The 57,671-nt window shown below is 48.2% G+C and carries 47 protein-coding genes and 2 tRNA genes (2 of these 49 cut by a window edge); 24 read left to right on the top strand and 25 right to left on the bottom strand.

Going from position 1 to position 57,671, the window contains the following annotated elements; genetic code table 11:
• From ABD980_RS04960 to lldR, 5 genes are all read right to left on the bottom strand, one after another.
• Positions 1-1,330, bottom strand: the 5' portion of a protein-coding gene (locus tag ABD980_RS04960; RefSeq protein ID WP_345370041.1) for a GMC family oxidoreductase. The gene continues 245 nt to the left of window position 1, outside the view; the window shows 1,330 of its 1,575 coding nt (coding positions 1-1,330); its start codon is at positions 1,328-1,330; the stop codon falls past the left edge of the window.
• 19 nt (positions 1,331-1,349) lie between these two features.
• Positions 1,350-1,940, bottom strand: coding sequence for a tat (twin-arginine translocation) pathway signal sequence (locus ABD980_RS04955; RefSeq protein WP_345370039.1), 591 nt, complete (start codon positions 1,938-1,940; stop codon positions 1,350-1,352).
• Positions 1,941-1,967: 27 nt separating this feature from the next.
• The gene (locus ABD980_RS04950) at positions 1,968-2,363 is read right to left on the bottom strand and encodes a VOC family protein (protein WP_345370036.1); all 396 of its coding nucleotides are present in this window, start codon (positions 2,361-2,363) and stop codon (positions 1,968-1,970) included.
• 98 nt (positions 2,364-2,461) lie between these two features.
• The gene (gene lldD / locus ABD980_RS04945; RefSeq protein WP_345370034.1) at positions 2,462-3,610 is read right to left on the bottom strand and encodes an FMN-dependent L-lactate dehydrogenase LldD; all 1,149 of its coding nucleotides are present in this window, start codon (positions 3,608-3,610) and stop codon (positions 2,462-2,464) included.
• On the bottom strand, positions 3,607-4,380 hold the full coding sequence (gene lldR, locus ABD980_RS04940) for a transcriptional regulator LldR (RefSeq protein ID WP_260649061.1): 774 nt from the start codon (positions 4,378-4,380) through the stop codon (positions 3,607-3,609). The genes lldD and lldR overlap by 4 nt, the downstream gene beginning before the upstream one ends.
• 174 nt (positions 4,381-4,554) lie before the next feature.
• On the opposite strand from lldR, the gene ABD980_RS04935 reads away from it, so the two are divergent.
• Positions 4,555-6,312 carry an L-lactate permease gene (locus ABD980_RS04935; protein ID WP_300646708.1) on the top strand — a complete coding sequence of 586 codons (1,758 nt, stop codon included), beginning with the start codon at positions 4,555-4,557 and terminating at the stop codon, positions 6,310-6,312.
• 48 nt (positions 6,313-6,360) lie between these two features.
• Here the strand turns inward: ABD980_RS04935 and glcF are convergent, their stop codons facing one another.
• From glcF to ABD980_RS04910, 5 genes are all read right to left on the bottom strand, one after another.
• Positions 6,361-7,593, bottom strand: coding sequence for a glycolate oxidase subunit GlcF (gene glcF, locus ABD980_RS04930; RefSeq protein ID WP_345370030.1), 1,233 nt, complete (start codon positions 7,591-7,593; stop codon positions 6,361-6,363).
• On the bottom strand, positions 7,593-8,669 hold the full coding sequence (gene glcE, locus ABD980_RS04925) for a glycolate oxidase subunit GlcE (protein ID WP_345370028.1): 1,077 nt from the start codon (positions 8,667-8,669) through the stop codon (positions 7,593-7,595). The genes glcF and glcE overlap by 1 nt, the downstream gene beginning before the upstream one ends.
• A gap of 12 nt (positions 8,670-8,681) precedes the next feature.
• The gene (locus ABD980_RS04920) at positions 8,682-10,193 is read right to left on the bottom strand and encodes an FAD-linked oxidase C-terminal domain-containing protein (RefSeq protein ID WP_260649057.1); all 1,512 of its coding nucleotides are present in this window, start codon (positions 10,191-10,193) and stop codon (positions 8,682-8,684) included.
• 24 nt (positions 10,194-10,217) lie between these two features.
• Complete coding sequence (locus ABD980_RS04915; RefSeq protein WP_345370026.1) at positions 10,218-10,913, bottom strand: FCD domain-containing protein; 696 nt, start codon at positions 10,911-10,913, stop codon at positions 10,218-10,220.
• A 165-nt stretch (positions 10,914-11,078) separates the two neighbouring features.
• On the bottom strand, positions 11,079-13,367 hold the full coding sequence (locus ABD980_RS04910) for a phosphate acyltransferase (RefSeq protein WP_260649055.1): 2,289 nt from the start codon (positions 13,365-13,367) through the stop codon (positions 11,079-11,081).
• A 391-nt stretch (positions 13,368-13,758) separates the two neighbouring features.
• Between ABD980_RS04910 and ABD980_RS04905 the strand changes: the two genes are divergently transcribed.
• From ABD980_RS04905 to ABD980_RS04885, 5 genes are all read left to right on the top strand, one after another.
• Complete coding sequence (locus ABD980_RS04905) at positions 13,759-16,629, top strand: 2-oxoglutarate dehydrogenase E1 component (RefSeq protein ID WP_345370023.1); 2,871 nt, start codon at positions 13,759-13,761, stop codon at positions 16,627-16,629.
• A gap of 45 nt (positions 16,630-16,674) precedes the next feature.
• Entirely contained in the window at positions 16,675-17,877 is a 1,203-nt protein-coding gene (gene odhB, locus ABD980_RS04900) for a 2-oxoglutarate dehydrogenase complex dihydrolipoyllysine-residue succinyltransferase (RefSeq protein WP_345370021.1), read from the top strand.
• Between the two features lie 13 nt (positions 17,878-17,890).
• Positions 17,891-19,318: a dihydrolipoyl dehydrogenase gene (gene lpdA, locus ABD980_RS04895; protein ID WP_260649052.1), complete on the top strand. Its 1,428-nt coding sequence runs from the start codon at positions 17,891-17,893 to the stop codon at positions 19,316-19,318.
• Positions 19,319-19,385: 67 nt separating this feature from the next.
• The gene (gene zapE / locus ABD980_RS04890) at positions 19,386-20,480 is read left to right on the top strand and encodes a cell division protein ZapE (protein WP_300646699.1); all 1,095 of its coding nucleotides are present in this window, start codon (positions 19,386-19,388) and stop codon (positions 20,478-20,480) included.
• Positions 20,481-20,512: 32 nt separating this feature from the next.
• Positions 20,513-21,829, top strand: coding sequence for a tryptophan--tRNA ligase (locus tag ABD980_RS04885; RefSeq protein ID WP_300646697.1), 1,317 nt, complete (start codon positions 20,513-20,515; stop codon positions 21,827-21,829).
• Between the two features lie 12 nt (positions 21,830-21,841).
• Here the strand turns inward: ABD980_RS04885 and ABD980_RS04880 are convergent, their stop codons facing one another.
• From ABD980_RS04880 to ABD980_RS04855, 6 genes are read right to left on the bottom strand one after another with little or no spacing between them, the layout of a single operon-like run.
• Positions 21,842-22,978, bottom strand: coding sequence for a M20 family metallopeptidase (locus ABD980_RS04880; RefSeq protein WP_345370016.1), 1,137 nt, complete (start codon positions 22,976-22,978; stop codon positions 21,842-21,844).
• A 23-nt stretch (positions 22,979-23,001) separates the two neighbouring features.
• On the bottom strand, positions 23,002-23,994 hold the full coding sequence (locus tag ABD980_RS04875) for an ABC transporter ATP-binding protein (protein WP_300646695.1): 993 nt from the start codon (positions 23,992-23,994) through the stop codon (positions 23,002-23,004).
• On the bottom strand, positions 23,991-24,977 hold the full coding sequence (locus tag ABD980_RS04870) for an ABC transporter ATP-binding protein (RefSeq protein ID WP_345370014.1): 987 nt from the start codon (positions 24,975-24,977) through the stop codon (positions 23,991-23,993). Before ABD980_RS04870 ends, ABD980_RS04875 begins: the two co-directional genes overlap by 4 nt.
• Positions 24,977-25,909 (bottom strand): ABC transporter permease, encoded by a 933-nt coding sequence (locus tag ABD980_RS04865; RefSeq protein WP_260649046.1) that lies wholly within the window; start codon positions 25,907-25,909, stop codon positions 24,977-24,979. The genes ABD980_RS04870 and ABD980_RS04865 overlap by 1 nt, the downstream gene beginning before the upstream one ends.
• Positions 25,909-26,886: an ABC transporter permease subunit gene (locus ABD980_RS04860; RefSeq protein WP_260649045.1), complete on the bottom strand. Its 978-nt coding sequence runs from the start codon at positions 26,884-26,886 to the stop codon at positions 25,909-25,911. Before ABD980_RS04860 ends, ABD980_RS04865 begins: the two co-directional genes overlap by 1 nt.
• A gap of 30 nt (positions 26,887-26,916) precedes the next feature.
• Entirely contained in the window at positions 26,917-28,530 is a 1,614-nt protein-coding gene (locus tag ABD980_RS04855; RefSeq protein WP_260649044.1) for an ABC transporter substrate-binding protein, read from the bottom strand.
• Between the two features lie 184 nt (positions 28,531-28,714).
• Between ABD980_RS04855 and ABD980_RS04850 the strand changes: the two genes are divergently transcribed.
• Positions 28,715-29,626, top strand: a complete 912-nt coding sequence (locus ABD980_RS04850; RefSeq protein ID WP_300648640.1) for a LysR family transcriptional regulator — start codon at positions 28,715-28,717, stop codon at positions 29,624-29,626.
• 21 nt (positions 29,627-29,647) lie between these two features.
• On the opposite strand, the gene ABD980_RS04845 is transcribed toward ABD980_RS04850, so the two are convergent.
• From ABD980_RS04845 to ABD980_RS04835, 3 genes are read right to left on the bottom strand one after another with little or no spacing between them, the layout of a single operon-like run.
• Complete coding sequence (locus tag ABD980_RS04845; RefSeq protein ID WP_300648642.1) at positions 29,648-30,625, bottom strand: Bug family tripartite tricarboxylate transporter substrate binding protein; 978 nt, start codon at positions 30,623-30,625, stop codon at positions 29,648-29,650.
• Positions 30,626-30,636: 11 nt separating this feature from the next.
• Positions 30,637-31,497, bottom strand: coding sequence for a prephenate dehydrogenase (locus ABD980_RS04840; RefSeq protein ID WP_345370009.1), 861 nt, complete (start codon positions 31,495-31,497; stop codon positions 30,637-30,639).
• 3 nt (positions 31,498-31,500) lie between these two features.
• Positions 31,501-33,834 carry a Tex family protein gene (locus ABD980_RS04835; RefSeq protein WP_345370007.1) on the bottom strand — a complete coding sequence of 778 codons (2,334 nt, stop codon included), beginning with the start codon at positions 33,832-33,834 and terminating at the stop codon, positions 31,501-31,503.
• A gap of 128 nt (positions 33,835-33,962) precedes the next feature.
• Here ABD980_RS04835 and yoaA point away from each other — a divergent pair, with 128 nt between their 5' ends.
• On the top strand, positions 33,963-35,981 hold the full coding sequence (gene yoaA, locus ABD980_RS04830; RefSeq protein WP_345370005.1) for a DNA repair helicase YoaA: 2,019 nt from the start codon (positions 33,963-33,965) through the stop codon (positions 35,979-35,981).
• A 15-nt stretch (positions 35,982-35,996) separates the two neighbouring features.
• Here the strand turns inward: yoaA and ABD980_RS04825 are convergent, their stop codons facing one another.
• The gene (locus ABD980_RS04825; RefSeq protein ID WP_300648694.1) at positions 35,997-36,821 is read right to left on the bottom strand and encodes an outer membrane protein assembly factor BamD; all 825 of its coding nucleotides are present in this window, start codon (positions 36,819-36,821) and stop codon (positions 35,997-35,999) included.
• Positions 36,822-36,996: 175 nt separating this feature from the next.
• Between ABD980_RS04825 and ABD980_RS04820 the strand changes: the two genes are divergently transcribed.
• The 5 genes from ABD980_RS04820 to phaR all read left to right on the top strand — a co-directional run bounded on the left by ABD980_RS04820 (position 36,997) and on the right by phaR (position 41,900).
• Positions 36,997-37,953 carry an RluA family pseudouridine synthase gene (locus tag ABD980_RS04820; protein ID WP_345370003.1) on the top strand — a complete coding sequence of 319 codons (957 nt, stop codon included), beginning with the start codon at positions 36,997-36,999 and terminating at the stop codon, positions 37,951-37,953.
• The gene (pgeF, locus tag ABD980_RS04815; RefSeq protein WP_345370001.1) at positions 37,938-38,705 is read left to right on the top strand and encodes a peptidoglycan editing factor PgeF; all 768 of its coding nucleotides are present in this window, start codon (positions 37,938-37,940) and stop codon (positions 38,703-38,705) included. The genes ABD980_RS04820 and pgeF overlap by 16 nt, the downstream gene beginning before the upstream one ends.
• Before the next feature lie 123 nt (positions 38,706-38,828).
• Positions 38,829-40,463, top strand: a complete 1,635-nt coding sequence (locus ABD980_RS04810) for a PHA/PHB synthase family protein (RefSeq protein ID WP_300648655.1) — start codon at positions 38,829-38,831, stop codon at positions 40,461-40,463.
• 96 nt (positions 40,464-40,559) lie between these two features.
• Positions 40,560-41,297: an acetoacetyl-CoA reductase gene (gene phbB / locus ABD980_RS04805; RefSeq protein WP_300648657.1), complete on the top strand. Its 738-nt coding sequence runs from the start codon at positions 40,560-40,562 to the stop codon at positions 41,295-41,297.
• A gap of 39 nt (positions 41,298-41,336) precedes the next feature.
• Positions 41,337-41,900 carry a polyhydroxyalkanoate synthesis repressor PhaR gene (phaR, locus tag ABD980_RS04800; protein ID WP_300648659.1) on the top strand — a complete coding sequence of 188 codons (564 nt, stop codon included), beginning with the start codon at positions 41,337-41,339 and terminating at the stop codon, positions 41,898-41,900.
• A 127-nt stretch (positions 41,901-42,027) separates the two neighbouring features.
• Here the strand turns inward: phaR and ABD980_RS04795 are convergent.
• The 4 genes from ABD980_RS04795 to ABD980_RS04780 all read right to left on the bottom strand — a co-directional run bounded on the left by ABD980_RS04795 (position 42,028) and on the right by ABD980_RS04780 (position 45,205).
• Positions 42,028-42,104: transfer RNA gene (locus ABD980_RS04795), tRNA-Met, on the bottom strand.
• Positions 42,105-42,197: 93 nt separating this feature from the next.
• The gene (gene dctM / locus ABD980_RS04790) at positions 42,198-43,478 is read right to left on the bottom strand and encodes a C4-dicarboxylate TRAP transporter large permease protein DctM (RefSeq protein ID WP_300648661.1); all 1,281 of its coding nucleotides are present in this window, start codon (positions 43,476-43,478) and stop codon (positions 42,198-42,200) included.
• Entirely contained in the window at positions 43,475-44,119 is a 645-nt protein-coding gene (locus ABD980_RS04785; RefSeq protein ID WP_345369998.1) for a TRAP transporter small permease, read from the bottom strand. Before ABD980_RS04785 ends, dctM begins: the two co-directional genes overlap by 4 nt.
• Before the next feature lie 93 nt (positions 44,120-44,212).
• Positions 44,213-45,205: a TRAP transporter substrate-binding protein gene (locus ABD980_RS04780; protein WP_300648665.1), complete on the bottom strand. Its 993-nt coding sequence runs from the start codon at positions 45,203-45,205 to the stop codon at positions 44,213-44,215.
• Positions 45,206-45,648: 443 nt separating this feature from the next.
• Here ABD980_RS04780 and ABD980_RS04775 point away from each other — a divergent pair, with 443 nt between their 5' ends.
• From ABD980_RS04775 to ABD980_RS04760, 4 genes are all read left to right on the top strand, one after another.
• The gene (locus tag ABD980_RS04775) at positions 45,649-47,082 is read left to right on the top strand and encodes a gamma-aminobutyraldehyde dehydrogenase (protein WP_345369995.1); all 1,434 of its coding nucleotides are present in this window, start codon (positions 45,649-45,651) and stop codon (positions 47,080-47,082) included.
• A gap of 36 nt (positions 47,083-47,118) precedes the next feature.
• On the top strand, positions 47,119-47,892 hold the full coding sequence (locus ABD980_RS04770) for a nuclear transport factor 2 family protein (protein WP_300648669.1): 774 nt from the start codon (positions 47,119-47,121) through the stop codon (positions 47,890-47,892).
• An 80-nt stretch (positions 47,893-47,972) separates the two neighbouring features.
• On the top strand, positions 47,973-48,689 hold the full coding sequence (locus ABD980_RS04765; protein WP_300648671.1) for a FadR/GntR family transcriptional regulator: 717 nt from the start codon (positions 47,973-47,975) through the stop codon (positions 48,687-48,689).
• A gap of 22 nt (positions 48,690-48,711) precedes the next feature.
• Positions 48,712-49,416, top strand: coding sequence for a cache domain-containing protein (locus tag ABD980_RS04760; RefSeq protein ID WP_300648673.1), 705 nt, complete (start codon positions 48,712-48,714; stop codon positions 49,414-49,416).
• Between the two features lie 32 nt (positions 49,417-49,448).
• Here the strand turns inward: ABD980_RS04760 and ABD980_RS04755 are convergent.
• Positions 49,449-49,525: transfer RNA gene (locus ABD980_RS04755), tRNA-Met, on the bottom strand.
• A gap of 64 nt (positions 49,526-49,589) precedes the next feature.
• On the opposite strand from ABD980_RS04755, the gene scpB reads away from it, so the two are divergent.
• The 7 genes from scpB to truB form a co-directional block, all read left to right on the top strand.
• A complete protein-coding gene (gene scpB, locus ABD980_RS04750) occupies positions 49,590-50,204 on the top strand; it encodes an SMC-Scp complex subunit ScpB (protein ID WP_260649030.1) in 615 nt (204 codons plus the stop codon).
• Between the two features lie 23 nt (positions 50,205-50,227).
• Positions 50,228-51,688: a pseudouridine synthase gene (locus ABD980_RS04745; RefSeq protein WP_345369990.1), complete on the top strand. Its 1,461-nt coding sequence runs from the start codon at positions 50,228-50,230 to the stop codon at positions 51,686-51,688.
• Positions 51,689-51,939: 251 nt separating this feature from the next.
• On the top strand, positions 51,940-52,431 hold the full coding sequence (gene rimP / locus ABD980_RS04740) for a ribosome maturation factor RimP (RefSeq protein WP_260649028.1): 492 nt from the start codon (positions 51,940-51,942) through the stop codon (positions 52,429-52,431).
• Positions 52,428-53,906, top strand: a complete 1,479-nt coding sequence (nusA, locus tag ABD980_RS04735) for a transcription termination factor NusA (protein ID WP_300648678.1) — start codon at positions 52,428-52,430, stop codon at positions 53,904-53,906. The genes rimP and nusA overlap by 4 nt, the downstream gene beginning before the upstream one ends.
• Positions 53,907-53,988: 82 nt before the next feature.
• Positions 53,989-56,967: a translation initiation factor IF-2 gene (infB, locus tag ABD980_RS04730; RefSeq protein WP_260649026.1), complete on the top strand. Its 2,979-nt coding sequence runs from the start codon at positions 53,989-53,991 to the stop codon at positions 56,965-56,967.
• A gap of 5 nt (positions 56,968-56,972) precedes the next feature.
• Positions 56,973-57,377, top strand: coding sequence for a 30S ribosome-binding factor RbfA (gene rbfA, locus ABD980_RS04725; protein WP_300648681.1), 405 nt, complete (start codon positions 56,973-56,975; stop codon positions 57,375-57,377).
• A 41-nt stretch (positions 57,378-57,418) separates the two neighbouring features.
• A protein-coding gene (gene truB, locus ABD980_RS04720; protein ID WP_260649024.1) for a tRNA pseudouridine(55) synthase TruB crosses the window boundary here: on the top strand, positions 57,419-57,671 show its 5' end (the start). The gene runs 497 nt beyond the window's last position; 253 of the gene's 750 nt are visible here — the first part of the coding sequence; it begins with the start codon at positions 57,419-57,421; its stop codon lies beyond the right edge, outside the window.

The raw sequence follows: 57,671 nt of genomic DNA, 5'->3' as shown, positions 1-57,671 counted from the left end.
TGGCTCCGATGGATTCGTATAAGGCGACACTTTGGTTGAAGGCGTGTTCTCGCATTCTTATATCATTAGGATGATCATCATAATGCACGTTAGGGACTGGTAAACCGAACTGATCTTTTTTTGTATGGTTAAGGGTTATTCGATTTGTAGGTTGTGGCATATCTTCACCAACTATCCATAACCCAGCTGTTTTTTTATAATTATCCATAAAAAATGCAAAGTCAGCGCCCCAAGCGCCAGGATTCAAGAATGCAGCATAAAAAGGTAAACCTAGACTTATAGTTTCGAGCTCATAGCCACCGACAAATCCACGTTGCGGATTGTTTATTGCTTCATCTTGTACGATACCGGCCATTATAGTACCTCGGTTCATATAAACGTCTTCATCAAAGACGGCGTAAACAGAGCCTGTAACATGACGCATGTAGTTTCTTCCAACTTGATCAGAGCTATTGGCTAAGCCATTTTGATACTTGCTAGACTCTGATAGAAGCAGCAAGCGAGGGGTTTCAATAGAGTTTCCAGCTACACAGATAATGCGAGCTTTTTGTCTTTGTTCTTTTCCGTTCGCATCATAATAAATAACCGCATTAACTTTTCCCATCTCATCATGTTCGATTCGAGCGGCATGACAGTTGGTTCGTAAATCTAGATTTCCGGTAGCTTCTGCTTTAGGAATTTCTGTATAAAGAGTAGACCACTTGGCTCCCATTTTACAGCCTTGAAAGCAGAAACCTTGTTGGGTACAGGAGGCTCTACCATCACGAGGACGGCTATTAATAGCCATATGTCCCGTACTTACTTGTTTATATCCTATTCGTGTGGCGCCATTATAGAAAACTTTAAAATTATTATTACCAGGTAAGCCAGGAATACTATTTGTACGTGTAACTCCCATTTTATGTTCAGCGAGCTCATAGTAGGGCTCTAGTTCAGTTAGCGTAATAGGCCAATCAAGTAAATTAGCGTTTTTTATTTTTCCGTAATGACTAAGAGCTTTGAACTCATGGGCTTGAAATCGTAGTGAAGCCCCAGCCCAGTGTGTTGTTGTTCCTCCTACGGTTTTACAGATCCATGCAGGTAAATCAGGAAAATCTTTGGCTATACGCCAGCTGCCAGACGTTGTTCTTTTGTCTAACCATGCTAGCTGCTCAAAAGATGCCCACTCATCTTGAATAAAAGTTTCAGGGCTTTGGCGCTCGCCCGCCTCTAGCAATACTACTTTAATACCTCGCTGACAGAGCTCATTTGCTAGAGTACCACCGCCTGCTCCTGAGCCAATGATTACTACCACATCGGAATCATTATTATCAAATTTTGTTTTATTCATGTCTCCACTCCTTGTTATATTAATTTAAGTGGTACTCTTTAAAAGGCATTGGACTTGCTACTTCTGGTGGGTTGTCAAGCCAGATTAAATCATTAAAGCCATTTAGTAGATATCCCCCTTTGCTCCAACTTTCTCCTTCATATCCAAAATATATTTGTGCTAAAGGATGGTTGTAAATTGAGGTAATGCACTGCTGGCGTACTTTATGAAAAAAATCAGTTTCTTGTATTGAGTTTAATTTTTCTACTTGTGCTGCAGCACTAAGCTCATTGAACGGATGCGGGGAGTTCAGAAGCGAAAGCCCCTTTAGAACTACTTTTCTAGTTTCGGGGGTATTACATAATTGATCTATATCTTTAACTAGGATGGCGTATACTGCATCATCAAGTCCCTCGTGAGGATATAGGCGTTTTGCCATGGACAATAATGATTGGGCTTGAAAGCTATTGAGATGATGGGCCTCGAGTGCCCAGCTTGTGCTGGGAGCTATCGAGGCTAAGAAACTACCTGAGCTTATTACGCCTGTTAAAACAATATATTTTTTTAAAAATTGACGACGATGCTGGCAGGTGTGTTGAAATTGGTGGATAGTATTATGTTTTTTTTGCATTGTTGTCTCCGGTGAATCACTGAGTTTTTATTTAAAATGGCCACCGCGTTCTAATACTTCTATTTTGTAACCGTCGGGGTCGGTGATAAAGAAAAAGCGAGCTTGTGTGACACCGTTAATATCGAGCTGCTTAATATCAGCAGGATTAAATCCGGCATTTTTTAAGCGTTGGTGACAGGCTTCCAGATCCTCTACGGAAAAAGCCACATGGCCATAGGCTGTGCCGTGCTCATAGGGGGTGGTTTGGTCTTTATTAAAGGTGAGTTCAAGCTCGGCTTCGCTTTGATCGTTTCCTAAATAAACTAAAGTAAAAGTAGGAAAATCTAAGCGGTGTTTTTCTTTGAAGTTAAACGCGGTGCTGTAAAACTGGATAGCTGGATCAAGAGCGCTAACGCGAACCATTGTATGAATCAATTTGGCCATGAGTTACTCCGTAAAATTCGTTGAATCATTCCGATGATTATGGCGTGGGTTGGGTAGGAGCGGGTAATACAGGGTTGCTACATGGCGGGTAACGGTAACTAACTCGACTGTAATGAGGAAATGAGGCAGCTTGTATCAATATCCGCAATACGTTGAGCAGCGGTTAGGGTCATGGCTACACGCATCTCTTTTTCTAACAAGGATAAGACGTGACTTACCCCTTTGCCTCCAGCTGTAGCTAAAGCATAAATATAAGCACGGCCAATCATTACGGCATCCGCACCCAGGGCAAGCATCCGCACAATATCTAGTCCATTGCGTACGCCGGAGTCCACCAAAATTTTGATATCGTTTTGAATGGCCTCTGCAATATAAGGCAGGGCTTTAGCGGTGGATAACACCCCATCTAACTGTCTACCACCATGGTTGGATACCACTATGCCATCGGCTCCAAAGCGAACGGCGTCTTTAGCGTCCTCGGGGTCGAGTATGCCTTTGATAATCATAGGGCCATCCCAGAATTCACGAATCCACTCCAGATCTTGCCAGGAAATAGAGGGGTCAAAGTTGGCACCTAGCCAGCCCATGTAGTCATCTAAAGCGATGGGTTGTCCCAGATAGCGCGAAATATTTCCTAAATCGTGAGGTCTGCCATGCAGCCCCACATCCCAAGCCCAGCGCGGGTGTAAGCAGGCTTGTAGGTAACGGCGCCATTTGGCATAAGGGCCGCTCATGCCGGAGTGAGCGTCGCGGTAGCGCGCACCCGGCACAGGCATATCGACCGTAAAGACAAGGGCAGAGCAGCCAGCGGCTTTGGCACGCTCTAACACATTTTTCATAAAGCCGCGGTCTTTAAGCACATAGAGCTGAAACCACATGGGGCGCGAAATGCGTGGGGTAACTTCTTCTATAGGGCAGACCGAAACACTGGACATGGTAAAAGGGATGCCAAATTGGTCGGCAGCCTGTGCTGCTTGGATTTCGCCTCGGCGTGCATACATACCTGTTAAGCCAACAGGAGCGAGAATAACGGGTATACGTAGCTGTTCGCCAAACAGCGTGGTGCTTGTGTCTAGGGTGGACATGTCTCGCAATACCCGCTGCTTTAACGCGACTTGTGCTAAATCTTCCACATTTTTTAATAGAGTGTGTTCAGCATAGGCCCCCCCGTCAAGATAGTGAAAAAGAAAAGGGGGTAAGCGTTTTTGAGCGGCACGACGGTAGTCAGTGGAGGCAGAAATAATCATAGTAAAGGACTGATATCAGAAAGCCGATGGATACGCTGTAAGCGAGCGTCATTTTCTTCAGAGGTGCGGATAGCAGCGCGAACAAAGTCTAAATGTTGACTCATGAGGCGTTTGGCTTGATTGGCATCCCCATCAAAAATGGCTTGCATCACAGCGTGATGTTGGTTGGTTAAATGGAGCCGATTTTTTTCATCATCAAATCTAAACATGACTTGGCGGTTTTCTTTGACAGTCGAAAAAACCAAATCAAATAGCCCGCGCATAATTTGTAGTAGCACAAGATTATGAGAGGCTTCTGCAATTGCTAAATGAAATTGGGCATCAGCGCGTGCAGATTGAGCCGTATCACCATTTTGTTGGTGTTCGATCATGACATCAAAGCACGCTTGAATTTTTTGTTTGTCTTCGGGGGTGGCGCGTAGCGCAGCATACCAAGCCGTGCTGACCTCAAGGGCATGTCGAGCTTCGAGCACATCGTATCGATAGTGAGGGTCCTCGCTTAATAGGGTAGTGAGCGACCCAATGCTTTGAGTGGGCCAGGTCATAATTTCGGTTTGTACATATGTGCCGCCGCCTGGCTTAGTAATAAGCAACCCTTGGCTGTTGAGAGCTCGAATGGCCTCACGGACCGGAGAGCGTGAGACATCAAACAGTTCTGCCAAATCTCGCTCAGAGGGCAGGCGATCCCCTACGGTTAATTGCCGCTCTTGGATCAATTGTTTGATTTGATCTGCTATTTTGTCAGAAACGCGAGTGAATGTATTTTGCATAACCTACGAATAAGCCAAGTGGTAGGACCAGTTTGGTCTAATTATAAAGATAAATGGAAATTAATGGCGAATAAAGTCAGGGTTTTTGCGAATAAGCGAAATTTGGTACTACCGGTAATATGGATAGGAATTTAAGCAGTGCCTATTATTCGCTCATTCTAAGAGGGCCTTGAGATGCTTTATACCTTATTAGCCTTAGCACCTATTTTAGTGGTGTTTGTATTAATGGTTGTTATGCGGCGCTCAGCAAAATTATCGATGGGGGTGGCGTATGTAGTAACCGCCCTATTAGCGATTTTTGTCTGGAACACCCAAAGTGCCGTAGTGGGGGCAGCAACAGTAAATGGTTTGATTACAGCCATTACCTTGTTGTTTATTGTGTTTGGTGCCGTATTGTTACTTAACACACTGAAAGTGAGTGGTGCTTTGGTGGCGATTCGTCAGGGCTTTATGGATGTTTCGCCGGACCGACGCGTACAGGTCATTATTGTGGCCTGGTTGTTTGGGTCGCTGATAGAAGGTTCATCGGGATTTGGAACGCCGTCTGCAGTAGGGGCACCATTATTACTGGCCTTGGGCTTTCCTGCTATGGCTGCGGTCATGTCGGTGCTAGTTATTCAATCTACTCCGGTTTCTTTTGGGGCGGTGGGCACACCAATGCTAGTAGGGGTACGCTCAGGGATTGATAACAAAGCCGATGTTGCCGCATTAATCTCTCCGATGCAACCCATGGAGTATTTGCAGCAGATTGTAGAAAACGTGGCACTGATTCATGCACTCACAGGTGTAGCAATTCCATTGATTTTATGTGGTTTGCTGACTCGCTTTTTTGGAGCAAATCGCTCTTTTACCGAGGGTTTAAAAGCATGGAAATTTGCCTTATTCGCTGGCCTGGCATTTACGGTGCCATATTATGTGATTGCGGTGGTGTTGGGGCCCGAGTTCCCTTCTATGTTAGGGGCGTTGGTGGGCTTGGTGCTCACTGTTACAGCGGCTAAAAAAGGGTGGTTTTTACCTAAGGAAACCTTTGATTTTCCCCCTCGTGAGCAGTGGGAATCCGCTTGGCTAGGCACATTAAATATGGAGCAGGCACAAAGCACAAGTCATTTTTCTGTGATCCGTGCTTTTTCGCCCTACGTGATCGTGGTGGCACTGTTGATTGTGACACGCACTTTTCCAGCCGTTAAAGCCTTTTTAACTTCGCCTGCCGCCACATTAAAACTGACAAATATTTTTGGAACTTCTATTTCCAGCTCGGCACAGTTTTTCTACTCACCAGGATTTATTTTGATTTTAGTTTCCTTGGTGTGTATTGGTATTTTTGGGATGACTTTGCAGCAATATGGTCGTGGGGTTAAAGACTCTGTGGTCACGATGATTAGTGCTGCGCCAGCGTTGTTGTTAGCTGTTCCAATGGTTCAGGTTTTTATTAACTCAGCCGCAGCCGATGGGTCGTTAAATAGTATGCCGCTAATTTTGGCCCAAAGCGCGGCAGCAGTAGCCGGTCAAGCTTGGCCGAATTTTTCACCGTGGGTAGGGGCTTTAGGCGCTTTTATTGCTGGCTCCAATACCGTTAGTAATATGATGTTCTCTTATTTTCAGTTTTCCACTGCCCAGCAGATTGCTTTAAATATTGATCAGTCCGCTATTGTTGTTGCTTTGCAAGCAGTAGGTGGAGCGGCGGGCAATATGATTTGCGTGCATAACGTGGTGGCAGCTGGTGCGGTTGTTGGCATGATGAACCGCGAAGGGGAAATCGTACGTAAGACCTTATTGCCAATGGCTTTTTACGGGATTCAAGCCGGGTTGATCGGTCAAGCTTTAATTACTGGTCATATGGTATGGGGCGTAGCAGCCGTGGTTTGGTTAGCCGCGTTTTTGTTCATCATGTCGATGAACAAAGGTCGTGCGGTTGTTCCTATGCCTGCTTAGGGGGAGCAAAAAACGTAAAATGATAAGGGGGCATATGCCCCCTTTTTGTTATGCTGCTGGTGCTGGGCTAAAAAGCCGATCCACCAGCTCAATCCAATGCAAGACAGGAATAGGACTGGTTTCTTGAAGATGATGCTGACAGCCGATATTAGCGGTAACAATGACTGCGGGCTGGTGTGCCATAAGATGTTGTAGTTTGCGCTCTCGGAGCTGCGCGGAGAGCTTAGGCTGGAAAACCGAATATGTGCCAGCAGAGCCGCAGCATAAATGATTTTCTGCAACTGGGGTGACTTCATAGCCGAGCTGACGTAACAAGTGTTGCAGTGGCGCTTTATGGCGTAGTGCATGCTGGTAGGTGCAGGGCTCTTGAACAGCAACTCGCATGGCCTGAGGGCTATGGGGAACTTCTGAGGCTAATACCGCTTCGTAAACCACTACACTTAGGTCACAGCACAGCTCGCTAATGGTTTTAGCCTTATCGGCATAGAGCGGGTCTTCGGCAAGTAATTTATCGTAGTCTTGAACTTGTGCTCCACAACCACTTGCCGTCATGATGATTTTTTCTGCCCCTTGCTCAATATAAGGCCACCAGGCATCGATGTTTTGTTTGGCTTGTTGTTGTGCCCGTTCTAACTCTCCATTGTGCTGACGAATAGCACCACAGCATCCTGCTTCGGGGGCAGTAATAAGCTCAATACCTAAGTGATCCAAAACTCTTGTTGCGGCGATATTGGTTTGGGGAGCTAAGGCAGGTTGCACACAGCCTTGTAAGACAAGCATCTTTCTATCATGCTTTTTCGGCGAGTAGGGTTTTGGTGTAGAGCTTTGAACCTTAGCTTGCACGGATTTTGGTAGAAAAGGCTTGGCACTTTGTGCGCTGCGGTAGACCTGTTTAAATAAGGTGGGGCGAGAGATAAACTCAATTAGTGCTGTACGCTTGAGCTGTTCTGATGCAGGACGCTTAATTTTTTCATTAATGACGCGTCGTCCTAAATCAATCAGTTGTCCATATTCCACACCTGAAGGACAAGTGGTTTCACAGGCGCGACAGGTTAGGCAGCGATCGAGATGCTCTTGAGTGATGCGGCTCACTGGCTTGCCTTCGAACATCTCTTTCATCAGATAAATACGTCCGCGTGGCCCATCAAGCTCGTCACCAAGCAGTTGATAAGTGGGGCAGGTAGCATTGCAAAAACCACAATGCACGCATTTGGCAATTAAGGCTTTGGCTTGTTGTCCGATTTCTGTATGCGCAAACTCAGGGGATAAAGCGGTGTGCATTACAACTCTCCTGGATAAAGGCGTCCTGGGTTGAAAATGCCGGCAGGATCAAATTTTTGTTTTAGATTCTTTTGTAGCCGTAGTACGGGGGCAGGCAATGGATGAAAAATCTGCTGATCGTGTGGGTGACGAAAAGCGGTTGCTGTGCCCCCCTGTTTAGCGGTTTCTTCGCGTAATTGTGACGCTGGTAAATCACTCCAGAGCCAGCGTAACGCGCCACCCCACTCTATAAGCTGGGGTAGGTCTTGGAGAAAGGCTGGGCTTGTTGAGGGAACAGATAGCCGCCAAAGCGTATGGGTTGAGGGAGCGTTTTGGAAAAAAGCATGCTGCTGTTCCCGTAGTTGTTTCCAAAAATCGTCGGCGAGTTCGGGAGCGAGACGTTCTCCACCAATGGTTTTGATGCCCTCGGTAATGGCGTTATTGGCACCGGCTAAGCGTATATAGAGCTGGTGATCGTGCCACGCACTGGCGCTGATGGGTAGCGGTTGAGCGCTAAGTTGATTGATCAGGGTAAGTGCTTGATCTTGGGCTAGGTCAAGACGGAGTGTGACTTGTTTTGCTGGAATGGGTAAGACTTTGATGGAGAGTTGGGTGATGACACCGAGCGTACCTAGGCTTCCGCAAAGCAGCCGTGATACATCATAACCTGCCACGTTTTTCATGACTTGACCGCCAAAGCGTAAATAGTCTCCGCGCCCATCGAGCAGGTGTACGCCGAGCACAAAATCTTGGACTGCACCAGCGTAAGCGCGTCTCGGACCTGCTAAGCCGGCTGCTACACAGCCTGCTATGGTGGCAGTATCAGCAAAATAAGGGGGCTCAAATGGTAAATATTGATGATGTTCAGCTAAAGCTTGTTCTATGTCGTGGAGTCGTGTGCCGCCATTGACGGTGATGACCAGCTCAGAGGGCTCATACGATAAAATGCCTGTGTTTTCATGTAGGTGGAAAACTTCACCAGCAGTTGGATGCCCGTAAAACGCTTTGCTGCCGCTACCTTGTAGTTGCAAGGGGCGTTTTTCAGCCGCAGCGTGTTTAATACGATCAGACCAAGCGGAAATGAGCGGGGAGTTCATGCGTGCTCCTAATTAAAAACGAGGAATATCAGCAAAAGGCAGTTGGCCTTGGTGTACATGCATATGCCCGAACTCGGCACAGCGGTTTAGGGTAGGGATGGCTTTGCCTGGGTTTAACAAGCCCGCAGGATCAAAAGCATGTTTTATAGCAAAAAAGAGGTGGCGTTCTAGCTCATTAAACTGCACACACATTTGGTCAATTTTTTCTAAGCCAACCCCATGCTCACCGGTGATAGTGCCACCGAGGGCTACCGATAGCTCTAAAATTTCCCCACCAAACTGCTTGGCTTTTTCACGCTGCTCTGCTTGGCTGCCATCATAGAGTACTAGTGGATGTAAATTACCATCGCCTGCATGGAAAACGTTTAAACAGCGTAAGCCGTATTTTTCTTCCATGTCTTGAATAGCGGTGAGCATTTCTCCTAGGCGTTTACGTGGAATGGTGCCGTCCATGCAAAGATAATCAGGTGAAATACGTCCTGCTGCTGGGAAAGCGGATTTTCGCCCTGCCCAAAACAAAGCGCGCTCTTGTTCACTTTGCGAAACACGTAGTTCGGTTGCTCCGGCTTGTCGTAAAACGCGCTCTATGTGTTCAATTTCTTCGGCGACTTCTTCCGGTGTGCCGTCTGACTCGCAAATCAACATGGCTTTGGCATCGAGCGGGTAGCCGGCATTGACAAAGGCTTCTGCAGCGATGGTAGCGGGCTGGTCCATCATCTCTAAGCCTGCTGGAATAATACCGGCAGCAATAATGGCGGCTACCGCATCACTGGCTTTGACCACATCATCAAAACTGGCTAAGACACATTGTGCAAATTGGGGTGTTGGAGTGAGCTTGAGGGTGATTTCTGTTGCCACCGCTAGCATGCCCTCAGAACCAATAATGAGTGATAGCAGGTCATAACCTGGCACATCGAGAGCATGGCTGCCGACTTCGATGATGTCACCATCAATCGTGACGGCACGGATGCGCAGCACATTATGAACGGTAAGACCGTATTTAAGGCAGTGAACGCCGCCGGCATTTTCTGCAATGTTGCCACCAATAGTGCAAGCGATTTGTGAGGAGGGGTCAGGAGCGTAATACAACCCATAGGGGGCGGTGGCTTCGGAGACAGCAAGGTTACGAATGCCGGGCTGAACGATGGCGACGCGAGCGGCCTGATCAATCTTGAGGATTTGATTCATTTTCGCCAGAGATAAGATCACCCCATGAGGATGTGGAATAGCGCCACCCGATAAGCCTGTGCCTGCACCTCGTGCTACCACCGGCACCCCAAGTTGTGAGCAGGTTTTTAGGGTTGTGACAACTTCGGCTTCGGTAGTTGGCATGACCACAGCAAGAGGGACCTGCGTTTCTAGAGTAAAGCCATCACATTCATAGGGCTTTAGTTGCTCTTTTGTTGACAGAATAGTGGTTGTGGGTAAAGCCTGTTGTAAGGATTGAATCACATGACTCGCATCGATATGCGAAAAATCTTGATCTTCGCGAGCAAAGTCTAATAAGGGATGAGAGCTCCCCATAATTACCTCCTTTTCGTTAAGCCATTAGCGCACGGTATTTGTGTGGCGATGGGCTAGGCGTTGGTGTACATAATCCAAATGATGAATGGCGGCAGCCTGAGCCTGCTGGGCGTCGCCTTGTAAAATGGCATCAAGTAAAGCTCGATGCTGCAAAGTAAGCTGGTCCGAAGCAAAACAAGAGCTTTCATGTAAAGCGGATTGGCGATTTTTTTCCACATTTGAGAGTAGGTGTTGAAAAAAGCCGCGCATAATTTGCACAAAAACTACATTGTGTGAAGCTTCGGCAATGGCAAGATGAAAGTGGGCATCCGCGATAGCAGCTTGTTGATGCTGCGCGGTTTGTTGCAATGCTTCTATCGCGTCCAGGCACTGTTTAAGCCTTTGTTTGTCTTCATCGGTAGCGCGTAAGGCGGCATGCCAAGCGGTGCTGGCTTCGATAATTTGCCGTGCCTCGATAATATGTTGTTGATAGGAAGCAGTAGAGGGATCAAGCGCGTGATGGGAGTGATGAAATTGCTCTGTGACATAGCTGCCGCCCCCATGTTTGGTGGTAAGCCATTGGCGGCTAGCGAGGGTGCGTATCGCTTCGCGAATTGCGGGGCGTGAGACACCAAATTGTGTCGCTAAGGATCGCTCAGAGGGCAGGCGGTCACCTGCTTGTAAGCCATGTTCTTGGACTAGGGCAATGAGTTTTTCAAGGATTAGATCAGAAAGCCGCATAACAGTTTTGGTTTGACCAGTTAAGGTGTTGTTTACTGTATATGGCTATGGGCAAATGGTAAAGTTAGGGTAATCGCCAGTTTTAGGCAAAACTGGTCAGACCAAAATGGCGGGGGTAAAAAAAAGCGGCTGGTAGTGAGCCGCTTTAGAAAGAAAAGGAAGGGGTTAGTTAATTTGTTCAGCTGCCTCAAGCACAGCAACCGCTGTCATATTGACAATACGGCGTGTGGTAGCGCTAGTGGTTAAAATATGAACAGGTCGGGCTGCTCCTAAAAGGATAGGACCCATTGCTACGCCATTGCTCCCTGCCATTTTTAACACGTTATAAGTAATATTACCGGCGTCTAGGTTAGGCGTAATGAGTAGGTTAGCAGGCGCTTTTAGAGTAGAGTCAGGGTGCGCTTTAAAGCGGATACGGTTGGAAAGCGCCGAGTCCGCATGCATTTCCCCATCAATTTCTAGCTCTGGGGCGCGCTCTGTAATAATTTCAAGCGCTTTGGCCATTTTACGCGAAGATGCTGTAGAGCGGCTTCCAAAATTCGAGTGGGAAAGTAGAGCAACCCGTGGTACGAGCCCAAAATGACGCACTTTTTCGGCGGCCATCAGCGTGATATCGGCAATTTCTTCTGCGGTTGGGTTTTCGTTTACATGCGTATCGCAGACGAAAATATTTTGTGTAGGCAGCATGAGCACATTCATGGCGGCAAATACGGAAGCATCCTCTTTGCGGCCAATAATGTCTTCGATATGGGCAAGCTGATGATAAAAGCGTGTCGTGACGCCACAAATCATAGCATCGGCATCACCTCGGCGCATGAGCATCGCCCCAATTAAGGTATTGTGCTTACGAACCAGTGCTTTAGCGACATCAGGAGTTACACCTTGGCGCCCTTTGAGCTGATAGTAGGCCTGCCACGTTTCGTTATAGCGGTAATCGTCTTCAGGGTCGACAATTTCAAAATTGAGCCCAGCTTGTAAGCGTAGACCATAGCGTTTGATACGCATTTCGATCACAGCAGGACGCCCAATTAATATCGGATAAGCGATCTTTTCGTCCACAACCGTTTGCGCCGCGCGAAGAACGCGTTCGTCCTCACCGTCGGCGTAAATCACACGTTTGAGTTGCGTGATTTCTTTAGCTTGCTTAAAAAGCGGCCGCATTAACGCCCCAGAACGATACGTCATGGCGATTAAGCGCTGTCGATAAGCCTCAAGGTCTTCGATAGGGCGACTGGCTACGCCTGAATCCATGGCGGCTTTGGCCACAGCAGGAGCAATACGAGAAATCAAACGCGGATCAAAGGGCTTGGGGATAATATACTCGGGACCAAAACCTAAATCGCTATCGCTATCGCTATTGACGTCGTCGTACTGTTCTTCTTGGGCAAGCTCAGCAATAGCGTAGACGCAGGCCTGTTTCATGGCTTCGTTAATTTCGGTTGCGCCACAGTCAAGAGCACCACGGAAAATAAAGGGAAAGCATAAAACATTATTGACTTGGTTTGGGTAGTCGGAACGACCCGTAGCGATTACCACATCAGCACGGGTAGCTTTAGCGACCTCTGGGCGGATCTCTGGTTCGGGGTTAGCTAAAGCTAAAACCAAGGGGCGCTCGTTCATGCTCAGAAGCATTTCGGGTGTAAGTAAACCGGGTGCAGAGCAACCTAAGAAAATATCAGCACCTGCGGTCGCATCCGCTAGGGTACGAAACGGCGTGTCTTGAGCAAACTGGGCTTTGTTAGGCTCCATGTTGGGCTCGCGACCCTGCCAGATAATGCCGCGAGAGTCTGCGACATAAATGTTTTCTTTGGGCATGCCCAAGTTCACGAGCAGGTTTAAGCAAGCGATAGCGGCGGCGCCAGCGCCAGAACAGACAAGGCGAACCTCGTCGATGTTTTTGTTAACAACCTTTAGGCCGTTTAAGATCGCAGCCGAAGCAATGATTGCCGTACCATGTTGATCATCATGGAACACGGGGATTTTCATGCGCTTTCGTAGCTCTTGTTCAATATAAAAGCATTCGGGAGCCTTGATGTCTTCAAGGTTAATGCCGCCTAGTGTGGGCTCCATGGCCGCAATAATATCCACCAGTTTTTCTGGATCATTTTCGGCAAGCTCAATATCAAATACATCAATGCCTGCAAATTTTTTGAACAGGCAGCCCTTGCCCTCCATGACGGGTTTAGAAGCAAGTGGGCCAATATTGCCTAATCCTAGAACGGCAGTACCGTTACTGATCACCCCCACGAGATTGGCTCGAGATGTGTATTTAGCGGCCGCCTCGTCGCCTTCTTCGTGAATGGCCATGCAGGCGAAGGCAACCCCGGGAGAATAGGCCAAGGAAAGGTCGTCCGCATCGGCTAATGTTTTAGTGGGAACTACAGAAATTTTACCTGGGGTGGGTTGTGCGTGATATTCCAACGCGCGTTTTGCCAGATCAGCTTTGGCGTCCATCGTGGGTGTGCTCCTGAGATAAATCGAATGAATGGCAACATTTTAACCTGTCCACACAGTGAATGTGGGGAGTCTACTGTTATAACTTGAAATTCGGGTAGGCGCATGTCGCATTGCAGCAAAAAAGAATGCATGACTAGTTCAAATAATTGAGGGGTTTTTAGGCATACGTAAATGTTTGTAAATGCCAACATTTACGCATGAATACAATGATTTAAGTTTGCTAAGATGCAAGGAAGCCTACAGAGGGGTATACTGAGTGATATCGCTGTGAAAGGCGTCTTACGTTGCCTTCTGCTCCGCTATCCGCTAACCGGTGAAGCCGTGTCGCGGAAGGTTTTCCTGCATCTCAGCATGGATGAAACATCCATATAGGTGAAGCGTTATTACTATGTCATCGCAAATTGAACTGCAAAATAACTCGTATCTCTACGGCTCGAATGCCGCCTATGTAGAGGAACTATACGAGATGTACCTAGACAATCCGTCTTCAGTAGCACCTGAATGGCGCGATTATTTTGATCAACTCCAACATCTGCCTGCTACAGATGGCAAAGAGGCAACGCGCGATCAAGCGCATAGCCCGATTATTCAATCCTTTGCAGAGCGTGCTAAAGCCAATGCTTTAGCTGTGCGCGCCGCCGCTCCTGACTTGTCTATGGCAATGAAACAGGTGTCGGTGCAGTCGCTGATTGCTGCTTATCGTTCTTTGGGCGCACGTATCGCAACCTTAGACCCTTTAAAACGCAGTGAGCGTCCTGAATACGCAGAACTCGATCCTGCTTTTTATGGTTTAACCGAAGCCGATTTGGATCAGGTGTATTCGGCAACCAATACGTATTTTACTAAATCCGACACCATGACCTTGCGCGATATGCTCAAGGCCTTACGTGACACGTATTGTCAAACCATTGGTGCGGAATTTATGCATATTTCGGATCCCGTTGCTAAACGTTGGATCCAAGAGCGTCTAGAGTCCGTGCATGGGCGCATGGATTTTACCGCTGATGAAAAGCGCAATATCCTACAACAGCTGACCGAGGCCGAGGGGTTAGAGCGTTATTTACACACTAAATACGTGGGGCAAAAGCGTTTCTCCCTCGAGGGCGGGGAAAGCTTTATTGCTTGTATGGACGAAGTCGTTAACCATGCCAGCGATTTAGGTGTGCAAGAAATCATTGTTGGGATGGCTCACCGTGGGCGCTTGAATATGCTCGTGAACATCATGGGCAAGATGCCTGCAGACCTGTTCGCCGAGTTCGAGGGTAAGCACGCCGACAACCTTACGGACGGGGACGTGAAATACCATAATGGTTTTTCTAGCGATCTGTCTGCGCGTGGTGGTCCTGTTCACTTGTCCTTGGCTTTTAACCCTTCTCATTTGGAAATTGTTAACCCGGTTGTCGAGGGCAGCACCCGTGCGCGTCAAGATCGCCGTGGTGATACCACTGGCGAATGCGTTTTACCGGTGCTCGTACATGGGGACGCCGCCTTTGCGGGCCAGGGCGTGGTAATGGAAACCCTTAACCTAGCGCAAACGCGTGGTTATGGTACAGGTGGTACGGTGCACATTGTTATTAACAACCAAATTGGTTTTACTACGTCTGATCCGCGTGATGCGCGTTCGACCTTGTATTGTACCGATGTGGTAAAAATGATCGAAGCTCCGGTATTCCACGTTAATGCCGATGACCCCGAAGCCGTGGCCTTTGTGACGCGCTTGGCTTTAGATTACCGTAAAAAATTCCGTCATGATGTGGTGATTGACCTAGTGTGTTACCGCAAACTGGGTCACAACGAGCAAGACACTCCCTCGTTGACACAGCCTTTGATGTACAAAGCTGTTGCTCAACACCCTGGTACTCGTAAACTCTATGCCGATAAGCTAGTGGCCCAAGGGGTACTTAGCGCCGAAGAGCCGGACGAAATGGTAAAAGCCTACCGTCAGCTAATGGAAGACGGGCAGCGTACCGTAGAGCCCGTGTTAACCGACTACAAAAACAAATACGCCACAGATTGGACACCTTTCTTAAATGCCAAATGGACGGATCATGCCGATACAGGGATGCCGTTGGCAGAGCTTACGCGTATTGGTGAAAAGATCACGACCGTGCCCGACGGTTTTAATGTTCATCCTTTAGTCAAGCGCATGCTGAACGATCGCCGTGCGATGGCTCGTGGTGAAATGAATGTTGATTGGGGTATGGGCGAGCATTTAGCTTTTGCAACATTGGTTGCCAATGGCTATGCAGTACGTATTACCGGTCAAGACTCCGGGCGTGGTACTTTTGTACACCGTCATGCGGTGCTTCACGATCAAGACCGCGAGCGTTGGGACGATGGTACTTATATCCCATTGCAAAACGTAGCCGAAAACCAAGCACCCTTTACTGTGATTGACTCGGTCCTCTCCGAAGAGGCCGTTTTGGCATTTGAGTACGGTTATGCCTCCGCTGAGCCTAACGTACTCACCATCTGGGAAGCGCAGTTTGGGGACTTTGTGAACGGTGCCCAAGTCGTTATTGACCAGTTTATTACCTCTGGCGAAGCCAAATGGGGGCGTCATTGTGGCTTGACCATGATGCTGCCGCATGGGTACGAAGGTCAGGGTCCGGAACACTCTTCGGCTCGTATCGAGCGTTTCTTACAGTTATGTGCGGATAATAATATTCAGGTCATTCAGCCAACAACCGGTGCGCAGATTTTCCACGTATTGCGCCGCCAGATGCTGCGTCCTTTCCGTAAGCCTCTTGTGTTGTTGACGCCCAAATCCCTATTGCGTAACAAAGCGGCCACCTCTCCATTGGTTGAGCTTGCCGAAGGGCGTTTTATGCCCGTAATTGGTGAAACCAATGATGCCATCAAAGCAGAAAACGTCAAACGTGTACTCGTTTGTTCTGGAAAGGTTTATTACGACTTAGTTAATGCACGTACGGAGCGTGAGCGCGAAGACGTTGCTATTGTTCGTATTGAACAGCTTTATCCATTTGCCCATAAAGCATTCCAAGAGGAACTACGTAAGTACAGCAATGCGACAGAAATCGTATGGGTACAAGACGAGCCTCAAAACCAAGGGCCTTGGTTCTATATTCAGCATCACTTAGTTGAAAATATGACCCCGAATCAAAAGCTAAGCTATGCGGGTCGTGCGGCTTCGGCTTCGCCCGCGGTAGGTTATTTGGCTAAGCACATTGAGCAGCAAAAAGCATTGATTGAGCAGGCCTATGCGGAAAACATCAAAGGCTTTTCGTTATCCAAATAACGCATAACTGATTACAGAACATATATTTATTACACGGAAACTATTATGGCTATTATTGAAATTCTTGTTCCCGAGCTGTCCGAGTCCGTCTCCGAGGCCACCTTGCTCGAGTGGAAAAAACAACCTGGCGAAGCCGTTGAGCAAGACGAGATTTTAATCGACGTGGAAACCGATAAGGTTGTGCTAGAAGTGCCTGCTCCTTCTGCAGGGGTATTGGTTGAGATTGTAAAAGGCGATGGCAGCACTGTGACAGCCGGCGAGGTTTTAGCTCGTATTGACACAGAAGCCAAAGCCACGGCCGCTGCTCCAGCTGCCGAAGAAAAAGCAGCGCCGGCTGAGCCCGCTGCCACAGCATCGGGCACGACGGTGACAGCCGCTTCACCCGCCGCAAGCAAAATCCTTGCTGAGAAAGGTCTTGATGTGACCGCAGTCGAAGGCACAGGTCGTGATGGGCGTGTGACTAAAGCAGACGCCATGGCCGCTCAGGCCGGTGGTGCCGCTAAACCCGCCGCAGCGGCACCTGCTCCAGCCTCTTTATCTTTAGATGGTCGCCCTGAGCAGCGTGTACCTATGAGCCGCTTGCGTGCTCGCGTCGCCGAGCGTTTGCTACAGTCCCAGCAAGAAAATGCGATTTTGACGACCTTTAACGAAGTCAACATGCAAGCCATTATGGACTTGCGCAAGCAGTACAAAGACACTTTTGAAAAAGAGCATGGCGTCAAACTAGGCTTTATGTCTTTCTTTGTTAAAGCCGCTGTTGCTGCTCTCAAAAAATACCCCATCTTGAATGCATCGGTAGATGGTAAAGACATTATTTACCACGGTTACTTTGATATCGGGATTGCAGTAGGTAGTCCACGTGGTCTAGTGGTACCGATTTTGCGTAATGCGGATCAAATGTCAATTGCTGAAATTGAAAAGCAAATCGCAGATTACGGTCGTCGAGCCCAAGACGGTAAGCTCACACTCGAAGAGCTAACAGGGGGGACTTTCTCCATTTCTAATGGTGGGGTGTTTGGCTCCATGCTATCCACACCGATCATTAACCCACCTCAGTCTGCCATTCTTGGTATTCACGCAACCAAAGAGCGCCCAGTGGTGGAAAATGGTCAGATTGTGATTCGTCCTATGAACTACTTGGCGATGTCTTATGACCACCGCATTATTGATGGTCGCGAAGCGGTATTGGGTCTAGTGGCAATGAAAGAAGCCCTAGAAGATCCACAACGTTTATTGTTAGATCTGTAATAAGGAACGCATCATGGCAAAAAATTTTGATGTAGTTGTCATTGGTGCGGGCCCCGGCGGCTATATTGCCGCCATTCGCGCCGCACAATTAGGCCTGTCTGTGGCTTGCGTTGACGCCTGGTCGGATCAGGATGGCAAAGCTGCTCCTGGTGGTACCTGCACAAACGTGGGTTGTATCCCCTCAAAGGCGTTGCTGCAATCTTCTGAGCATTACGAGCAAGCCGAAAAGCATTTCGAGGATCACGGTATCAAAGTAAAAGGCTTAGAGCTTAAACTGGATACCTTGCTAGGCCGTAAAGATAAGGTCGTTAAAGAAAATAACCAAGGCATTTTGTTCTTGTTTAAAAAGAACAAAGTAACCTTCTTTCATGGCACGGCTTCTTTCCAAGCCAAGGTCGATGCAGGCTGGTCTATTCGTGTTGATGGTAAAGAGGCAGAAGACCTTATCGCCAAACATGTGGTGGTAGCCACAGGTTCTTCGGCACGCGAATTACCCGGTGTGCCTTTTGATGAAGAGTTAATTCTCTCCAATGATGGGGCGCTACGCCTTAAAGACGTACCCAAAAAACTGGGTGTGATTGGTGCGGGCGTGATTGGCTTAGAGCTTGGCAGCGTCTGGCGTCGCTTAGGTGCAGAGGTCACTATTTTTGAGGGTGCGCCTGAGTTCCTTGCTGCGGCTGACCGAGACGTAGCCAAAGAAGCTTTCTCCGCATTGACGAAGCAGGGCTTGGATATTCAGCTAGGTGTCAAAGTGGACGAGGTTGAGACCTCTGGTAAAAAAGTCAAAGTAGAATACAAGGATGCGTCGGATAAAGAGCACAAAGCCGAATTCGACCGTTTAATTGTATCCATTGGGCGAGTACCTAATACAGCTGGCTTAGGTGCGGAAACCGTGGGCTTAAAATTGGATGAGCGTGGCTTTATCGAGGTTGATGATGACTGCCTCACAAACCTGCCTAATGTTTGGGCTGTAGGGGATGTGGTGCGTGGCCCGATGTTGGCGCACAAGGCCGAAGACGAGGGTGTCGCTGTAGCGGAACGCATTGCCGGTCAGCAGCCACATGTTAACTTTGATACCATTCCTTGGGTGATTTACACCTCGCCAGAAATGGCATGGGTTGGTAAAACAGAGCAAGAGCTGAAAAAAGAGGGGCGCGATTACCGTGCGGGTAAATTCCCCTTTATGGCCAATGGCCGTGCTCGTGCTTTGGGTAACACCACTGGTTTTGTTAAGATCCTGGCAGATGCAAAAACAGACGAGGTCTTAGGTGTCCATATCGTAGGGCCAACCGCTTCGGAATTAATCGCTGAGGCCGTTGTCATTATGGAATTCCGTGGGGCGGCCGAGGACATTGCTCGTATTTGTCATGCTCACCCGACCTTATCGGAAGCCATGAAAGAAGCCGCTTTAGCGGTAGACAAACGCGCACTTAACTTCTAATCAAGTCCAAGGTAGCACAAAAAGGGGCGACAACTGTCAGCCCCTTTTTTCTATATAAAGCAATTCCATGACGGATGTAATTCACTATTATCAAAAAGCCTTAGCCGACAAAGGCTATCAGGCTGATTCGGCGCAGCAGCATGCCGTTGAGCGTTTACAACAGTTCTATGATGAGCTGTTGAGCTATCACCAGAGCCAAAAATCTTTTTTATCGCGCTGGTTTTCTAAAGCGCCCGCACCAAAAGGCGTTTATTTATGGGGGGGAGTAGGCAGGGGAAAAAGTTTTTTGATGGATGCGTTTTATCAATGCTTGCCCTTAGAGCGTAAAACTCGGCTTCATTTTCATGAGTTTATGCGCGGGGTACATGATCAGCTTAAGCAGTTACGAAGTCAAGCGGATCCCCTAGAAACCGTGGCAAAAACCATCGCTAAACGTTATGAGGTCATTTGTTTTGATGAGTTTCATGTCTCTGATATAGCAGATGCCATGATTTTATATAAGTTACTGCATGCCTTGTTTGAACAAGGGGTGAGCTTTGTGATGACTTCTAATTATGAGCCCAGCTTACTGTATCCAGATGGATTACATAGGGATCGTATCTTACCTGCTATTGCGTTGATTCAAGCGCGCATGGATATTTTAAATGTGGATACGGGGGTAGATTATCGTCGTCGTACCTTAGAGCAGGTGCGCTTATATCTAACGCCCATTACCGCTCAGACCGAACAGGAGCTTATCCAGATTTACGAGGGGTTAACAGGGGAAAAGCCTCACGCTACACAGATTGAGATAGAAAATCGCCAATTGCCAGTCATTGCGTGTCAAAATAATGTTGTATGGTTTGATTTTGAAACATTGTGCGTGGGACCACGGTCACAAAATGATTATTTATCCTTAGTGAGTCGGTTTGAGACGGTATTACTATCGGATGTGCCCAAAATGTCAGCACGCGATGCTTCTGCCGCACGGCGTTTTACGTGGTTAGTCGATGTGCTTTATGATCACAAAGTTAAACTGATTATGTCGGCAGAGGTAGAGGCCAAAGACCTTTACACACAAGGGCCGATGGCAAATGAATTCCATCGGACGGAGTCGCGGCTGATGGAGATGCAATCCAAAGAGTATCTGGATGCCGAGCGCCGCCAAGCCGCTGTGTTGTAATTTATTCGTTCAGCAATTTTTTAGGTTTTATTATGACTAAACGTGTCCTTACGGGGATTACTCCATCAGGAACCCCGCATTTAGGGAATTATGCCGGGGCGATTCGCCCAGCCATTCGTGCTAGTGTGCAACCTGACACGGATGCTTTTTTCTTTTTAGCGGATTATCATGCATTAATTAAATGCGAGGATCCGCAGCGTGTGGCACGCTCTCGTCTAGAGATCGCGGCTACATGGTTAGCAGCGGGGCTTGATCCTGATAAGGTCACTTTTTATCGTCAGTCAGATATTCCTGAGATTCCCGAGTTCTCGTGGATGTTGACCTGCATTACCAGCAAAGGCTTAATGAATCGGGCGCATGCTTATAAAGCGGCCGTTGATCAAAACCAAGCTAAGGGTGTAGACCCCGATGATGGCGTGAATATGGGGTTGTATTCATATCCCATTTTGATGGCAGCGGATATTTTAATGTTTAATGCGCATTTGGTGCCGGTAGGGCGGGATCAGATTCAGCATATTGAAATGGCGCGTGATATTGCGCAGCGATTTAATCATATGTATGGGCAAGGCAAGGACTTTTTTGTGCTGCCTTACGAGCTGATTGACGAAACCGTAGCAACGCTGCCCGGCCTAGATGGTCGTAAAATGTCCAAAAGCTATGACAACACCATTCCGCTTTTTGAGGGTGGGGAAAAACTACTGCAAAGCACCATTAACCGAATTGTAACGGACTCACGCCAGCCTGGTGAGCCTAAAGACACAGAAGGCTCGCACTTATTTGAGTTGTACGAAGTGTTTTCTACTCCAGAGCAGGCAGAAGCATTTAAAGCAGAGCTACATGATGGTTTGGGCTGGGGCGAGGCGAAAAAGAAACTGTTTGAGCGCATCAATGCCGAAATTGCGCCCATGCGTGAAAAGTATAATGATTTGATGGCTAATCCTGACCGTATAGAGGAAATTCTACTGGCTGGAGCAGCCAAGGCGCGTCAGATTTCTATGCCGTTGATGGAGCAGTTGCGTGCCGCTGTTGGTTTACGCTCGCCACATCTTGTGCCGGTTGCGCCAGTAGAAAATAAGACAGAAAAGGTCAAAACCGCACGTTTTGTGAGCTTTAGGGACGAGGCAGGTTTTCAGTTCCGTTTGTTTGATGCCGCGGATAACGAAGTCTTTTTATCGTTACCTTTTGCGGATCCTAAACAAGCCGGCTTATTGATGAAACAACTACAGGCCGGGCAGTATCGCATTGACCAAATCGAAGATCGTTATCACGTTTTTGTTGATGAGATTCAGGTTGCGGACTTAGATCAAGCGCAACAAGACCGCTTGTTGGCGGCCTTGTCTCAGCAGTAACGAAGTGAGTGCTTAATGCAATTGGGCGAGTGTATGCAGCCAAAACTGACGGCGCTGGGCTAAGGTAGACACCAAGATATGCTCATTTAGGGTATGAGCGCCGTTGCCATCGGCGCCCAAGCCATCTAGGGTTGGCACGCCCAAAGCGGCGGTAAAATTCGCATCACTTGCCCCCCCAGTCATGGGGGCTTCTTTTAGCTCAAAGCCCGCTTGGCGTGCATAGTGTTGGCACTGTGCTAATAAAGCAGCAGTAGCTTCTGTACGCGGCATGGCGGGGCGATTGAGTTTAAACTCCACTTCTAGGCGAATATCTGGATGGATGGCTTTAATTTGTTGAACTTGTTGCTCGAGGCGTTGTGCCATTTCTGCATTCGGTACTCGAAAATCGGCTTTGATTTGGCACCAGGCAGGGACAACATTCGACGTTGTGCCACCTTTGATAACACCTACGCTAACAGTAATACCACGCTCATAATCGGTTAGCTTTTCTAAAGCCAGAACATGGTGGGCGATTTCCTCGATGGCATTACGGCCTTTTTCGTGATGAATACCGGCATGAGCAGGGCGACCGTGCGCAGTAATAAAAATATTGCCTGTGCCTTTACGGGCGGTTACGCAGCGTCCTTCCTCTACACGGGCAGGCTCACATACCAAGGTATAAACCGATTTTTTAGCAAATTTTTCGATATACTCGCGTGAGTAATGACTACCGGTTTCCTCATCGGGAACCAGAACCAAATCCACAGGAAGCTGTGTGGCTTGAGGCTGAGCCAGTGCTTTTAAGGCGGATAGGGCCAAGACCACGCCTGACTTCATGTCGTAGATACCTGGGCCAAAGAGCTTATCGCCCTCTTGTCGACACGGGTTTTGGGTTAAGGTGCCGATCGGATGGACCGTATCATAGTGACCGAGAACTAAAATACCCGATCGACTATCGTTATCAGCACGGTTATGAATGTGCAAAATAGGTCCGGTGTCTTCACCGACATTGATTTGTTCTACGCGCAGAGGGCTGTCTTTTATATCATCGAGAATAAGGGCAGCCATGGCACGTAAGGCATCGGCATCATGGGAGGGAGACTCGAGCTCGACCCAGCGAATAATTTGTTGACGTAATGCCTCGGTAAGCTCATGTGCTTGGTGATTCATGCAATCAAATCCTTTGCGGTATTTTAAATCAAGTGACAAGCGGCCTGATGACCTGCACCAACGGTTTTTAGCTCAGGAACGCTGGCCTTACACAGCTCGGTGGCCACAGGGCATCGTGGATGAAAGGTACAGCCGCTTGGAGGGTTTAAGGGAGAAGGAATCTCACCTTTGATGGGGGTAAAAGCGCGCCCTTGTTTAGTGACATCTGGCATTTCTGCCAGCAGGGCTTTGGTATAGGGGTGGGCAGCATGATGGAAGATATCAGCGCTGTCCGCAATTTCTACAATACGCCCTAAATACATAATGGCGACACGATCAGAGATATGTCGAACCACGCCTAGGTCATGACTGATAAATAAATAGGTCAAGCCGTGTTTATCGCGTAAATCCATAAACAGGTTAATGACTTGTGCTTGAATGGAGACGTCTAAGGCGGCAACTGGTTCATCACAAACAAGAAATTTTGGGTTGACCATTAAAGCACGAGCAATACCAATACGCTGACGCTGCCCACCTGAGATTTGGTGGGGCAGGCGGTCACGATAATCCACTTCGAGTCCGACCTCGGCTAAAGCGTGATTGATGCGTTGTGATATTTCTGCTTTAGGAGCCAAACGGTGCACATGCAAGGCCTCGCTAATAATATCACCCAGTTTTTGCTTTGGGTTTAATGAGGCTTGTGGGTCTTGGAAAATAAGTTGCACCCCCAAGGTGTAGGCGAGCTTTTCTTCGCGGCTCAGCTGCTGAATATCCTTGCCTTCGTAGTAGATAGCACCTGCGCTAGGGTTGATTAAGCCTGCGACCATACGCCCTAAGGTGGATTTACCACAACCGGATTCCCCAACAAGACCAACCACCTCACCTTTTTGAATCGTTAGATTGATGCCATTGACGGCATGAACAGTAGGGGGCGGAGCGGCTTTGCCTAAGCTTTGTAAGATGCGATGGGCCAAATCAGGGGCTTTGCTAAATTGTTTATGCAGGTTTTGAATATCAATAATAGGCGTCGTACTCATTTTGTTTCCTCCTTAAGCAGAGGGAAATAGCAGCGGTATTGGCGCTGACCAATTTGTTCAACCGGAGGGGCACTTTGTGCACAGGAAGGGTGGGCATAAGGACAACGTGGCCTAAAGGTACAGCCCTGCTCGCGTCCTGTTAAGGTGGGTGCCATGCCATCGATTTGTTGTAAGCGTGCACCTGGTTGGGCAGAACCTGGCATGGAGTTCAGTAGCCCCTCTGTATAGGGATGAATAGGGTTTTGTAATACCGCTTGCACGGCGCCATATTCAACTATTTTTCCTGCATACATCACGGCAACATGGTCCGCAAGCTCTGCTACGACGCCTAGATCGTGGGTAATCCAGATTAATGCGGTGTTTTGCTCCCGGCAAAGTTTTTGCATCTCGTAGAGGATTTGCGCTTGAATGGTCACATCCAATGCCGTTGTCGGCTCGTCCGCGATAATCAATTCCGGCTTGTTAAGCATAGCAATGGCGATAGCAACACGTTGGCGCATTCCCCCAGAGAACTCATGGGGATAGTTATCTAGACGGGACTCCGGTGCAGGGATACCAACTTGAGCCAAGGCATCACAACAGCGTTGGCGGGCTTCGGCTTTTGGGGTTTCTGGATAGTGCGTGAGAATCGCTTCCATCATTTGCTCGCCCACTTTAAGCACTGGATTTAGTGTCATTAAAGGGTCTTGGAAAATCATGGCAATTCGATCACCCCGTAATTGTCGCAATTGCTCCTCGGACAGTTGGCGTAAGTCTTGACCGTGGAAAAGAACCTCGCCGCCCACTACTTCGCCTGGTGGATCAATCAGTCCAATAAGCGAAAAGCCAGTGACGGATTTCCCCGAGCCCGACTCACCGACAAGGCCGATAATTTCTCCTTTTTTGACCTGTAAATCCACGCCATCTACGGCCAGCCAAGCGCCTTCCTCGGTATGAAAAGCCGTCTGTAACCCATTTACCTGTAATAAAGTTGTGTCAGTCATTAGCGTCGTGGATCCAAACTTTCGCGTAGGCGATCACCTACGATGTTGATAGAGAGAATTAAAAATAACAAAGCTAAGCCAGGGAAAATGCTGATCCAGTAGTCACCGGAAAGCAGATACTCAAAGCCACTTGCAATGAGTAGCCCAAGAGAAGGCTCGGTAATGGGTACGCCTACGCCTAAAAAGGAAAGCGTAGCCTCTAGCACAATAGCGGTGGCAATTTGAATGGTGGCAAACACCATAATCGGGCCAAAGCAATTTGGCATAAGATGCTTGAACATAATGCGCCATGAGGAAAAGCCCAGGTTCATCGCGGCTTCGATATATTCTTTACGACGCTCTTGCAGCGCACGTCCACGCATAATACGAGCGTAATGCGCCCATTGCACAATCACTAAAGCGATGATGACCTTATCAATGCCTCGTCCTAGGACAGAGAGCAGAACCAGGGCAACTAAAATTGTAGGGAAACCTAAAATGAAGTCGACAGTACGCATAATCAGGCTATCGACCCAGCTGCCGTGATACGCCGCAATTAACCCCATGATCATGCCAATGATAGCTGACAAGGCAACGGCACCGAGACCGACGAGTAAACTAATACGCAAGCCATATAAAATGGCACTAAGCATGTCGCGGCCTTGTGAGTCTGTACCTAACCAATAGGTCATGCCATTAAAACTTTCTGAGCCTGGTGGTAGACGGCCATCCATAATATCCAATGACAATAAGTCATAGGGGTCTTGCGGCGCAAAATAAGGGGCGATCAATACGACTGCAATTAAGATAAATAATGTCAGCAAAGATCGCTTGGTCGATGGACGACTGCGAATTTTTTTAAGAATTTTTTGCCGTTGTGGCGTATTTTGTAAGGGCTTAACGGTTGGAATGGCGGCCGGTTGCCCATCTGATAAAGAATGTGGGGTAGTCATTAGGCGCTAGGCTCCAAAAGTTGTACACGTGGATCTAAAACGGCATACAGAATATCCACCACGAGATTAATTACGACAAAAAGCATGGTGACGAGCATGACGTACGCAACCACCACGGGGCGATCTAGTTGATACACACTATCGATAAGTAGTTTGCCCATGCCAGGCCAAGAAAATACCGTTTCTGTAATAGTGGAGTAGGCGATTAGGGTGCCAAATTCCATGCCAATAACGGTGACAACAGGGATCATGATGTTGCGTAAAATATGACGGCGTACAATACGTCCAGGCTTAACACCTTTTGCGCGCGCAAAGCGCACATAGTCTTGGCTCTGGGCTTCGCTGACACCAGAGGCCGTCATGCGCAAAATCAGAGCGATATTGGCGACAGCCAAGTTCACCGCGGGCAGTGCGATATGACTCCAACCTTGAGCGCTAAAAATACTTAAGGGGATGCCGAGCACTTCGACTGTAGGGCCTCGGCCGGATGCAGGAAGCCAACCGAGCCAGACGGCAAATAATAAAATGAACACCATCCCTTGCCAAAAGTTAGGCAGGGAAAAGCCAAGCACAGAGGTGTTCATGATGCTTTTACCTAGGAAATTATCGCGGTGTAAGCCAGCAATAAGCCCCAGGGGGATACCTAAAATACAGGTTAAGCTAATCGCTACTACGACTAGTTCAAGTGTGGCAGGAAAGCGCTGTAAAATAAGGTCAACAGCAGGCATACCATGTACAAAAGAATTACCTAGGTCTCCATGTAAGGCACGCCAAACAAAATGCAGGTATTGCTGCCAGAGCGGTTGGTCAAGCCCTAAGCGGGCGATCAGCGCATCGCGCTGATCCTGACCCACATCTGGGCTGACGAGTAGTTCAATGGGGTCGCCTACGGTGTAGACTGCAAAAAACACCACCACAGAAACCGCGAACAATACCACAACGCTTTGCAGTAATCTGCGTAAAATAAAAACGGCCAAATCAAACTCCTTCGTCAGCCTAAGTGGTTATTATTCCGCGATGGTAGCGTGTGTCGCCATCGTACGTTGGTCAGCGCGACCTACGTAGTTGATGCCTTTACGGAATGCCCATACGCCACTTTCAAAGTGCAAGGGAATATGTGCCATATCGTCTAAAGACAGCTGTACGGCTTGTTGCAACAATTCGCTGCGCTTGTTGTCGTCAAGGGTACGGATGGCTTCTAGGAACTTGTTATCCAGTTCGGGGTTGGAGTAACCACCATAGTTACTGCCGCCTACGCCTAAGTCTTTATTGGTTGTCGTGACCCAGTACTGGAGGAAGTTAGCTGCCTCGCCGGTTTCGGAGCCCCAGCCACCTAACGCCACGCTAAACTCTCGTTTAGCACGCTTAGGGAAATACACAGAGCGCGTCATTGTATCTACGTTGGTTTTGATACCAATGCGGCTCAGATACTGCGCAACGGCTTGTGTGAGCTGGGCATCGTTGATGTAGCGGTCATTGGTGGCAGATAGCGTTAACTCAAAGCCATCGGGGTAGCCGGCCTCAGCAAGCAACTCTTTGGCTTTCTTGGGGTTGTACTCTAGCGCGGGTGCATCCGTAATGGAGCCGAACATGCCGACGGGAATATATTGGTTAGCGGGTTCTGCGACGCCATCCATAATGCGTTCCACAATGGCCTTACGGTCGATGGCAAGAGACATTGCCTGACGAACTTTTTGATTTTGGAGAGGGTTATCGCCTTTAGGGGATTTGACTAGGGGGCTTTGGTCGCGACCGACATCAAGCTGGAAGAACATCACGCGCACGGAAGGCTTAATAGTATGACCAAAACCGCTATCCGTAATACGCTTTAGATCACGTGCAGCAGGGTTTTCGATTAAATCGAAGTCGCCCGCTAATAACCCGGTTAAGCGTGGGCCTGCACTGGGCACTGCGGTCATACGTACGTTTTTCCAGTCGGGTTTTTCGCCCCAGTAGTTTTCATTACGCTCTAGTTCAATACCTGTGCCTTTCACATACGATTTGAGCGTGTAAGGGCCAGTACCAACGACTAAGTCGCCTTTGTTAAATGCGTTTACATCAGGCCAGGCGCTGGTGACACCGCAGTTGTTCTCTGGGTCAAAGCGTAGGTTTTCATGTTGAACCACACCGTTCCAAATCATGGGGACACGCGCAAGCTCATTGGGGAGCAAGGGGTAGGGAACGCTGGTTTTAATTTGTAGGGTTTTATCGTCTTGTACTTGGATGGCTTGGATGCGACGAGCCACGTTCATTAACCCACTGCCAATGGCTGTTTCATTGTGCAAGATACGACAGAAGCTAAGGACCACATCATTCGCAGTGAACGGGTCGCCATTAGAAAAAGTCGCTTTTTCATCGAGCTTAAAGGTCCACGTGGTGTCGTCGGTGGGCTCCCATGATTTAGCCAAAGCAGGCTGAAGCTCCATATCGGGGCTCATACGTACTAAAGGCTCAAAAATATGAGAGATCAACGCTTCGTTAGGGGTGGTTTGATGGTAATGAGGATCCACGGCTGTGGGCTCAGAGGCCAAACCAATTTTTAAGGTTTGGGCAAATGCCGTGGAAGCAAAGGCACAGGCCAAGCTTAGGGTCACGGCTTTTAGGGTAAATTCGAAACGCATAGTGTCTCCAACTGAAATCAACAGAAATAGTTATGCAAAAAGTAGTATATAGAGAGGTTGTTTTCTATACAATCATAAGATTTAGAGAACGGTTTGCTTTTTTTAGAAAGGGTTTTTAGGGAAAACCCTAGTCTTATCTAAGACTGTGTTATTTTTTATTTTTATATAAATCAATGAGTTAGCTATGCAATCCTTAGCTTTTAAGTATTTTTACGAGGTGGCGCAGCAAGGAAGTTTAAGTGCTGCCTCAGAAAGCTTACATGTGGCTGTGTCGGCAATTAGTCGGCAAATTCATCAATTGGAGCAGCGCGTTGGGGCAGAGTTGTTTGAGCGAAGTGCGCGCGGTATGTTATTGACACCAGCCGGACAAATTTTATTAAAGCATGTACGGCGGGTGAACTTGGAAACCGAGTCTACATTTCAGGCGATAGCAGGTTTAAGCGATACCGCTAAACATCCCATCCGTTTAGCTTGCACGCAGGGGGTCGCCCATGAGCTGATTCCCAGTTTGATGGCGCAATTTAGTCTGGTGCATCCACAAAGCCGTTTTGACGTGTTTGTGAGTAGTGCAAAAGTGGCTACGGAACGGGTGGCGATGGGTGATGCAGATATTGCTATTACCTTTAGTACAACGCCATCAGAAACGGTGGCGGTACGATTTTCTTGCGAGGCGCCCGCCTTGGCGATTATGGCAAAAAACCATCCGCTTGCCCGGCGCAAACGGTTACGTTTAGATGATGTGCAGCAATATCCTTTAGCTCTTACCGATCGTAATACGTCCACTTATAAGCTATATCAATTGGCGTGTAATATGACTGGGAAATGGGTGGAGCCTTCTGTTTATAGTAATCATGCAGAAGCCTTACATGCTTATGTGCGTGATAGTCAGGCGATTTTATTTGCGAGCTATATTTCAGTGGCGGGGCGGTTGAATGCTTCGGGCTTAGTGGCCGTACCAATTCGTAATGCCGAGATGCACGCTCGAGTCGTGCAGGTACAAGTGATGCAGGGGCGGCGTTTGCCAGAGCTGATGGAGGAGTTTATCGATTTAGTGATAGGGCGCTTACAAAGCATCGATGCCCAAGCCCCACACTAAGCGGGGCTGGGGTGGTACGTCTTAATCGACGCGTGCACCGGCATCTTCTACAATTTGTTTGTAGCGTGTGCGTTCTTCTTGCATGAGCTGATCAAAGGCTTCTGGGCTGCTAGGGGTGGGTGTGATTAGCAGGCCAGCAAAGCGCTCTTTGGCTTTGTCGCTGTTCATGGCGGCGACAAAGGCTTCGTTGAGTTTTTTGATTTCGGCTTCGGGCGTACCGGCTGGGGCAACCAGACCCCACCAAGTAGCTACAGAAAAGTCATCCAAGCCGCTTTCTTTAACAGTTGGGATGTCAGGTAAGACATCGGAGCGTTCATCTGTAGTTACGGCCAAAGCTTTGAGTTTACCGTTTTGAATATTGGGGGCGGCAGTGGCGAGGTTGTCAAAAGTGAAATCTACTTCGGCAGAAAGCAAAGCCATTTGAGCAGGAGCGCCACCATTATAGGGGATATGAACAATATCGACTTCTGCTTGCTTTTTAAAGAGCTCGCCCGCTAAGTGGCCACCGCTACCATTGCCACCTGAGCCATAGTTGAGTTTACCTGGGTTGGCTTTGGCATAGGCAATTAAATCAGCCACGGACTGGATACCCAGCTTTTCGGCATGTTCGCTATTCATCACTAGCACGTTGGGCACATATACCATGAGACTAACCCCAGCAAAGTCTTTGTCTGCGTCATAGGGCATGCTGCTATAGAGCCAAGGGTTAACCGCATGAGAGGCTAGGGTCGCAACCCCAATGGTTTTTCCATCGGGTTTGGCTTTGGCTACGAGGTCCGAGCCAATGTTGCCGCCTGCGCCCGGTTTGTTTTCGATAATCACAGTGCCTAAATGCTCTTTGACACCCTCTGCCAAAACACGAGCACTAATGTCAATGGGCCCACCTGCAGAAAACGGCACAATTAATCGTGTGACGTTTTGTTGTGCGAGGGCTGCGCCTGAGAGGCAAAGGGCGGCAACAGCCACCACTGAACGACGTAACATGGGTTTAAATCGCATGGAGTATCTCCTTATTTCCAGTTGATGCGTGCTTGGCTGGCACGCTGTAATATGGCTTCGAGTTGTGTGGTGTCACGTTGCATCATGGCGTTTTCAATGGTGTCGATGGCCTGACGCACAGCGTGAAGTAAGGGGAGGATTTGGTCTTGGTTATCCGGTAGGATATCGCGCCAAATGGTTGGGTCACACCCAGCAATTCGCGAAAAATCCCTAAAGCCTGGGCCACCTAGGGCGAGTAAGTCTGTTGCGTCGGGTTGCTGGAGCAAAGCGTCCATATAAGCAAAAGCCAATAAATGGGGCAGATGGCTAACGGCAGCTAGACCGCGGTCGTGCTGATCGGCATCCAGGATGATGGGCGTCGCCCCAATAGCTTGCCATAAAGAGTGGGCTTGCTTTAGGTAGGCTGGGTTGGATTGTGACTCTGGGCACAAAATGACATTTTTATTTTGATAGAGATGAGCAAAAGGCTCACTATGTCCTGCTTTTTCTTTACCCGCAATTGGGTGGGCGGCAATAAATTGGGAAAAGCGTGCACCCAAATGGTGTTGTGCGGCTTGAATAATGCTGCGCTTGGTGCTGCCTACGTCCATAATCAGGGCATGATCAGGTAAAGCTGGCGCTATAGCAGCAAACACGGAGGGCATGGATGCCACGGGTACGGCGATCAAGACGATATCGGCTTGAGCCACGGCTTCGGCTGCGCTCGCAGCAATCGACTGGATAATACCCAGCTCATAAAAGTGGTGGGCTGAGGCGTGGGGTACGGAATAGCCGATAGTATGATGGACTTGGTGAGCCTGTTGGGCAGCCAAAGCAAAAGAGCCGCCCATTAAGCCACAACCGATTAAAGCAAGGGTTTTGTTATCTGCCATGACTTAGCGTTTGAGTTTAGCAAAGGCTGCAGCCATAGCATTATTTGCTATATCGGGCGCAGGACGAGCGGGACGACGAGAGGCACGTGGTTTGGTACTGGCTGCCGCTTTTTTTAGCGTGGGCTCAGGATGATCATCTAAGCGCATGCTTAAACTAATACGTTTGCGGGCCTCATCAACCTCTAGTACTTTAACGGTGACGGTTTGTCCGACACGCACAACTTCACGCGGGTCTTTGACAAACTGATGCGACAGAGCCGAAATATGTACTAAGCCATCTTGATGTACACCAATATCTACAAAAGCTCCAAAATTGGCTACGTTGGTTACTACCCCCTCTAGGACCATGCCAACTTGTAGATCCGTAATCGCCGTGACACCGTCTAAGAATCGAGCTGTTTTGAATTCGGGCCGAGGATCTCGTCCCGGCTTTTCAATTTCGGTAAAGATATCTTGTATGGTAGGTAATCCGAATCGCTCATCAATAAAATCCTTAGGGGATAGACCTTTTAGCGCGTCGGCTTGTCCAATAATACTGCGCGCATCCGCTTGGATTTTTTCAAGGATACGCTCTACGACGGGGTATGCCTCTGGGTGTACTGCAGAAGCATCTAAAGGATTTGTGCCTTGGGGAATACGTAAAAAACCAGCGGCTTGCTCAAACGTTTTCGGACCAAAGCGCTTAACTTTAAGCAGACTTTGTCTATCGGGGAAAGCGCCATTTTCATCGCGCCACGCCACAATGTTTTCAGCCAGTGTTTTATTGAGTCCCGAAACCCGTGCTAGTAAGGCAGCAGAGGCTGTGTTCACATCCACGCCTACGGCGTTAACACAGTCCTCTACCACCGCATCCAATGAGCGCTCAAGCTCACGTTGGTTAACGTCATGTTGGTACTGTCCTACGCCAATGGCTTTGGGTTCAATTTTAACAAGCTCTGCTAAGGGATCTTGAAGGCGGCGTGCAATGGAAACGGCACCGCGCAAGCTGACATCTAAATCGGGAAATTCTTGGCTAGCAAGCTCAGAGGCAGAATAGACCGAAGCACCAGCTTCCGATACCACAATATGTTGAACTGCTGACAAATCTGTCTGGCTTTGTAATAAGTTTTTGACCAGCTGTTCTGTTTCGCGCGAAGCGGTCCCGTTACCAATGGCGATGAGTTGGATTTGGTGTTGACGAATCATCGCTGCTAAGCGCTGCTGCGTGCCCGCGATATCTTTACGTCCACCAAAAGGATACACCGTTGCTGTATCCAATACTTTTCCAGTTTCATCGATAGCGGCGACTTTGACCCCCGTGCGGATACCAGGGTCTAAACCTAAGACGCGTTTATTACCGGCCGGTGCGGCCAGCAAAAGATCACGTAAATTTGCGGCAAAAACACGTGTGGCCTCGGCCTCAGCCTCTTCGCGCAAACGCCCAATCAGCTCTGTTTCAAAAGCGGTGAGTAATTTAACCCGCCAGGTGATACGGCAGACCTCGGCAAGCCATTTGGGTTGAGGTGCGGCATGAGCGGAAAAGTCAGCGGGGCACTGCATTAGCTGGGCTACGCGCTCTACACATGGGTGGGGCTGAAGCGCATCTAGCTCTGGCTGTAGGCCAATGCGCAAACTAAGAATCCCTTGTTGACGCCCCCGCAATAATGCCAGTACCCGATGAGAGGGAAGCGTTTTTAGGGACTCGGAGAAGTTAAACCAGTCGCGGAACTTATCGCCTTCGTCTTCTTTGCCCTCGATCACCGAAGCATATAGCAGCCCGTGTTGCCATAAATACTGACGTAGGTTTTCGAGCAGGTCGGCATTTTCTGCATAGCGCTGTGCCAAAATTTCTCGCGCGCCATCTAAGGCTTTTTTTGCTTCGTCAAAACCTGCTTCAGGATTGAGGTAGGTGCCCGCAAGTTGTAGAGGATCACAATGAGGGTCCGCTAAAATGGCTTGTACTAGGTCTTCCAGACCCGCTTCGATCGCCATTTGGGCTCGTGTACGGCGCTTAGGTTTATACGGAGCGTAGAGATCCTCTAATCGCTGTTTGGTATTGGCCTCGTCCAGCGATGTAGCTAGCTCGGGCGTCATTTTTCCTTGCTCTTCGATGCTTTCGATGATGGCGGTGCGACGTGCCTCTAGCTCTCGGAGATAAAGTAAACGCACTTCAAGCTCACGCAAAACGCTATCGTCTAAACCACCTGTGGCTTCTTTACGATAGCGCGCAATAAATGGCACGGTAGCACCATTATCAAGCAGTTCAACAGCGGCTTGAACTTGGGCGAGCCGAATCGATAGCTCATCAGCGAGCCAGGAGAAAATGCGAGAAGAATCAGTCGTAGAGGTATTTGTCATAGTTGATGGTGTGTTTAGCCTAAATACGTCGTGAGCATTCACTACATAAGTGTAGCAGTGTAGTATGATTTGAGATCCAAGATAAGTCTTGTCTCTTCTTTGCTTTTAATTCTTTTCAATCCATACCCATGCTTTTGCAGGATCTTGATGCGGTTTTTGCCGATGATGGCCCGTTGGCGGCCTCGGTAGATCATTATTTTCTCCGTCAACAACAGTTGGAACTGGCGCAGTCCATCCAGCGAGCCTTAGACACGCCTTCAACCCTAGTGGCTGAGGCAGGCACAGGCACGGGTAAAACATGGGCCTATCTGGTGCCTGTGTTTTTAAGTGGGCGCAAAGCGTTAATTTCTACCGGAACACGTACGCTACAGGATCAACTATTTAAGCGCGATTTACCGCATTTACGTAAAGCGCTGTCGCTCTCGTTAAATGTGGCGTTGCTTAAAGGACGCGGTAACTATGTCTGCCATTATTATTTTGAAAAGTACGAGCAAGATGCGCGTGGGTTTGGCTCTAAGCACGAGGTCCAACAGCTTAAACACATTCAACAGTTTATAGAGCGTAGTAAAAGCGGAGACAAAAGTGAGCTGGCCGCTGTTCCCGAGGACGCTCCTATTTGGCATCGCGTCACATCAACCCGAGAAAACTGTTTGGGTCAGGATTGCCCGTATGTAGGTGAGTGCTTTGTGCTGAAAGCGCGACGTAAAGCACAAGAGGCTGATATTGTAGTTGTTAATCACGCTTTGTTTATGGCGGATTTAGCCCTACGAGAAGACGGTATTACGGATTTGTTGCCGGAAGTCGATGTGGTAGTGTTTGACGAGGCTCATCAGCTCCCTGATGTGGCTACTCGGTTTTTAGGCACAACGGTGTCGATGCACCAGATTAATGATTTAGCACATTTGATTGAGGCAGCAGGTTTAGCTCATGCCAAGGGTAGTGCCGACTGGAGCGCCGTGGCTGGAGCTTTAAAGCAAGCGATGCAGGATTTACGCTTGCAAGCAGCACCGATCCAACAGCTCTCTGGGCAGAAAGCGACTTTTATGGACTTACCTAATGCCTTGGCTTTTGATGAGGCGCTGGCGCAACTATTAGATAAGCTCGATAAGATCATTAAGCTGCTCGATTTACTTAAAGAGCATCATCCAGATTTAGCTGCCGCGTATAAGACGGCCTTGCAGTTACGCGCACAAATTTTTGTGTGGTCACAACCGGATCGACAGGGGAAACATGCGGTATTACCTGATGCGGACGTGACAACACTTCAGCAGCTAGAGCAGGAGTCGGTGCGCTGGGTGGAACACGGAGCCAGTTATTTTCGCTTGCATCGCGCGCCCCTTTCTGTGGCACAGATTTTTTCGCGCTACAAAGCAGACGAGCAAAGCTGGATTTTTACCTCGGCGACTTTATCCGTACATGGTAATTTTAATCATTTTGTGCATCAGCTTGGTTTATGGGAAGCGCAGGTCGAGGTCTGGCCATCGCCCTTTAATTACGCTGAGCAAGCGGTACTATATGTGCCACAGGGGCTCCCTTTACCTTCTAGTCCAGATTTTTATCCCGCTTTTATTAATACACTAATGCCTTTTATTCAGCAGGCCGAGGGCGGGGTGTTGGTGTTGAGCACGACTTTACGTGGGGTGGATATCATGGCGGACCTGATACAAGCCAGTGTCGATCGGCTAGGTCTTAAGCAGCACGTGATGCGCCAAGGCGAAAAATCACGTCAAGTCCTACTGGAAAGTTTTAGAACACAGCCTCATGCTGTTTTGGTAGGTAGCGCCAGCTTTTGGGAGGGTATCGATGTGCCTGGGAACGCGCTAACTGTGGTAGCCATCGATAAGCTGCCTTTTGCTCCCCCTGATGACCCGGTACTGGAAGCACGAATTAAAGCGTGTAGAGACCGTGGCGGTAATCCTTTTGTTGAGTATCAGCTCCCCGAAGCGGCTATCGCCTTAAAACAAGGGGCAGGGCGCTTAATTCGTACGGAAAAAGACTGGGGGGTGTTGATTATGGGAGATGCGCGCCTAGTAGAAAAACCGTATGGTAAGGTTTTGTGGCGTGGTCTGCCTGGCTTTGCGCGTACGCGTAGCGCCTCTCAAGCATTGGCTTTTTATCAGCACAAAAAAAAGCACCCTGCCAGCTAGCAGGGTGGAGTGGGATTAAAACCAGTTGATTGGGTTCCAGTAATTAACCTTTTTCTTTAAGCCGGTTTTAAAATACTCGGAATTGGGATAGTTTTGATCCATTACACGTTTGATATCATCACGCAATTCAGTTTGCCCTAGTTTATCGTAAGACAAATACATAATATAGAGCGCGCGTTCAGCAATGGGGACCCCTTGGAAATCGGTAATCACGCGCTGAGCACGGTTAATTGCTGCCACATAAGCATGGCGAGAATAGTAGTATTCTGCGACATGTACTTCGTTTTGCGCGATGGTGTTGACTAGCCAGCGTGCACGTAAACGCGCATCATTAGCATAGCGGCTATCTGGGTAGCGCTCGATGAGCTGCATAAATGCTTCGTAAGATTCACTTAAACCTTTAGGGTCCCGTTCGCTGGGGTCCTGCATGGTGAATTTCATTAAGCTAGCGCTAGGCGGGGTAAAAGAAATGAGTCCTTTTAAGTACAGCATATAGTCGCTGCCCGGGTGGTTTGGGTATTGCTTTTGAAAGCGATCTATAGCGGCTAAGGCTTGTTCGGGCTCTTCGTCTTTCCAATTGATATAAGCCTGATCAATCAGCGCTTGCTGGGCATAAATACCAAAAGGATAGCGGGCTTCGACCTGCTCTAAGCGTGTACGAGCTTGTGCCCAGTTACCTGCGCTCATTTCGGCTTTTGCGTCTTGGTAAAGTCGTTCAGCTGTCCAGCCCGCCGTTGGATCCGTTGGGGTTTTCGTTGTACCACATGCGGCTAACAACAAGCAGGCACATGTTATGGAAAAAGCACGCCCGATGCGTTGAAATAAAGACAATGGTGTCATGGGTGAGGTTAAGCGCGTCACAAGAGCATCCTTTGCTGTTAGCAATGGTTTATACAAGAAAAACAATACCAATAAGAATAGCGTATTTTAGTAGGCTAAAGGGATTCTAGACTAGTCATTCTGTACAGTGCAATCTAAGCATGTCAAAATTTAGATCCATCATTAGGGTTTTATCATGAATTTAGCAACAGACCACCGTCATCATCCTGCAGATTTTGAGTTTCAAATCCCTTTATCTGCTTATCCAGAACGTTTAGATAAAACAGTAGCACAATTACTGCCAGAGCATTCTCGCAGTCGTATCCAGGCTTGGATTGAGGCTGGGCATGTGCGTGTCAACGGCCAAATAGTTAAAACGCGCCATCAGGTTTTGCCAGGGGATGTTATCCAAGTTTGGCCCCAGGCGCGCCCCGAGGAGCTGGCTTATGCACCAGAGGCGATGGACTTAGATATTGTGGCGCAATCCGAGCATTGGTTGGTTATCAATAAGCCCGCTGGTCTTGTCACACACCCGGGAGCAGGTAATTGGACAGGTACATTATTAAATGGTTTGCTTTATCACTTTCCTCAATTGACACAGGTGGCCCGGGCAGGGATTGTGCATCGGCTAGATAAAGACACATCGGGCCTGATGGTGGTGGCCTTAACTGAAACCGCACAAACTCATTTGGTTCGGCAGCTGCAAGAGCGCTCCGTGTTACGCCAATATACGGCGTTGTGCCATGGGTTTCTTTATGGTTCGGATAGCATTAACTTACCAGTGGGCAGAGATGCCCATGTACCAGTACGGATGGCAACGCAAAATGCGATCGCTCCTAGACAGGCACGTACCCATTACGAGGTGCTCCAGCAGGGGCTTTTTGATCGAGGCTTAGCGGTAACAGAAGTCGTGTGTCGATTAGAAACAGGGCGTACCCATCAGATTCGAGTTCACTTAAGTAGTATAGGCCACCCGTTGCTTGGTGATACTTTATATGGAGGGCAAACGATTGCTGAAGCCTCGCGTCAAATGTTGCATGCCCAACGTTTAGCATTTGCAGATCCCGCTACAGAGCGCGTTTTACATTTTCAAGAGGATCCTCCTGCTGATTATCTTTTTGTACGAGAGCAGATTCAATGGAAAGAAGCATAAAAATCTTATCTGGGCCGTCATGGCCAGGCCTGCGTTACTTTAGTACCTTACGCCAGGGCGGGTACAGCCAAGGGGGGTGGCAAGGCCTAAACCTAGGGGAGCATTGTGGGGACCAGCCACAGCACGTGGCGCAAAATCGTGAATTATTGTATGGCCATTTGCCATCTGTACCTCATTGGCTACAGCAGGTGCATGGAACAGGAGTTTATCAAGCACGACGTCCTCTAGAGCAAGCACATCATTGGGATCAAGCGCCCATCGCCGATGCGGCCTGGACAATGTGCCCAAAAACGGTCATAGCTATATTAACGGCGGATTGTTTACCTATAGTTCTGACGGATGATCAGGCGCGGATTGTAGGTGTAGCGCATGCGGGCTGGCGTGGCTTAGTCAATGGGGTTATTGAAAATTTATTTTTTCAAATGCAAACACAGTGTTTTACGACTTCATATTGGCGAGCATGGATTGGACCTGCGATTAGTCAAATCCATTTTGAGGTAGGCGAGGAGGTATTAGATGCATTTAAAAATAAAAATACTCAGTTTGAGCGTTTTTTTATTGCTACGGATATAAAAGGAAAATATAAAGCCGATTTGGCCGGTATTGCTGTGGCAATCTTGCGTACCATAACAAAAAATCGCATAACTATTGATTTAAGTCATGCTTGCACTTACGATGAGCAGGCAAACTATTATTCTTTTAGACGTCAACCAATCACAGGGAGAATTGCAACACTTGCCTGGTTAGAGTAAAACAAAATAACAACCCTCCAAGCATTGTGTATAGTATATATAAAATATAAAAGTAAATAGCTCTGCTACCACACGGAAACAGATTTTGTTTTAAGTTTTTATTCAATATCTAAGGTGCTTAGGGTGAATTATTTCGGGTCAGGTCAATGGCAGAGTGCGTCTTTATTTAATAAAGAGCAGCTCATGCAAATTCAACAAGATTTTTTGCGCTCTTGGCAAGAGCTGAATCAATTGGCTCAAAAGGGCGAATTAAAGCCTTTGCGTAATCGACGCTTTAGAGCAGAGGCTTGGTCTCAAGATCAGTCTTCTTTATTAAGTGCGCATGTTTGGCAACTTTATGCGGATACGCTGGAAAAAATGGCGTATGCCGTTACGGATAGTCCTCAAGTGCAGTCGCGCTTGGCCTTTGCCGCGATGCAGTGGGCAGAAGCGCTCTCTCCAGCTAATTATCTTTTCACTAACCCGGATGCTTTGCAAACCGCGGTACAAACTCAGGGTCAGAGTCTTATTCAGGGCTTACAGAATTTTTTTCATGATGCGCAGCGGGGGCGCATGCAGCAAACGGATGAATCAAAGTTTGCCGTCGGTGAAAACTTAGCGGTAACACCAGGCGCTGTGGTGTATGAAAACGAGCTGTTGCAGCTTATTCAATATCAGCCACAACAAAGCTCCGTTTATGAAACCCCCTTGTTTATCGTTCCTCCCAATATCAATAAATATTATATTTTGGATCTGCAGCAAGAAAATTCTTTTGTGCGCTATGCCTTAGAGCAAGGTATGCAGGTCTATTTGATTTCATGGCGTAATCCTTTACCCAACGATGACGACGGCATTCTTGATGCGACATGGGGAGATTATTTAGAACATGGTATTTTACAATCCATGCAGGTGGCACAAGACATTAGTGGTGCCGCTAAACTTAATGCCTTAGGCTTCTGTGTTGGGGGCACTATGCTAGCTTCGGCACTCAGTTTAGCTAAAGCGCGTGGCGAAAACTCCGTGCAGTCCATGACCTTACTTACCTCCATGCTTGATTTTCATGATGTGGGGATCATGCGCGTGTTTGTGGACGAGGCTTCGGCTTTATTGCGTGAGTGGATGTTATCAGGTTCCAAAATCATGCTGGCATCAGATTTGGCCACCACTTTTTCTTTTTTACGTCCCTCGGAGCTGGTTTGGAATTACGTCACCAGTAACTACCTAAAAGGGGAAACGCCTCCAGCTTTTGATATTTTATATTGGAATGCTGATAGCACGAACTTAGGCGGTGCTTTTTATACCTGGTATTTCCGTAATACTTATTTAGAGAATAATTTAAAAGTGCCAGGTAAAGTGAAAGTGGACAACATTCCTATCGATTTTAGCCAACTTAGCTTACCTACTTATATGTATGCCTCTATTGATGATCACATCGTGCCGTGGCGTACAGCTTATGCTAGTACAGCACTATTACCGGGAGCAGATCGCTTCGTATTAGGGGCATCAGGGCATATAGCAGGGGTGATAAACCCCCCGGCTCAAAATCGTCGTCATTACTGGGCATACGACACGGCCGAGACAGCGGTTTTTCCGGGTATGGCTGATGATTGGTTAGCAGCCGCGCCTAAACATGATGGCAGTTGGTGGGGCGATTGGGTGCAATGGCTTGTGTCACATGCCGGAAAGAAAAAAACCGCACCTAAAACACTTGGAAATAAAAACTATCCCGTGATTGAGGACGCGCCAGGCCGTTACGTCAAAGTAAGAGCCGTCGCTTAATTTTTTGCTGGCTCGTTACGACGAGTCAGCGGCATTATATCTGGCATTGCCTATAAATAGGCGATACGGTATTTATATTAATAAAGGAGAATTCTTATGACAGCGAAAATTGCTTACGTGACTGGGGGTATGGGTGGGATTGGAACGGCTGTATGTCAGCGCTTAGCTCAGGCAGGCTTTACCGTCATTGCTGGATGCACCCCTAATCGAGACCCACAAGACTGGTTAGACGCGCAAAAAAAACTGGGGTTTGATTTTCATGCGTCAGCTGCTGATGTCACTGATTGGGACTCTACCGTTGCTGCTTTTGATAAGGTCAAAGCGGAGTTTGGGGGCGTTGATGTATTAGTTAACAATGCTGGGATTACACGTGATGGTACGTTCCGTCGTATGAGTGTAGAAGACTGGCGTGCGGTGATAGACACCAACTTAAATAGCTTGTTTAATGTCACTAAGCAAGTAGTAGATGGCATGACAGAAAAGGGTTGGGGGCGTATTATTAATATTAGCTCGGTTAATGGCCAAAAAGGTCAGTTTGGGCAAACGAATTATTCTGCTGCCAAAGCGGGTATGCATGGTTTCACCAAAGCGCTTGCCCAAGAAGTTGCTGCTAAAGGTGTAACGGTTAATACCGTGTCCCCTGGCTACATTGGAACAGATATGGTGCGTGCTATTCGTGAAGATGTACTTGAAAAAATCGTCGCCACAATTCCTGTAGGTCGTTTGGGCGAACCCGAAGAAATCGCATCTATCGTAGCGTGGTTAGCATCAGATGATGCGGCTTTTGCAACGGGCGGCGATTTCTCTGTGAATGGCGGCTTGCACATGAGCTAAACCGTATGCCGGTTTTAGCCTATTAATTTGACGTAAACTATGACACAAACACACACCTCAGACACAGCTCGATTGATAAAAAAATACCCAAATCGACGCCTGTATGATACACAAACCAGTGCTTACATCACTTTAGCGGATGTAAAGCAGTTAGTATTGGCGTGCGAAACCATCCAGGTAGTGGATGCAAAATCTGGCGAAGACATTACGCGTAGTGTATTGCTACAAATTATTCTCGAAGAGGAAACTGGTAATGTGCCTATGTTTTCTGCGAACGCATTAGCACAAATTATTCGGTTTTATGGTAGCACCATGCAAGGTTTGATGGGTAGCTACATCGAGAAAAATATCCAGGCGTTTATTGATATTCAGGAACGTATGGCTGAGCAATCCAAAGGCTTATATGGCTCGCAGCTTGGTCCAGAGGCTTGGGCACAATTTATGGCGGGGCAAACCCCAGTTTTACAGAATGTGATGAATAACTACATTGAACAAAGTAAAAACCTGTTTGTGCAGATGCAAGAGCAAATGCAAGGGCAGACCTTAAATATGTTTAATGCATTCCCTTTTGTAAACCCTGTAAAGCCACCTAAAAAAGATTAAGGAGCTTGTAAGTTGTGCTCAGTTTTATAACTGATAGGGTAGATAATATAGCCAGGCTTGTTTTGAGCCTGGCTTTTTTTATGTCTGAATAAAAAAAGCCCCTGATAAAAATCAGGGGCTTTGAATTTGGTTGCGGGAGCCGGATTTGAACCGACGACCTTCGGGTTATGAGCCCGACGAGCTACCATGCTGCTCCATCCCGCGTCAGAAATATTATAGTAACTAAGATCGCATACAATGTCAAGGCTTATTGTCTCGCAATGCGCAAATAAGAGAGGAGCGCATTGCGAGATGGTGTTACATACCCAATAATGTGGGTAGTCCTAGTGATACCATCGGTACGTAAGTAATGATAACGAGGAAAATCAGCAGGATAGCAAGCCACGGCATCGCCGCACGGATAACCTGATGAATAGGCATATTCGTTACGGCAGAAGTCACAAATAGATTCAGCCCGACAGGTGGGGTAATTAAGCCAATTTCCATATTCACCACCATAATGACACCAAGATGAATGGGATCAACCCCTAGCTCAATGGCAATGGGGAACAGGATAGGGGCTAAAATTAGAATGATGGCAGATGGTTCCATAAAAGCGCCAGCAATCAAAAGCACGATGTTGACGACTAAAAGGAACATCCAGGGCTCTAGCCCCGCCTCGACGACCCAAGCCGTGATTTGCTGAGGGATTTGCTCAGTAGTAAGCACATGCGCAAAAAGCATAGCATTGGCAATGATGAACATGAGCATAATACTGAGCTTGGCGGACTCGAGGATGACTTTTGGCGCTTCGCTTAAAGTCATGTCTTTATAGACAAAAAGTGCAATAAAGGCCGAGTACACCGCGGCCACAGCGGCGGCTTCGGTGGGGGTGAACATACCGGAGTAAATTCCACCTAGTATGATAAAGATCAGTAATAGCCCCCAGATCGCGCGGCGGGCGGTAGCGAGCCATTCTCGTAGGCTTACGCGTGGCATTGCCGGTAGATTCTTTTTAACGGCGATTACATAAATGACCACCATTAAGCTGACGCCTAGTAAAACACCGGGCATCACCCCAGCCATAAACAGATTGCCCAGAGAGGTTTCGGTAGCGGCGGCATACACAACCATTACCACAGAGGGCGGAATGAGAATCCCGAGTGTTCCTGCGTTGGTAACAATTCCGGCGGCAAACTCTTGAGGGTAACCGGAGCGCACCATGCCTGCAATAGCAATTGAGCCTACGGCGGCTACCGTGGCAGGGCTTGAGCCGGATAATGCTGCAAATAACATGCAGGCTAAGACGGAGCCAATGGCTAACCCACCGCGAATATGGCCAACGCAAGCATTGGCAAAGTCAATTAAGCGGCGGGCGACCCCACCGGTGGTCATAAAAGAGCCAGCGAGTAAGAAAAAAGGAATAGCGAGCAACGTGTAGTGTTCGCTCGTTTCAAATAGTTTGATCGCTAGAGACCGGACGGAGTCAGGGCTAAAGAGCATAATGGTGGTGGAGCCTGCTAAGCCCAACGACACAGCCACCGGCACGCCCAAAAACATCAAAATAAAAAGAGAAACAAACAAAAACAAAATGGTCATGATGCTTGTCCTGTGGTGGTGGCGCTTAGCTTGGCCGCATCGGCGGCTTCATCCGCTAGTCCTAAGCCAATTTGACCATGGCGTAAAATGCGGTAAAGGATTTCTAGATAGCGAATAAACACCATGGCAAAGCCAAAAGGAACAATCATGCCAATATGCCATTGCTTAATGCCGTATTGGCCTAGGTCATCGGCTCCGATTTGAGCTTGCAGCAGTGTGCTGATCCACTCAAAGCTACCGTAAGTAATTAATGCGGCATAGCCTAAGCAAGCCAAGCAAGCAATTAGACCAAGGAGTCGTTGAATGGGGGCACGTGTTAACTTAACCAGAGCGTCTACCCCAATATGCCCGCCAATACGCACGCCATAGGAAATACCGAAAAAAATGAGCCAGGCAAAGAGCGCTTTGGTAAGAGCGTTACTCCAGGTCATGGCTTGTGCCATATCTAGGATGAAGTCACCAATACCATAAAAAAAGTCGGATACCGACGCGCTGCTTTCAAAAACTCCGCCAAAATAATAAAACACGGCGTAAAAATTATTAAGAAGAACGTAGATAAAAGTCACTAAGGTCATTATCGTTAATAAAAGAACGATAAAACCTTCTTCAAAGCGATTCCAGAGCGTTGAAAGCATTTTCATGATGCAGCTCCTGTCATCTGCTGTTTACGTAGATAGGACATAGGATAAGGGAGGAAGAGAGCCAACGCAGCAGGATGCTGCGTTGGAGGATAATTACTGTTTATTGGCGGCTTCGGCGGCTTGAATACGCTCAGCACCGATTTCGGCTTCGAATTTTTTCCATACAGGGCGCATGGCTTCCCGCCATTTCTCGCGCTGTTCTGGAGTTAAGTAGATAATTTCTGTGGTTTTAGCGTCTAGGATAGCTTGCTTATCGCGTTCATTAAGAGCGGCAGCTTTTTTATTGACCTCTACGGTGACCTCATCCATGACCTCGCTTAGGGTCGTACGAATGTCCTCAGGCAACTCGTTCCAGAATTTGGTGTTAGTGATGACCATGTAATCGAGCAAGCCATGATTGGACTCAGTGATGTACTTTTGTACCTCGTGCATTTTTTGGGAGTAAATGTTGGAGTAAGGGTTTTCTGCGCCGTTCACAACACCGGTTTGCAAACCCTGATAAACCTCGGAGAAACTCATTTTACGGGGGATGGCACGTAGGGCTTTAAATTGCTCATCCAGCACGGCCGAAGCTTGGACGCGGAATTTTTGACCACGAGCGTCTTTAGGCTCTACTAATTTTTTATTAGCTGAAAGCTGTTTTAACCCGTTATGCCAATAGGCTAAACCCGTAATGCCTTTATCTTCCATGGATTTAAGTAGTTCTTGACCCACAGGACCTTTTTGGAAGCGATCTACTGCATCCATATCATCAAAAAGGAAAGGGAGGTCAAAAATTTGAATGGGTTTGGAATAGTGTTCAAATTTAGCTAATGACGGAGCAATAATTTGGACATCGCCTAGCATTAAGGCTTCCATTTCTTTGCCATCACCAAATAAAGAGGAGTTGGGGTAAACCTCGACTTTGACTTTGCCAGGTAGGCGTTCTTCGGCAAGTTGCTTAAAGAGAAGGGCGCCTTGGCCTTTGGGGGTATGCTCTGCAACAACATGAGAGAATTTAATAGTAATGGGGTCGGCGTGTGCTGCGAAGCTAGCCACACCAAAAGACATCGCCACAATTAGGGCTTTAGCTGTAAATTTAAACACAGAAATCTCCTTGTTTTGTGCTTGTTTCATTAATTTTATTACCGTCTTTATTATTAAGACTCATTGAAAATATTGTATCGATTTTTCATGGGTTGAACATTTAAAAATACACTACTTTGAGTTAGGTCAATACTCATACTAAAGTTGTAGATAGTTAGGTATATAGCGATCTTTTGTTTCTAAACTTTTGTTTTTCTATGCTTTTTTATATTTATATATAAATATATTTGCGTGAATTTAATTCATTAAATGGACTTTAGGTCTGTATATGCTGTGGACGTGGGCTGATAGAATAAAGATATGGTTTCTTTGTTGAGGTTGACTTAGTAGTAACCCTTCTTTTCTCGCATTGACATATAACATATGACTTCATATGATTAAATTTATGGAGGTTAGGGTGTCTGCGCTCGCAGTCACGGTCATAGCAAACAGAGGAGCACATAATGCAACATAGCCAAGTATTAAAAAACTACATCAACGGGGCTCTGGTTAAGGCGCAAACTCAGGATTATTTTGATTTGGTCAACCCCGCTACCGAGGAAGTCATCGCCCAATCGCCAAATTCGAGTCAGGCTGATATTGATCAAGCCTATCTGGCTGCGCATGAGGCATTTAAAACATGGGGGCGTACGACCCCTTCTGTGCGACAAAAAGCGCTGCTGGATTTAGCGGATGCGATAGAAAAACACAGTCAGGAACTGGTGGATAGCCAAAGTCGGAATACAGGGCAGCCTAAACATTTAATCGCCTCGGAAGAGGTTGCCGTGTGTGCGGACCAGATTCGTTTTTTTGCAGGGGCCGCACGCATGCTCGAAGGCAAGGCCACAGCAGAATATATGGAGGATCTAACCTCTTCTATTCGTCGAGAACCGTTAGGGGTGGTGGGGCAGGTGACACCGTGGAACTACCCTTTGATGATGGCAGTATGGAAAATTGCTCCGGCGTTAGCAGCGGGCAACACGGTGGTGTTGAAACCCAGTGATACAACTCCAGAAAGCACCTTGTTATTGGCACAAATCGCTGGTGAGATGTTGCCAAAAGGGGTATTTAATGTGGTGTTAGGCAAAGCCGATGCGGGTGAAAAGGTCGTGTCTCACCCTCAGGCGGCCTTGGTCTCTATTACAGGTTCTGTGCGTGCGGGCAAAGCGGTCGCTAGTTCAGCAGCAGCGAACTTGACACGTACACACCTAGAGCTCGGTGGGAAAGCACCGGTGATTGTTTTTTCTGATGCGGATCTGGAAAAAGCCATCGAGACGATTGCAGTGGCAGGTTTTTTTAATGCGGGCCAGGATTGTACCGCTGCGACACGTGTTTTGGTGCATGAGTCAATTCATGATGATTTTTTAAACCGTTTGGTGAAGGCGGCAAAAAATACCCAATATGGGGATCCGGATGATGAGAATGTTCTCTATGGGCCCGTTAATAACCCCAATCAGCTCGAGCGGTTGACTGGATTCATGTCAAGAATACCAGCTCATGCCAAGATTGAAACAGGCGGTAAAAGAGCAGAGCGTAAGGGTTTTTTCTTTGAGCCCACTGTGATTTCGGGATTAAAGCAAGACGATGAGATGATCCAAAATGAAATTTTTGGTCCGGTGATTACCGTGCAAACCTTTACGGACGAGGCCGATGCGCTCACTAAAGCTAATGGGGTGCCGTACGGACTAGCCTCAAGCGTTTGGACTAAAGATCATGGGCGTGCGCAGCGTTTTGCTCGTGGGCTGGACTTTGGAACGGTATGGATTAATACGCATATTCCATTGACGGCAGAGATGCCACATGGGGGCTTTAAATGCTCGGGGTATGGCAAAGATTTATCCATGTATGCTTTAGAGGAATACACGCGAGTTAAACATGTGATGAGTGCGCATGAGTAAATGTGTGATGACGTCTTACGATAAGGAACCTTAACGATGAACACCAATACTGATAAGCGCCAGCTGGTTGCGCAAGCGCACGATGCTTTGTTTAACCGGCATGATGTTTCTGCATTAGCACGTTATTTTGCGCAAGATTTTATTGAGCACTCGCCCTTTGTGGCGGATGGGCTGGCAGGGTTAAAAGCCATGATTGAGTCAAAACCGAGCTTGCAGCACGAGGCAGCGCGTATTTTAGTGGATGGGGATCTGGTTGCTGTACATGGTCGCTATGTGGGTTTAGAAGACCAGCCCTTGGTTGGTTTTGATCTATATCGTGTACAAAACGGTAAAATCACAGAGCATTGGGATGGGTTGGTGCCAGAAGCGCCTGCTAATGCCAGTGGGCGGACGCAATTAAGCGGTCCTACGGCTATTGACACTCAAGCGGATACAGAAGCTAACCGTCAACTGGTGCTGGATTTTTTTCAACGGTTTTTAATCGAGGGGGACTATAACGTAGCCTTTGATTACACGACAGGGGATCATTTTCATCAGCACAGCCCAGATATTGCCGACGGTGCACAGAATATGGTGTCGTTTTTAACGGCTATCCGAGACGAGGGACATGGGCTGGAGTATAAAAAAGTTCATCGTACAGTGGCCGAAGGACAGTTTGTCTTGACGCAATCGGAAGGCGCTATTGCTGGTAAACGTCACGCGTATTTTGAGCTATGGCGGGTAGAAAAAGGTAAAGTGGCTGAGTTATGGGATGCTATCGCCGAGGTACCAGAGGATCACGAGGCTGTGCATCAGCATGGGATTTTTTAACGTACATTGGTAGATAAGGTGGCAAAGCCATCAGAGCAGACCCCATTGTGGGGTCTGTTTTTCTATAAGTAGGATGAAAAATGGATAGTTTTGCGGTCGTGTACGCCCCATTAGGGCAAGAAACACGAACAGAGCAGGTCGTGCAGCGTTTGCGTGGTGCAATTACTTCGGGATTGTTGAGTGCAGAAGAGCAGTTACCTAGTGAAAGCGATTTGGCGCGGATGCTAGGGGTGTCAACGGTAACGGTCCGCGAAGCCTTGAATACATTGCGGGCGCAAGGGCTTATTGATACGCGGCGAGGGCGTCATGGGGGGAGCTTTGTTTGTCAGCTTGAGGCACTGGATCAGGTACATTTACGTTTTTTTCAAACGCTAACTACTGAGTATATTAGTGACTTGGGAGAGTTTTACTGTGCGTTGGCCGCGCGTAGTGCTTGGTTAGCCGCACAGCGGGCAACGCAAGATGAGTGGACGTTGTTTGCGCGTTTGGTTGAGCAGTTTCAGGCGGCATCCACAGCGCATACACGAGCACGGGCGGATATGCGCTGTATGATTACGCTGATTTCCTATGCGCAATCGGCGCGTCTGGTTAGCCAAAGCTTACAATTACAAAATGAATGGATGCCGCTTACGGTGGTACTGTATGAAAAGAACGGTATACATGAGCGTCTTGTCACAGACTACCAACAGCTGCTCAAGGCTCTTCAGCGAAGTGATGCGACGCAAAGTCGAGCGCTAATCGAGCAGCAAATCGAGTTTATGATCGAGCAAATACTAACGATAAAAATGCAAAATTAAGGACGGTAAACAGGAGAGGATCATGTCATTACAGCTGGCCGCCCAACGCATTGTTAGTCATCTAAACCAAATTATTCAAATGGCGCAGCACACAACAGCAGGGCTTGCGCAGGATATTTCCGCGATTTTACGTACCTCAAAAACCACACGGCTAAATCAGGAGCAAGCGGAAGCATTAAAGTCCAAAGTGTTTTATCGGCTTAGTCTTGACCCGTGGGCACAAGGAGCCGGTTTTGCTGATTATCAGGCGCCGCCATCCATGGTTGAGGATGAGTTTTGGTTGTTAAAATGGTGGATAAGAGAAAAGGGTGTGATTGTTGCGCAAGAAATAGAGCTTAACCAGAACGCTGCGCAGTTTTTTGATTTTACTGAAAGAGATTGGTTTCAAAAGCCTAAAACGGCACATGTGACGTATATCGAGGGCCCGTATATTGATTTTTTGTGTAACCGTTCTTTTGCATTGACGGTGGCGAGCCCTGTTTTGGTGGGGGAGCAGTTTCGGGGGGTTGCTGCCGCTGATTTGTTGGTGAGTACGATTGAAACGGAGCTGCGCGATGCGCTTATTCAGCTGGAGTGCCCTGCTATCATAGTAAACCATCGGGGGCGGGTGTTAACGTCGACCGCACCACGGATTCGGCCTGGCATGTTATGGAAACCTTCGACCGAAGTCGCGGCTGTATTTAGGGCGGTACTGCCTTTTCAGTTGGTGTTGTTAAAAGAAAAATAAAAAAGCCCCTGATAAATCAGAGGCTTTGAATCTGGTTGCGGGAGCCGGATTTGAACCGACGACCTTCGGGTTATGAGCCCGACGAGCTACCATGCTGCTCCATCCCGCGCTAGAGTTGTTATAATATACTGACTAAAAAAAAATTGCAAGCACCACTGGGAAAATCACCAAAAATGATGGAAAATGAGGTACAACGGGTTCTTGAAGCAGTGTTATTATGTGCAGAACAACCGTTATCAATACAACAACTACGAAAAGCGTTTGACCCTTTTGACCTTTCTGCGGATACAATAAAGCATCATTTATCGATTTTGCAGCAATCTTGGCAAAACAAGGGCCTTGAGCTTGTGCAGGTGGCGAACGGTTGGCGGTTTCAAAGCCGACCCGATATCCAGCCTTATCTTTTACGCTTGCAAAATGACCGTCCCGTACGGTATTCGCGTGCTACATTAGAAACCTTAGCGATTATTGCATGGCGTCAGCCTGTTACACGTGGTGATATTGAGGACATACGTGGGGTAAGTGTCTCAACACAAATTATTCGCACTCTCGAAGACCGAGGCTGGATCGAGGTGCTTGGCTATAGGGATGCGCCGGGTAAACCCGCATTATTTGGCACCACAAAACAATTTTTAGATGATTTGTCTTTGCGCTCTATTCAGGATTTACCTGCATTAGATACGCCGCAGGACATTGATGTTATTCAACAAACACTCTCAAATTCGCTAACAGTGACACATGGTGATACTCCCCCTTCTGTGGGTGCGGAGACAGCGAAAAAAATGTAAAATAGAAGGAGTTTTTTAGTCCAATGACTGATACAACACAGCCAGTCCCGGAGGCTACGTCTACGCCTACCAAGGGCAAAGGGCGCAAATTACGTACCCCTTTTCGACGTCGTCGTGGGGATGCCATGCCCGAACAAAAAGCCCGTAAACCACGCGGCCCAGCCCCTTTTAAGCCCGTAGCCGAAGCACCCCAGACCTCTAGCCCTAAACCGCAGCGTGCCCATAAAAATACGAAACGCGCACGCCCAGTGCGACCAGGACGTCCTGCTCAAGACGATACGGATTTGGGTTTGTCCTTTTTATCGGATAATGACTTGACCTCTCAGCGTCTTGAGCGTTTTTTAAGTACCGATGCAGTTAAACCCAAACTACATAAAGTTTTAGCCGACGCTGGTATTGGGTCACGTCGTGAAATGGAAGATCTGATTATTTCAGGTCGAGTGTCAGTAAATAGTGAGCCTGCCTATATAGGGCAGCGTGTGAGTGCGGATGATGTGGTGCGCGTTAATGGGCGCATTATCAAACGCCCACGTGCAGATAGACCACCACGTGTCATTCTTTATCACAAGCCAGCTGGAGAAATAGTCAGCCATGATGACCCGGGTGGGCGTGATACCGTATTTTCGCGTTTGCCAAAGATTAAAGTTGGTAAGTGGTTATCTGTAGGGCGTTTAGACTTAAATACAGAAGGGCTGTTGATTTTTACTACTTCGGGGGATTTGGCGCACCGCTTTATGCATCCTCGTTTTGGAGCAGAGCGTGAGTACGCTGTCCGTGTTTTGGGCGAGCTCACCGAGGAGCAGGCCAAGCAATTAACCACCGGGATTCAGCTTGAAGACGGTATGGCACAGTTTGGCTCACTTGAATTTGTTGGTGGCGAGGGCAGTAACCGTTGGTATCGAGTGACAATTCATGAGGGACGTAACCGCGAAGTGCGTCGCATGTTTGAAGCCGTAGGTTTAACCGTCAGCCGCTTGATTCGTACGCGGTTTGGCGAGATTGTTTTACCTCGTAACTTGCGTCGAGGGCGTTGGGAAGAGCTGTCGGATGAAGTGGTCGTTGCGTTAATGGTACGTTTGGGTCTGTTACGTGCGGATGGGTCTTCCGGCCAGGGGCCGCGCACGCGTCGTTCTCAGCAGCCGCTAAGCCACGCGAGTGCCTTGCCTCCAGGCTACGGTGTATCCGAACGTCCGGTTCGACGCGGCGGACAGCGCGGGCAGCCTATGGTTGTTGGGGATGCGATGGGTACAGGTTTGTTAGTGAGCGGTGGCTTGGCAAATGGTCATCCAGATGCTGGGCGTGCTAACCCAAGGGGCTCATTACGTCGCAGTGCTCACAATGGGGGGCGTAACCCAAATGCTCAGCGTAAGAGCAGCCCACGTGCTGGAGCACGCTCGGGAACAAGTCGTCGTCGCGAGGATTGGCAGCCCGGTGCGGGCGCTCACGAATCCAAGCTTGCTCGTGTGGGTCGTAAAGGACGTTAATCGGTGCGACACCGTAAATTGAATAAATAAAATGCCAGTAAGCTCACTGCTAAAGCTCAAACGATTGATTTCAACAAAAAAATTTTGATTTTCTGTTAGAATATAGAGCTTAATACGGGATTGTTATGTGAACAGATGTCAGAACAGTGCCGGTTCGCTCTTTTTGAGCATCGTTTAGCAATGAACTGATTTATTTTGGTTAGTAAATCAGTAGCAGTGGGCTGGCATACAGCCCATTTTTTTTGGATTTTATGACAGATATTTTCGCACTAACTCAGGAAAGCCTGTTGGGGACGGACATCGAGCTGGTCGATGTAGAGCGCGCCCCAAAAGGCTTGTTACGGGTTGTGATTGACCATCCCAATGGCATTACCATTGATCATTGTGAGCAGGTCTCTAAGCAACTCTCGCGTGTTTTCGAAGTTGAAGACATCGATTACAACCGTCTTGAAGTCACTTCCCCAGGGGTGGATCGCCCTTTAAAACGGGTTGCTGATTTCGTTCGATTTGCAGGTTCACGTATTGAACTACGATTGTTTGAGCCTGTGGAAAACCAAAAGGTATTTCGTGGTGTTCTGTATGCCCCCGAAAACATGCAGCCTTCCGAGGCGACGGTGGATACTGAATTTGTGTTAGAACTAGAGCAGTCAGCGGGCGAGGTACGAGATTTAACATTTACGTTTGATGATGTGGATCGTGCCAAATTAGACCCCATTCTTGATTTCAAGGGTAGAAAGCGATGAGTCGCGAAATTCTTTTGCTAGTCGATGCACTGGCACGTGAAAAAGGTGTTGAGCCAGAAGTGGTTTTTGGTGCCCTAGAGGGAGCTTTGGCTTCAGCAATGAAACGTCTTTTCGAAGAGGACGTTGATATTCGGGTAGAGATTAACCGTCAAACGGGCGAATACGAAAGTTTCCGTCGTTGGTTAGTGGTGCCCGATGAGGCAGGGCTTCAGGAACCGGATAAGCAGGAAATGTATTCCGATGCGCTAGAGTACGCTCCAGAGATCGAAGTGGGCGACTATATCGAAGAGCCTCTCGAGTCGATTGAGTTCGGACGTATTGGTGCGCAAACAGCAAAACAGGCGATTTTACAGCGTATACGTGATGCCGAGCGCGAGCAAATGCTCAATGACTTTCTGGATCGCGGCGAGACCATCGTATCGGGCACCGTTAAGCGCATCGACAAAGGGGATGCCATTGTCGAAATGGGGAAAATCGAAGCCCGCTTACCACGCAGTGAGATGATCCCCAAAGAAAATATTCGTATGGGGGATCGAGTGCGGGCGTGGGTACAAAAAGTGGATCGTTCCGCCCGTGGCCAACAGGTGTTTCTATCTCGCACCGCGCCAGAGTTTATTCGTGAGCTCTTTGAGAACGAGGTTCCGGAAATTGAACAAGGTCTACTCGAAATTAAAGCAGCAGCTCGTGATGCTGGGGTACGCGCTAAAATAGCCGTGGTGGCTTATGATTCCCGTATTGATCCCATCGGTACATGCGTGGGCATGCGCGGTTCGCGTGTGACGGCCGTACGCAATGAGCTCGGTGGTGAGCAGATCGACATTGTATTGTGGTCCGAAGACCCCGCAGAGTTTGTTATTGGTGCCTTAGCCCCTGCTAATGTGCTTTCGATTGTGGTCGATGAAGACAAACATGCCATGGATGTGGTTGTGGATGAGGATAATCTGCCTAAAGCCATTGGGGCGCGTGGTCAAAACGTGCGCTTGGCTTCAGAGCTAACCGGCTGGCAGATTAACATCATGACCCCCGAGGAAAGCCAAAACCGCCAAGAAGAAGAGCGCAAAGCCTTGTTGGATTTGTTTATCCAGCGTTTAGATGTGGACGAAGACGTTGCGGGGGTATTAGTGGACGAGGGCTTCACCGGTTTAGAAGAGGTCGCTTATGTACCGATTCAAGAGCTATTGGATATTGAGGCTTTTGATGAGGATATCGTTAACGAGCTACGTACCCGTGCGCGTAATGCCTTATTGTCTGAGGCCATTGCCAAAGAGGAACTCGTCCAGTCCGTGGCAAAAGATCTTCAAGAGATCGAAGGCATGACCCCAGATGTTTTAGCCAAGCTCGCAGAAAAAGGGATTGTTACCCTTGATGATTTGGCTGAATTAGCCACAGATGAGCTTGCGGAAATAGCAGATCTGGATAGCGAAGCCGCCAGTGATATGATTATGCGCGCTCGCGCTCATTGGTTTGATGAGTAAATCAATGTTGCATATACGCCGCACTTTTGTGCGGCAACTGGGGTCATATTTATTAGAATAAAAGAGTTAAAGAGAGAGTCGAATGCCGAGTAACACAGTTGAACAGTTCGCAAAAGAACTAAAAACGCCCGCCGATACGCTGCTAGAACAACTGCGTGCAGCAGGGGTTCAGGTAAAATCGGTAAACGATGTCATCACCGCAGCGGATAAAGCGAAATTGATGGACTCGGTTCGTGGGGCTAAAATCACCCTAACGCGCCGTAAAACTTCCGAAATCCGTCAGGCTGACGGGTCAGGGCGATCACGCACTATTCCTGTAGAGACCCGTAAAAAACGGGTTTTTGTAAAGCGTGATACCGCTGAGTTACTGGCAGAGGCTGAAAAAGCTCAAGCTACGGCCCAGCCTGCACCCCCTAAAGTGGATGCGGAGCCTGCCGTAGTGACCAAAACTACAGAGCCAAAATCTGTGAAAACCGATTCAAAACCAGCTCCTGCTCAGCCGGAGCCGGTTAATGAGGTCGCTTCAAAAACAGAAGCAACTCAACCCGTAGTACCTGAAAAGGCGGTGGAGCCTGATCAGGTCAACGCACCATCCGCACCAACCCAGGCGGATGCCAAACCAATCCCGCAGTCTGTGACACCCGAAGCCAAAGCTTCCGCTCCACAAAAACATGTTGAGCCCACTGCACAGACTCCAGTTAACAAGCAGCCTGATTCTGTGGAAAAGGCTGTAGAGGTAAAGCCTGCCGTGGCAGAACAGACGAAAAAACAGGATAACGTGGTCGACGAGAAAAAAACCGCTAAAAAGACAAGCCCTGCGCGTAAAGAGCAGACCAATAAAGGTCGTGGCGCAGCCCATTCCAAACCCCGCCCTGCGGCAAAAATGCCAGTGCCTTCTTTAGGGGATCGCCATCCTATTTCTGATGCCGTTGTGGATGACCCCGAAGCTGAGCGCGAGCGTGAACGTGCTCGCCGTGCTGCTGCTGCAGAGGCCGCTGCGATTAGTGAAATGCTAAATCGTCCACGCAAAGTATTGCGTGCGGCTGACCCTGAAAAGGAAAGCAAAAAAGCAACGAAAACAGCCAGCAAAAAAGACGCTAAAGCCTCCGAGGCGAAAAAAGTCGCTAAGCCAGCAAAAGCAGCAGATAATAGCGGTTGGAATGACAATCGCCGTAAAACGTCTAAAGCAGATGTGGCTGCAGCCGCAACAGGTAAAGAATCTTGGCGCGCCTCTTCCCGAGGTGGTCGTCGTGGTCGCCGCGGTCGCGAAGAAGAGCAGCGTCAGCAGCAGCCTCAGCAGCCCGAGTTTATCGCTCGCGAGGTTGCTGTGCCAGAAACCATTACGGTGGCTGATTTAGCGCACAAAATGGCAATTAAAGCGACCGAGGTGATTAAACACCTTATGAAGCTTGGTCAAATGGTCACCATTAACCAAGTCTTAGACCAAGAAACTGCTATGATTTTGGTCGAGGAAATGGGCCATACGGCGGTAGCCGCTAAACTCGATGATCCCGAGTCATTCCTAGAGGATGTATTTGTTGGGGAAGTCGAAGAAGAGCCGCGCGCGCCAGTCGTGACAGTAATGGGGCACGTTGACCATGGTAAAACATCATTGCTTGACCACATTCGTCGTGCCAAAATCGCAGCGGGTGAAGCCGGTGGTATTACCCAGCATATTGGTGCATACAACGTAAAAACCGATCGCGGTAATATCACGTTCTTAGATACTCCCGGTCACGAAGCGTTTACGGCGATGCGTGCGCGTGGTACAAAATCCACCGACGTGGTGATTTTAGTGGTGGCTTCGGACGACGGTGTGATGCCTCAAACACGAGAAGCCATTCACCACGCCCGTGCCGCCGAGGTTCCAATTGTGGTAGCGATTACCAAAATTGATAAACCCGAGGGTAATCCTGAGCGCGTCAAACAAGAGCTAGTGGCTGAGGAGGTCATTCCCGAAGAATACGGTGGTGATGTGCCTTTTGTTCCTGTGTCCGCACGTACCGGAGAGGGGATTGATGAGCTGCTAGAAAACGTTTTGCTTCAGGCGGAAATGCTAGAGCTAACGGCTCCCGTCAATACACCGGCTCGGGGCACTGTGATCGAAGCGCGCTTAGATCGTGGGCGTGGTCCAGTGGCAACGATTTTAGTCCAGAGTGGTACGCTACATCGTGGTGACACCGTGCTCGTTGGGGCTAGCTTTGGTCGAGTGCGAGCCATGACGAACGAGCTCGGTAAGAACTTGGCAGAGGCAGGGCCATCGATTCCTGTAGAAATCCAAGGTCTGACCGAGGTACCCGCTGCGGGTGATGAGCTCATTGCCATGGCAGATGAGCGTAAAGCTCGTGAAATTGCTCTGTTCCGTCAGGGTAAATACCGCGATGTAAAACTAGCGCGTCAGCAAGCAGCTCGCCTTGAGTCTCTCTTCGAGGACGCTAGCGACGAGGCAAAAGTGTTGTCGCTTATCATTAAAACGGATGTACAAGGCTCACAAGAAGCGCTTGTGTCTTCGTTATTAAAATTGGCTACGGACGAAGTTAAAGTTCAAGTGGTACACGCGGCGGTAGGTGGTATTTCCGAAAGCGATGTGAACTTGGCTATTGCTTCGAATGCCGTGATTTTAGGCTTTAACGTGCGTGCAGAAGCCACCGCACGTAAACAAGCCGAACTCAATGGTATTGATATTCGTTATTACAACGTCATTTACGATGCTGTAGACGAAGTCAAAGCCGCGCTATCCGGTATGCTGAAACCCGAAGAGCGAGAAGAAGTCATTGGTATGGTTGAAATCCGCGAGGTCTACCATATCTCTCGCATTGGTAAAGTGGCCGGTTGTATGGTGACCGAGGGTCTAGTGAAACGGGATTCGCAGGTGCGTTTGCTGCGTGATAACGTGGTGATCTGGACAGGGCACTTGGATTCTTTACGACGCTTCAAAGACGACGTGCGTGAAGTTCGTCAGGGCTTTGATTGCGGTATTACTTTACGCGGCAACAATGATATAGAGGTCGGGGATCAACTCGAAATCTTCGAAATCAAAGAAATTGCCCGTACTTTATAATTTTTATGGCAAGACATAAAACCAAACCTATAAGCGGACGTAATGTCCGCTTGGCTGACCAGATCCAAAAGGATCTGGCAGCTCTAATCCAACGCGAAATCGATATGTCGCAGGCGGGGCTTATCACCTTAACCGGTGTGGAACTGTCTGCTGACTACGCCCACGCTAAAGTTCACTTCACTGTGCTTGGTGCGGAGCCCGAAACCGCGACTGAAATTCTTAATGCCAAAGCAGGCTGGTTGCATTCGCAGCTATATAAAATGCTGCACATTCATACCGTACCTACTTTGCGCTTCTTTTATGATGATCACGTAGTACGGGGCATGCAGATGACTAAACTCATCGAGCAAGCGAACCGTCCTTTTAACGCTGATCTGAAACCTGACGACGACCCAGACGACCAGCCGTAATCGGCTGCCGTTTATAGTTTTTTTCTTTAGGAATAACGATCATGGCAAGCCGACGACGCGGACGCTTGTTGGACGGCGTGTTGCTGCTCGATAAGCCCGCCGGACTTTCAAGTAATCATGCATTACAACGCGCTCGTCGTGCTTTAGACGCGCGCAAAGCAGGGCATACGGGCACTTTAGATCCGTTTGCTACGGGGTTATTGGTATGTTGTTTTGGTAGAGCGACAAAATTATCAGGTTTGCTTCTAGAGGCCGATAAAGCCTATGAAGCTACCTTGCAGTTAGGGGTGGAAA

This window comes from Paenalcaligenes hermetiae (genome assembly GCF_039543645.1).
GTDB lineage: Bacteria > Pseudomonadota > Gammaproteobacteria > Burkholderiales > Burkholderiaceae_B > Paenalcaligenes > Paenalcaligenes hermetiae.
This window is presented reverse-complemented; position numbering and strand designations above follow the sequence as displayed.

Bases quoted from the DNA above. Each gene is read 5' to 3' on its own strand.
- ABD980_RS04955 (WP_345370039.1), bottom strand. From the start codon at position 1,940: ATGCAAAAAAAACATAATACTATCCACCAATTTCAACACACCTGCCAG.
- ABD980_RS04950 (WP_345370036.1), bottom strand. From the start codon at position 2,363: ATGGCCAAATTGATTCATACAATGGTTCGCGTTAGCGCTCTTGATCCA.
- lldD (WP_345370034.1), bottom strand. From the start codon at position 3,610: ATGATTATTTCTGCCTCCACTGACTACCGTCGTGCCGCTCAAAAACGC.
- lldR (WP_260649061.1), bottom strand. From the start codon at position 4,380: ATGCAAAATACATTCACTCGCGTTTCTGACAAAATAGCAGATCAAATC.
- ABD980_RS04935 (WP_300646708.1), top strand. From the start codon at position 4,555: ATGCTTTATACCTTATTAGCCTTAGCACCTATTTTAGTGGTGTTTGTA.
- glcF (WP_345370030.1), bottom strand. From the start codon at position 7,593: ATGCACACCGCTTTATCCCCTGAGTTTGCGCATACAGAAATCGGACAA.
- glcE (WP_345370028.1), bottom strand. From the start codon at position 8,669: ATGAACTCCCCGCTCATTTCCGCTTGGTCTGATCGTATTAAACACGCT.
- ABD980_RS04920 (WP_260649057.1), bottom strand. From the start codon at position 10,193: ATGGGGAGCTCTCATCCCTTATTAGACTTTGCTCGCGAAGATCAAGAT.
- ABD980_RS04915 (WP_345370026.1), bottom strand. From the start codon at position 10,913: ATGCGGCTTTCTGATCTAATCCTTGAAAAACTCATTGCCCTAGTCCAA.
- ABD980_RS04910 (WP_260649055.1), bottom strand. From the start codon at position 13,367: ATGGACGCCAAAGCTGATCTGGCAAAACGCGCGTTGGAATATCACGCA.
- ABD980_RS04905 (WP_345370023.1), top strand. From the start codon at position 13,759: ATGTCATCGCAAATTGAACTGCAAAATAACTCGTATCTCTACGGCTCG.
- odhB (WP_345370021.1), top strand. From the start codon at position 16,675: ATGGCTATTATTGAAATTCTTGTTCCCGAGCTGTCCGAGTCCGTCTCC.
- lpdA (WP_260649052.1), top strand. From the start codon at position 17,891: ATGGCAAAAAATTTTGATGTAGTTGTCATTGGTGCGGGCCCCGGCGGC.
- zapE (WP_300646699.1), top strand. From the start codon at position 19,386: ATGACGGATGTAATTCACTATTATCAAAAAGCCTTAGCCGACAAAGGC.
- ABD980_RS04885 (WP_300646697.1), top strand. From the start codon at position 20,513: ATGACTAAACGTGTCCTTACGGGGATTACTCCATCAGGAACCCCGCAT.
- ABD980_RS04880 (WP_345370016.1), bottom strand. From the start codon at position 22,978: ATGAATCACCAAGCACATGAGCTTACCGAGGCATTACGTCAACAAATT.
- ABD980_RS04875 (WP_300646695.1), bottom strand. From the start codon at position 23,994: ATGAGTACGACGCCTATTATTGATATTCAAAACCTGCATAAACAATTT.
- ABD980_RS04870 (WP_345370014.1), bottom strand. From the start codon at position 24,977: ATGACTGACACAACTTTATTACAGGTAAATGGGTTACAGACGGCTTTT.
- ABD980_RS04865 (WP_260649046.1), bottom strand. From the start codon at position 25,909: ATGACTACCCCACATTCTTTATCAGATGGGCAACCGGCCGCCATTCCA.
- ABD980_RS04855 (WP_260649044.1), bottom strand. From the start codon at position 28,530: ATGCGTTTCGAATTTACCCTAAAAGCCGTGACCCTAAGCTTGGCCTGT.
- ABD980_RS04850 (WP_300648640.1), top strand. From the start codon at position 28,715: ATGCAATCCTTAGCTTTTAAGTATTTTTACGAGGTGGCGCAGCAAGGA.
- ABD980_RS04845 (WP_300648642.1), bottom strand. From the start codon at position 30,625: ATGCGATTTAAACCCATGTTACGTCGTTCAGTGGTGGCTGTTGCCGCC.
- ABD980_RS04840 (WP_345370009.1), bottom strand. From the start codon at position 31,497: ATGGCAGATAACAAAACCCTTGCTTTAATCGGTTGTGGCTTAATGGGC.
- ABD980_RS04835 (WP_345370007.1), bottom strand. From the start codon at position 33,834: ATGACAAATACCTCTACGACTGATTCTTCTCGCATTTTCTCCTGGCTC.
- yoaA (WP_345370005.1), top strand. From the start codon at position 33,963: ATGCTTTTGCAGGATCTTGATGCGGTTTTTGCCGATGATGGCCCGTTG.
- ABD980_RS04825 (WP_300648694.1), bottom strand. From the start codon at position 36,821: ATGACACCATTGTCTTTATTTCAACGCATCGGGCGTGCTTTTTCCATA.
- ABD980_RS04820 (WP_345370003.1), top strand. From the start codon at position 36,997: ATGAATTTAGCAACAGACCACCGTCATCATCCTGCAGATTTTGAGTTT.
- pgeF (WP_345370001.1), top strand. From the start codon at position 37,938: ATGGAAAGAAGCATAAAAATCTTATCTGGGCCGTCATGGCCAGGCCTG.
- phbB (WP_300648657.1), top strand. From the start codon at position 40,560: ATGACAGCGAAAATTGCTTACGTGACTGGGGGTATGGGTGGGATTGGA.
- phaR (WP_300648659.1), top strand. From the start codon at position 41,337: ATGACACAAACACACACCTCAGACACAGCTCGATTGATAAAAAAATAC.
- dctM (WP_300648661.1), bottom strand. From the start codon at position 43,478: ATGACCATTTTGTTTTTGTTTGTTTCTCTTTTTATTTTGATGTTTTTG.
- ABD980_RS04785 (WP_345369998.1), bottom strand. From the start codon at position 44,119: ATGAAAATGCTTTCAACGCTCTGGAATCGCTTTGAAGAAGGTTTTATC.
- ABD980_RS04775 (WP_345369995.1), top strand. From the start codon at position 45,649: ATGCAACATAGCCAAGTATTAAAAAACTACATCAACGGGGCTCTGGTT.
- ABD980_RS04770 (WP_300648669.1), top strand. From the start codon at position 47,119: ATGAACACCAATACTGATAAGCGCCAGCTGGTTGCGCAAGCGCACGAT.
- ABD980_RS04765 (WP_300648671.1), top strand. From the start codon at position 47,973: ATGGATAGTTTTGCGGTCGTGTACGCCCCATTAGGGCAAGAAACACGA.
- ABD980_RS04760 (WP_300648673.1), top strand. From the start codon at position 48,712: ATGTCATTACAGCTGGCCGCCCAACGCATTGTTAGTCATCTAAACCAA.
- scpB (WP_260649030.1), top strand. From the start codon at position 49,590: ATGATGGAAAATGAGGTACAACGGGTTCTTGAAGCAGTGTTATTATGT.
- ABD980_RS04745 (WP_345369990.1), top strand. From the start codon at position 50,228: ATGACTGATACAACACAGCCAGTCCCGGAGGCTACGTCTACGCCTACC.
- rimP (WP_260649028.1), top strand. From the start codon at position 51,940: ATGACAGATATTTTCGCACTAACTCAGGAAAGCCTGTTGGGGACGGAC.
- nusA (WP_300648678.1), top strand. From the start codon at position 52,428: ATGAGTCGCGAAATTCTTTTGCTAGTCGATGCACTGGCACGTGAAAAA.
- infB (WP_260649026.1), top strand. From the start codon at position 53,989: ATGCCGAGTAACACAGTTGAACAGTTCGCAAAAGAACTAAAAACGCCC.
- rbfA (WP_300648681.1), top strand. From the start codon at position 56,973: ATGGCAAGACATAAAACCAAACCTATAAGCGGACGTAATGTCCGCTTG.